Consider the following 56,898-nt stretch of genomic DNA (forward strand, 5'->3'; position numbering starts at 1 on the left):
CAGCACCACCGCCGTCGCCAGCCCCAGCACCGCGCCCGCAGGCGGCGCATAGCCGACATCCTGCGTAAAGGCCGCCAGCAGGAAGAACACCGACTCCAGCCCTTCACGCGCGACAGCGAGAAACACCATCAGCACCAGCGCCAGCCCGCCGCGGCCGCTCTGGTTCAGCGCCTGGTCAACCGCCTGTTCAAGCTGTACGCGCATATTGCGCGCCACCTTGCGCATCCAGAACACCATTGAGGTCAGGATCGCCACGGCGACCACGGCCACAATCCCCTCGAACAGCTCCTGCTGTTTCTGCGGAAACTCGCCGGTGGTCTCGTTGATGACAATGCCGAGTACCAGGCAGAGCGCCGCGGCAATAAATACCCCAGCCCACAGCGCCGGGAACCAGCGGGTGCGGCCAGTACGCTTCAGATAGCTGGCGATCAGGCTGACGATCAGCGCCGCTTCCAGCCCTTCGCGCAGCATGATAAGAAAAGGAACAAACATCGCCGACCTCTTGAATGTTATATAGCGTCAACCGCAGGTAAAGTTGGGTAAAATGCGAACGATACCGATTATCATTATCGCAAGAAAAAAAACAAGTAATGGCCCGAAATTATTTCGCTGACCGCAGGCAAAAAAAAGCCCGCTCTCTTAAAAGAGAGCGGGCTTTATAGGGGAGTGCGTTACTTAGCGAGGTACTCCGCCTCTGCTGCTGCGAAGCGCTGCTGCGCGGCGGCAGAAGGCGCGCGGCCCAGCAGGCTGAAGACCACAATCGCAATGCTTGAGAAAGCAAAGCCCGGAATGATCTCGTAGAGATCCAGCCAGCCATACTGTTTCCAGATCAGTACCGTCGCCGCGCCGATAATCATGCCCGCCAGCGCGCCGTTGCGCGTCATACGTTTCCAGCAGACGCCGAACAGCACCACCGGACCAAAGGCTGCGCCGAAGCCAGCCCAGGCGTAGCTCACCAGCCCCAGCACGCGGTTATCCGGGTTAGAGGCGAGCGCAATGGCGATCAATGCCACCAGCAGCACCATCGCGCGACCAAACCATACCAGCTCTTTCTGGCTGGCATTTTTGCGCAGGAAGCCTTTGTAGAGATCTTCAGTCAGGGCGCTGGAGCAGACCAGCAGCTGACAGCTCAGCGTCGACATAACCGCCGCAAGGATTGCTGAAAGCAGAATACCGGCGATCCACGGGTTGAACAGAATGCGCGCCAGCTCGATAAATACGCGCTCGCCGTTGCCGCTGACGTTTGCCGCCTGCTCCGGGTGATTCTGGAAGTAGGCGATGCCGAAGAAGCCGACCGCGACCGCGCCCGCCAGGCAGAGCACCATCCACGCCATGCCGATGCGGCGTGCCGTACGGATGGAGCGGTGCGAATCGGCCGCCATAAAGCGCGCCAGAATATGCGGCTGCCCGAAATAGCCAAGTCCCCAGCCCAGCAGTGAAATCACTGCGACGAAGTTCAGCCCTTTCAGCATATTGATGTTTTCAATGCTTTTCGCTTCTATCACCGCCAGCGAACTGTCCAGCCCGCCCACGGCGACAATCACGATAATCGGCGTCAGGATCAGGGCAAAAATCATCAGGCTCGCCTGTACGGTATCGGTCCAGCTTACCGCGAGGAAGCCGCCGATCAGCGTATAGAGAATGGTTGCCGCCGCACCGGCCCACAGTGCGGTTTCATAGCTCATGCCGAAGGTGCTTTCAAACAGGCGCGCGCCCGCTACCACGCCCGACGCGCAGTAGATAGTGAAGAAAATCAGGATCACCAGCGCCGAGATGACGCGCAGGATTTTGCTGTTGTCTTCAAAGCGGCTGGTAAAGAAATCGGGCAGCGTCAGGGCGTTGTCATGATGCTCAGTCTGCACGCGCAGACGGCCCGCCACAATTTTCCAGTTAAGCCAGGCGCCGATGGTCAGGCCGATGGCGATCCAGCTTTCCGAAATGCCGGAGAGGAAAATCGCGCCCGGCAGACCCATCAGCAGCCAGCCGCTCATATCCGACGCTCCTGCCGAAAGCGCGGTGACGAAACTGCCCAGGCTGCGGCCGCCCAGAATATAATCGTCAAAGTTTTTAGTGGAACGGTAGGCCGCAAATCCTATCAGCACCATTCCAAGGATATAGATCACAAACGTCACCAGCATCGGTGTGCTTACACTCATTCTTCTCTCCACTTTATAGTTGATTTCCCGAGAGAAACCGCAGGCTGTAGCCTCGTCGGAACGGGGCGAGGCTACAGGTTTTGTCCAGATTCAGGCGCCTGACGTTTCCTGAGGCGCGGTATCCTGCCGGAAAGGCGCGGCGCGCACAATGGATTTAACACAGGCGTTACAGCGATTTCACCTGTTACTGGCTAAATTTTGTCAACAGGTTGCACTCGCTCACAGTTCAGAAGTTGCACCAGCGTAAACCCCTGGTAATGCAGTAAGTTAGCGCCGCACAATTCTGGCGAGATTTTTGCAGCAAGTTCCGTGCCGCCTTTTAAAGCATTAACAAATTAATCATTAAAAAGGCTGTTACGCAGGTCACACTTAACACGGTTGCACAAAGTTGCAACATCAGTGATAGTGCTGCCCACGCAGTGAGAGATACAGATACAGGAGCAGAAGGTCATGGGCACGACAACAATGGGGGTGAAGCTGGATGAGGCCACCCGCGAACGCATTAAACTGGCGGCGCAGAAGGTTGACCGCACGCCGCACTGGCTGATTAAACAGGCGATCTTTAACTACCTCGGCCAGCTGGAGAGCGGCGTCGCGCTGCCGGAAATTCCCCTGACGGCGGGCTCGCTGGCAGAGCCGGAAGAGAGCACGCCGGAAGAGACACACCAGCCGTTCCTCGACTTCGCCGAGCATATTCTGCCGCAGTCGGTGACGCGCGCCGCCATTACCGCCGCCTGGCGTCGACCAGAGACCGACGCGGTGCCGATGCTGCTGGAGCAGGCACGTCTGCCCGCGGCGCTGGCGGAGAAAACCCATCAGCTTGCTTACAGCCTCGCGGACAAGCTTCGGCACCAAAAAGGTGCAACCGGACGCGCCGGAATGGTGCAAAGCCTGCTGCAGGAGTTCTCGCTATCCTCTCAGGAGGGCGTGGCGCTGATGTGCCTGGCGGAGGCGCTACTGCGCATTCCCGACAAGCCGACGCGCGACGCGCTGATCCGCGACAAGATCAGCAACGGCAACTGGCAGTCGCATCTGGGCCGCAGCCCTTCCCTGTTCGTGAACGCCGCTACCTGGGGCCTGCTGTTTACCGGCCGTCTGGTCTCTACCCACAACGAAGCCAACCTGTCGCGCTCGCTGAACCGCATTATCGGCAAGAGCGGCGAGCCGCTGGTGCGCAAAGGCGTGGATATGGCGATGCGTCTGATGGGCGAGCAGTTCGTTACCGGCGAGACCATCGCCGAGGCGCTGGCGAACGCGCGTAAGCTGGAAGAGAAAGGCTTCCGCTACTCCTACGATATGCTGGGCGAAGCGGCGCTGACCGCCAGCGACGCTAAAGCTTATCTGGTCTCCTACCAGCAGGCGATCCACGCCATTGGCAAAGCCTCCAACGGGCGCGGCATTTATGAAGGGCCGGGCATCTCCATCAAGCTCTCCGCCCTGCACCCGCGCTACAGCCGCGCCCAGTACGATCGCGTCATGGAGGAGCTCTACCCTATCCTGAAATCTCTGACGCTGCTGGCACGCTCTTACGACATCGGCATCAATATCGACGCCGAAGAGGCGGACCGTCTGGAGCTGTCGCTCGATCTGCTGGAGAAGCTCTGCTTCGAGCCGGAGCTGGAAGGCTGGAACGGCATCGGCTTTGTCATTCAGGCCTATATGAAGCGTTGCCCGTTCGTGATCGACTCGCTGATCGATCTGGCGCAGCGCAGCCGCCGCCGCCTGATGATCCGTCTGGTGAAAGGTGCTTACTGGGACAGCGAAATCAAACGCGCCCAGGTAGAAGGCCTCGAAGGCTATCCGGTCTATACCCGCAAGGTCTACACCGACATCTCCTACCTGGCCTGCGCGCGCAAGCTGCTGGCGGTGCCGAATCTGATCTACCCGCAGTTCGCTACTCACAATGCGCATACGCTGGCGGCGATCTATCAGCTGGCGGGCAATAACTACTATCCTGGCCAGTATGAGTTCCAGTGCCTGCACGGCATGGGCGAACCGCTCTATGAGCAGGTGGTCGGCAAAGTGGCGGACGGCAAGCTGAATCGCCCGTGTCGCATCTATGCGCCGGTCGGCACCCATGAAACCCTGCTCGCCTACCTGGTGCGCCGCCTGCTGGAAAACGGCGCCAATACCTCCTTTGTTAACCGTATCGCCGATACCTCCCTGCCGATTGACGAACTGGTGGCTGATCCGGTTGCGGCAGTTGAAAAGCTGGGCGCGAGCGAAGGCGCAATTGGTCTGCCCCACCCGAAAATTCCGTTGCCGCGCGATCTTTACGGCGCGGGACGCAGCAACTCGGCGGGCATTGATATGGCTAACGAACATCGTCTGGCATCGCTCTCCAGCGCCCTGCTAAGCAGCGCCGCACAGCCCTGGCTGGCGCAGCCGATCATTGACGGCGAACTGGGCGAAGGCGAGACCCGCGCGGTGATCAACCCGGCCGCGCCGGGCGATATCGTCGGTCAGGTGCGCGAAGCCAGCGAAGCGGAAGTGTCGCTGGCGCTGGACGCCGCGGTGAACGCCGGGCCGATCTGGTTCGCGACGCCGCCGGACGAGCGCGCGGCGATCCTCGATCGCGCCGCGCAGCATATGGAAGACGGGATGCAGCAGCTGATCGGCATTCTGGTGCGCGAAGCGGGCAAAACCTATAACAACGCTATCGCCGAAGTGCGCGAGGCGGTGGATTTCCTGCGCTACTACGCCGGTATGGTGCGTGACGATTTCGATAATGAAACGCATCGCCCGCTCGGCCCGGTGGTCTGTATCAGCCCGTGGAACTTCCCGCTGGCGATCTTTACCGGCCAGATTGCGGCCGCGCTGGCGGCAGGCAACAGCGTGCTGGCTAAGCCTGCGGAGCAGACGCCGCTGATTGCCGCGCAGGCGGTGCAGATCCTGCTGGACGCGGGCGTGCCTGCGGGCGTGCTGCAACTGCTGCCGGGCAACGGCGAAACCGTCGGCGCGCAGCTGACGCGTGACCCGCGCGTGCGCGGCGTCATGTTTACCGGTTCTACCGCCGTGGCGACGCTGCTGCAGCGCAACCTGGCTGGCCGCCTCGATCCGCAGGGCCGTCCGACGCCGCTTATCGCCGAAACCGGCGGTCTGAATGCGATGATCGTTGACTCCTCTGCTCTGACCGAGCAGGTGGTGGTCGATATTCTCGCCTCGGCGTTTGACAGCGCCGGACAGCGCTGCTCGGCGCTGCGTCTGCTCTGTATTCAGGAAGACGTGGCGGACCACACGCTGAAGATGCTGCGCGGCGCGATGGCTGAGTGCCGCATGGGCAACCCGGAGCGCCTCTCTACCGATATCGGTCCGGTAATCGACGCCGAGGCGAAAGCGGGTATCGAGCGTCATATCCAGGAGATGCGCAATAAGGGCAATACCGTCTACCAGGCGGTACAGGATAATCCGCAGGATCGCGCGGAGTGGCAAAGCGGCACCTTTATCAAGCCGACGCTGATTGAGATTAACCAGGTCAGCGATCTCGACAAAGAGATTTTCGGACCGGTGCTGCACGTGGTGCGCTTTGCGCGCAACGCCCTGCCGCAGCTGATCGAACAGATCAACGCTGGCGGCTACGGCCTGACGCTGGGCGTTCATACCCGCATCGATGAAACCATCGCGCAGGTAACCGCAAACGCCAAAGTCGGCAACCTCTACGTTAACCGCAATATGGTGGGCGCGGTCGTCGGCGTGCAACCGTTCGGCGGCGAAGGGCTTTCCGGCACCGGCCCGAAAGCGGGCGGGCCGCTCTATCTCTATCGCCTGCTGGCCAGCCGTCCGGAGGAGGCGCTGAGCGCCACCTTTAACCGTCAGGATGCCGAGCGTCCGGCGGATGGCACGCTGCGCGAGGCGCTGCTGGTGCCGCACAAGGCGCTGAGCGCCTGGGCGCAGCAGGACAAGCCTGAACTGGCCGCGCTCTGTCAGCGCTACGCCACTCTGGCGCAGGCGGGCACCGTACGGCTGCTGACCGGCCCGACCGGCGAGCGCAACACCTTCTCGCTGCTGCCGCGTGAACTCGTGCTCTGCCTCGCCGATAACGAGCAGGATGCGCTGGTGCAGCTGGCGGCGGTGACCAGCGTCGGCAGTCAGGCCCTGTGGCCGGACGATGAGCTGCACCGCAAGCTGCGCCATGAGCTGCCGCAGGCGGTGCAGGCGCGCATCACCCTGGCGAAAGACCCCTTTGCCTGCCACTTTGACGCGGTGATCTACCACGGCGACGCCGATCAGCTGCGCACGCTGTGCGAGCAGATTGCGGCGCGCGACGGCGCGATTGTGTCGGTGCAGGGCTTCGCCCGCGGCGAAACCCATCTGCTGCTGGAGCGCCTGTTGATTGAGCGTTCGCTGAGCGTTAATACCGCCGCGGCGGGCGGCAACGCCAGCCTGATGACCATCGGTTGAGACGAGGGCGGTTCGCCGCCCCTCTTTTCTGAAGGCTCGCCCGGCTGGGACGCCACTATGAAAAAAGGCACATCTTACGATGTGCCTTTTTATTATGTGTGTGCTGTGTGGGAGTCTTTGCCCCGTTAAGCCTGATTGCTGTTCAGGATCAGCTGGCCGTTACGGTCCAGCGGGATGCGGGTGCCAGGGTCGTTTTCCATACGGATTTTGCCCTGCTGGTCGCCTATTTTATAGGTCACGTCATAACCCAGCATCTTTTCTTGTTTATCGTAAACCGTTTTGCAACGCTGCTCTGAGGTGGTGTAGGTGTCGCGATCCTGCAAGCCGCCCTGCACCTGATTGCCGGCATAGCCGCCTGCCAGTGCGCCTGCGACTGTTGCGACATCGCGTCCACGTCCGCCGCCGAACTGATGGCCCAGCACGCCGCCCGCTACCGCGCCCAGCACTGAACCGGCGATGCGGTTCTCATCCTGCACTGCGCGACGATGAGTCAGCGTAACGTTGCGGCACTCCTGACGCGGCTGCTTGATGCTCTCTTTGATCGGCGTCGCTGAAAGCACCTGCGCATACTGCGGACCACGATCGAATACGTCCATGCTGGCAACGGCGGCCACGCCCAGAGCAGCTGCCACACCGATACCGATACCCGCTAACATTGATTTATTCACAGGATTATCCTCCTGAAGTTGTTACCGTGCATGCGTGCCGCGACGATGTCCCCTGTCGCTGTGGCACAGAACGGCGTGCACGACCCGCCGTATCGTTGCAGGAAGTTTTGCAGATGGCCCGAAATTGCAACATCAGATTAATGGAGGAAAACGCACCGGAGCCGGATCAGGGCCAGCTTTTCGGAGAGTTCTGAGGTGGGTTAACACCAAAACTTAAATTAATTTGTGTTATGGGTCAGAAGGTTAATCAGCAGCAGAGGCGGGAAAAGGCGGCTTGCGCCGCCTCGTAATCATTAGTGCAGCTTGAGACGCGGGCGAATAACGCGGTTCAGGCTGCCTACCAGCATCATCAGGCCAGTCTTGAAGTAGCCGTGGAGCGCAATCTGATGCATACGATATAAGGAAATGTAGACGAAGCGCGCGATGCGGCCCTCTACCATCATCGAGCCGCGCATCAGGTTGCCCATCAGGCTGCCTACGGTACTGAAGCGCGACAGCGAGACCAGCGAGCCGTGATCTTTATAGACATAGGCTTTCAGCGGTTTGCCGCTGCGCTGGGCGAGGATATTCTCCATCGCGCGCGACGCCATCTGGTGCGCCGACTGGGCGCGCGGCGGCACGAAGCCGCCTGACGGCAGCGCGCAGGAGGCGCAGTCGCCGATGGCATAGATATCGTCGTCCAGCGTGGTTTGCAGCGTCTCTTTCACCACCAGCTGGTTGATGCGGTTGGTTTCCAGGCCGCCGATCCCTTTCAGGAAGTCCGGCGCTTTGATGCCTGCCGCCCACACCATCAGATCCGCCTCGATAAATTCGCCGCCTTTGGTGTGCAGGCCGTTTTTATCTGCGCTGGTTACCATGGTTTGCGTCAGCACGCGCACGCCCAGCTTAGTGAGCTCACTGTGCGCCGCGGCGGAGATGCGCGGCGGCAGCGCAGGCAAAATACGCTCGCCCGCTTCCACCAGCGTGACGTTCAGCGCCTCGCTGCTCAGTCCTTTATAGCCATAGCTGTGCAGCTGTTTAACCGCGTTATGCAGCTCGGCTGAAAGCTCAACGCCGGTCGCCCCGCCGCCAACGATGGCGATATTGACCTTCTCCAGTCGGCCTTCGCTGGCGGAGAATTTCAGGAACTGGTTCAGCATCTCATTGTGGAAACGCTGCGCCTGATGCGGGTTGTCGAGGAAAATACAGTGCTCTTTTACGCCTGGCGTGCCGAAGTCATTCGAGGTGCTGCCCAGCGCCATCACCAGGGTGTCGTAGGCAAGCTCGCGCTGCGGCACCAGCACTTCACCGTTATCGTCGCGCATCTCTGCCAGCTCAATGGTTTTACGCTCGCGGTTGATATTGGTCAGCGAGCCGAGCTGGAACTGAAAACCGTGATTGCGCGCGTGCGCCAGATAGCTCAGCGCGTCAATGCCCTCGTCCATCGATCCGGTGGCCACTTCATGCAGCAGCGGCTTCCACAGGTGGCTGTGGTTGCGATCCACCAGAATAATCTCGGCTTTTTTCTTGCGGCCCAGCTTATGACCGAGCTGCGTAGCCATCTCCAGTCCGCCCGCGCCGCCGCCGACAATAACGATTTTTTTCATGGATGTAGTCAACAAGACCCCCTCAAGATGTGAACCAATAGTTAATCAATGGTTAAATTAAACCTTAATAAACATAGGGTTGGCGAAGTTAAAATCGCTGCTAAGGGCAGAATAGCATGTGCAGGGAAGATGGTCATACCAAAATTGATCCACATCAATTACGTAGTGGATCGGCCGGAATATGACGCGAAGCAGCCGGGCGCCTGTCTGACGCCCGCTGATTTAACTTAATGTTTTGAAAGCATTAATTCTCTGGAGGTGCGGCGAGATATTCCTGAACTTATGGCTTTCAGTCTCATCCCAGATAATTTCATAGAAGGGATGCAGCGTTTCCGCGCTGCGCTGGCTGTCGAGCGCCTCATCGCGGCGCGACAAGAAGACCAGGCAACGATCGCGGTTTTTCTCGCGAAAATCGCTGACGCACTTGGTGGCGATATCCAGATACTCTTCCGGGCGATCGATTTTCCCCTCCATATTTTCAAAGGGAAAAAGATTGGGGTTGAAAATCGCCTGGCGAATGCCGCAGAGAAAACCGATACGCTCTGCCCAGTAGCCGCCCAGTCCAACGCCGCAGATCAGCGGCTGACTGCCGCCACTGTGCGTCAGCATTTTGTCGGTCTCTTTCAGCAGGAACTGCATATCGTGTCTGGGATGGCGGGTGCTGTAGCCGATCAGCCTGACGTCAGGATCGATAAACTGCAGCTGCAGCACCTTTTCATGGTTGCCCGGACTACTGGAATCGAAACCGTGCAGATAAATAATCATGACACTCCTCAGCGTTGTGCGCGCCGGGAGGATGACTTACTTCCCTGACGCTTTGTGTTCCAGCCAGCGCGCCTGCAGATTGCTCAGCTGCTGCGCGTTCTGCTTCCAGCGCGTGCTCTGCTGCAGGCTCTGGCGGGTAAGGGTTCCCCGATGGTACAGCCGCGGCACGCGTTCAGCGCCGATCGCGATCAAATTATCCAGCACGCTGATGGCGCCTTCTCGATGGTTGCAGACCAGAATCATGTCGCATCCGGCCGACAGCGACTGCTGCGCGCGTTCCGCGTAGCTGCCCATAATCGCCGCGCCCTCCATTGAGAGATCGTCTGAAAAGATCACGCCGTCGAAGCCCAGCTGCTCACGCAGCACCGTTTTCAGCCAGTAAGGGGAACCGCTGGCGGGCAACGGATCTACCTCAGTATAGATAACGTGCGCCGGCATGACGGCATCCAGCGCGCCTTCGTCGAACAGCGCCTGGAAGATCGCCATGTCGTGACGGCGCAGGGTCTCCAGATCGCGCGGATCGCGTGGGGTTTCTTTATGCGAATCGGCGCTGACCGCGCCGTGTCCGGGAAAGTGCTTGCCGGTGGTTTTCATGCCCGCTTCATGCATGCCGGCAATAAAGCGGCGCGCCATCGCCAGCGCAATCTGCGGATCCTCATGGAAAGATCGATCGCCAATCGCCGCGCTGATATGGCCCAGATCCAGCACTGGCGCGAAACTGATATCGATATCCATAGCGATCATCTCTGCCGCCATCTGCCAGCCCGCCTGCTGCGCCAGCTCGCCGCCGGTTTCCGCATCGTGCAGCGCCGCGAAAGACTGCATCGCGGGTAAGGTGGTGAAGCCGTCGCGGAAGCGCTGCACGCGCCCCCCTTCCTGATCGACCGCCACCACCAGCCGCGTGCGCGACGCGCTGCGGATCTGGCGCACCAGTTCGGCCAGCTGCGCCGGATCGTGGTAGTTGCGCGCAAAAAGGATCACGCCGCCCACCGTGGGGTGCTTCAGGATCTCCCGCTCTTCGGCGTCCAGTTCAAAGCCTGCGACATCCAGCATCAGCGGCCCGGGAAGTTGTGTTGTCATAATCTGTTCCTGGCGCGGCGCCATCGCCGCGCGAATTAAATGTGTTGCCAGCTCTGCTGTGCCAGCTGTTGCAGCGCCGCATCCCCGCTCTGCTCAGCGCGCAGCTGATACCAGCTCGCCATCAGCAGCCGCAACCAGGGCTGCCAGCGGGCAACCTGACGCGCAAGCGCCGCAGGTGCCAGGTGGGCCGCCTGTGCATACGCCTCCAGCCAGCGGCTCGCCTGCTCAGGATCGGCAGCGCACAGCGCGGCCAGCTCAAGCGCCACGTCGCCGTCTGCGGCGTATTCCCAGTCGATCAGATGCAGCCCTTTCTCATCCGCAATCAGGTTTCCGGCGTGGACATCCATATGCAGCGGCGTCAGGCGCAGCGGTCGCGGCTCGCCGGCGCGTTCTAGCTGGCGCAGCGCGCGCTGCCAGCGGACGTGCCGCTGCCGGCACAGCTGCCAGTAGCGTTGCAGCAGCGGCAGCAGCCGCAGGGCATAGCCGGTTAACGGCTGACGATGCAGCCGCAGCAGCAGGGAGATGACCTCTTCGCGCCGCTGCTGAAACGTCTGCGTCGACAAGGGTTCGCCCGCTTGCCACGGCAGCAGCAGAAGCTGCGCGTCACCTATTAAGGGACGCGGCGTCAGGCCGCTGGGATGCAGTTTGCGCAGCAGGCGTGCTTCGCGCTGGCGTTCAACAAAAGGTATCGGCGGCTGCGGCGCAGGACGCACAATAAAGGCGCCCTGCCCGTTTTCCAGTTTGCTGCTCTGTCCGGTGAGCCCCTGCAGCGGCGTTAGCCTGCCCGCCGCAAAGCCCGGCAGCCGTTTTTCTATCCGCGCAAGCAGCAAGGGATCAATTCTGGGCGACACCTTTGCCTGACCAGACGATCTCGCCGGTCTGCACCAGCATCAGCTGCATCTGCAGCGTCGGGGTTTTTACGTCGCCCTGTGCCGTACTGTAAAGCACATACTGCGCGTTCAGCGTGCGGGCCAGCCCAATCGCCTTGCTGCGCGAGTTAAGGCTGTCGTCTGGCGACAGTCCCAGCGTCTGCTTGGCCTGCGCCAGCTGATCGCTGGTGACCAGCGTAAACTTGCCGTTGTTGGCCAGCGCGTTTTGAATCGCGTCGGTGGCTTTTTCGCTCTGCAGCGCGCCGTTGGTGCTGTTTTTAATGCGGTCGACCATCAGTACGCTGCCCGGCGCGGCGCTGCTGGACGAACGCAGCATCTGCGCCACCAGCGGCTGCACGCTGGCGTCCCAGTTGATGGTTTTCAGCTTCGGCGGCTGCGGCACCGGCTGCGTCGGCGGCTCCGGTACTGGCTGCGGCTGCGGTACCGGCTGCGGCTGCGTGGGTTCGGCAGGTTGCGTCGGTTCTACGGGCGCAGGCTGCTGCTGTTTAATCACGCAGCCGGAAAGAATGAGCGCCATCAGTAGCGCTCCGGAACGAGGGAGTCGGCGAATCACGTAGCAGTCCTCAGAGATAAAGGTAGAGACGAACCTTGCTGGCCGTCAGGTTGCCCATTTGGGAAGCGGCGACAATGCTGCCGTGCGCCGGAACGATGACTCTCTGCGCCGGTTCGCGCGGCGTTATTTCCAGCCCTTTGTCGTCATACCAGTAATAACGATAGTGGATTACCACCGGCGTCTCACGCTGGTTATAGAGCACGCTGCGCGCGCGCTGCTGTCCATCTTCTTCGTCTACCACCGGCTCGTCGGTAATGATGCCGGCGGAGAGCACAGAAGACTCCATCACCAGCGACTGCGATGTGTCGATCATCGGTTTATCGCTACTGCAGCCTGCCAGAGTCAGCAGGAGCGGCAGGCCTGTCAGCCATTGACGCATAAGTCGCTTCCGTAGAGAAAATCAGTCGGCCAGCATTGGACCCAGCGGACGACCGCCGAGCAAATGCATATGAATGTGATAAACCTCTTGGCCGCCGTGACGATTGCAGTTAACGATCAGGCGATAGCCGTCCTGATCGATGCCCTCGGCGCGCGCGATTTTCGCCGCAGCGGTAAACAGACGACCCAGCGCCTGCTCGTGAGCGGGCAGCGCGTCGTTAGCGGTGGGAATTAACACGTTAGGAACGATCAAAATATGGGTCGGCGCCTTGGGAGAGATGTCGCGGAACGCAGTGACCAGCTCATCCTGATACACCACGTCGGCGGGGATTTCGCGACGGATGATTTTACTGAAAATAGTTTCTTCAGCCATGGTGCAATTCCTTAAGCCTGATTGACAGTCAATCAGTATGCGTGAGGAATTTGTTTTCTTTCAAGCTCAGGACCACTTTTCCCCGATTAACTGCCTGCCTTTACACCGTTTTTACAACTTCTTTTTCCTGTGCGCCGCTTCGCAAATTACCGCTTCGCCTGGTGTTAAAATGAAACGCTGTTTCATAAATTAGAAATACGCCGCCCTTTTCTTTGCGTCATTGCCAGCCAGGAGACAGCCCTGACCAAATTGCGAAGGTTTGGCCCGCGCTGGGGCTCTACTTTCTATTCATTCCGAGTGTGTCGTCCGGATAACAAAGGATGTAGTGACTATGGCTATAAAGGAGCATCCGTATGCGAACGCGTAAAATTGGTTTTGGCCACTATCTGGCTTACGGCTCCGGGGACTTTCTCGGCGCAGGCACCACGGCGCTTACCGCCGCCTGGCTGCTCTATTTTTATACCACCTTCTGCGGCCTGACACCCATCGAGGCGACGTTTATCTTCGCCGCCGCGCGCGTGCTGGACGCGGTGGTCAGCCCGCTGATGGGCTTTCTGACCGACAACTTCGGCTCAACCTGGCTGGGCAAGCGCTTCGGCCGCCGCAAGTTTTTTATTCTGCTCGGCATTCCCTGCGTCTTCAGCTACAGCCTGATGTGGATCGGCGATATGAGTTTCTGGTGGTATCTCGTCACCTATCTGCTGTTCGATATCGTCTACACCATGATTCTGGTGCCCTATGAGACCCTGGTGCCGGAAATGACCGACGACTTCAAACAAAAGACTCGCTTTTCCGGTGCGCGTATCGCGCTGGCGCAGCTGTCGGCGATTCTGGCGGCCTTCCTGCCGGGCATTTTGATCGGCGCGCTGGGCAAAGATAATCCGCTCTCCTTCTTTTACGCCAGCCTGGTCTTTTCGATTATCTGCGCGCTGGTGCTGACGCTGGTCTGGCTCTTTACCTGGGAGCGCGATCCGGCTGATTTCTCCGAAGAGTCGCGCCGCGCTGAGGAGGAGAAACGGCAGCTGACGCTGCTGCAGAACCTGAAGCGTCTTTATGTCGAGCTTGCCTCCACGCTGCGCATTCGCATTTTCCGTCAGCATCTTGGCATGTATCTGGGCGGCTATATCGCGCAGGACGTTTTTAACGCCGTCTTTACCTGGTATGTGGTATTCGTGCTGATGCAGAGCGCGCAGATCGCCTCCAGCCTGATGGGCACTATGGCGGTGCTGCAGTTTATCGCCGTGATGGGCATGATCCCGCTCTGTATCCGTCTGGGCCCGGCGCCCGCCTATCGTCTGGTCGTCACGCTGTTCGCCGCCGCCGCGATCTCCTATGCCGGCCTCTGGTATGCGGGCATGAACGACAACTTTTCTCTGCTGCTGCTGATCTCCGCGCTGGCGGGCCTTGGACGCGGCGGCATCAACTATGTCCCCTGGAATATTTATACCTATATCGCAGACGTGGATGAGGTGATTACCGGCCAGCGCCGCGAAGGGATTTTCGCCGGCATTATGACGCTGACCCGCAAAGCGTCCCAGGCGGGCGCGGTAATGCTGGTCGGCATTGTGCTGCAGCTCTCCGGCTTCGTCTCGGGCCAGGCGACCCAGGCCCCGGGCGTGAGCCATACCATTCTTGGCATTCTTAGTCTCGGCACCCTGTGCGTGCTGGCGTGCGGTTTTCTGGTTTCGCTGCGTTTCAAACTTAATCTGCAAACCCACACCGTACTGCGCGAAGAGACGCTGAAGATACGCGAAGCCGACCGCGTCTTGCCGGAGCGCATTACGCCGGAAGCCCGCAGCATCGTCGAAACGCTGGCTGGCATGCCGTACGAGAACCTGTGGGGTAATAACAATATCGGCTTCCTTAACCGTCATAAACCGGCCGCACCGCCGTTAAAGCCCGCGCGCCCCCACGCGTCTCCCCTGACCACAACCCTGAAACGATAGGAATGAACCATGACTGTATTCCCCGTGAAACAGAGTGCGCTTTTGTGCCAACCAGAATTTCTGCTGCCGCGCCAGGAGCTGTTGCAACTGATTCACAAGCTGACGCAAAACCTGGTGAATATCACCGATGAGACAGGAGACTTCCTGCTGCGTCTTGACGACGGACGCGTGATAGATACCAAAGGCTGGGCAGGCTGGGAATGGACGCACGGCATCGGCCTTTACGGCATGCTGCACTATTATCAGCAAACCGGCGATAAAGAGACGCTGGGGATTATCGACGACTGGTTCGCTGCGCGCCTTGCGGAAGGCACGCCGACCAAAAACGTCAATACCGTGGCGCCTTTTCTGACGCTGGCCTGGCGCTATGAAGAGACCGGCAACCCCGCCTGGCGTCCGGTGCTGGAGCGCTGGGCGGAATGGGTAATGTATGAGATGCCGCGCACTGAACAAGGCGGCCTGCAGCATATCGTCTACAACAATGAAAACCACCAGCAGCTCTGGGACGACACGCTGATGATGAGCGTGATGGCGCTGGCGAAAATCGGCCAGCTGCTTAATCGTCAGGAGTTTATCGAAGAAGCCAGCTATCAGTTCCTGCTGCATACGCAATATCTGATGGATCGACGGACCGGACTCTGGTTTCACGGCTGGAACTTCGAGGGACGTCATAACTTCGCTAATGCGCGCTGGGCGCGCGGCAACAGCTGGATCACCATCGCGATCCCTGACTTTCTTGAGATGATGAACTGGCCGGAACAGCACGCGACGCGCCGCTTCCTGCTGCAGGTGCTGGAGAGCCAGGTGAAAGCGCTGCGCGACTGCCAGCATCCGAGCGGTCTGTGGCATACGCTGCTGGACGATCCCGACAGCTATCTCGAAGCGTCGGCGACTGCGGGCTTCGCCTACGGCATTATCAAGGCGGTGCGCAAGCGCTATCTCAGCGCTGAGTATCTGCCTACCGGGCTTAATGCGCTGCGCGGCGTTATTGCCAATATTGATGAGGAAGGCGAGCTGAAACAGGTCTCGTTCGGCACCGCAATGGGCAGCGATCTTGACTACTACCGCACCGTTCCGCTGACCTCAATGCCTTACGGACAGGCGATGGCGCTGCTATGCCTGACGGAGTACCTGCGGGTCTATCTCTGAATGCTTAGCGCAAACAAAAAAAGCCCCTTACGGGGCTTTTTTTTTATTGCCGTTACATACTGCGAATGTAGTCGTCCATATCAGTTTTCAGGTTATCGGACTTGGTGCCGAAAATCGCCTGAACGCCAGAGCCTGCCACCACGACGCCACGGGCGCCCAGGTTCTTCAGCTCGGCCTGATTAACCTTGCTGACATCCGCCACGCTGACGCGCAGTCGGGTAATACAGGCGTCCAGGTTCGTGATGTTCTCTTTGCCGCCGAAAGCGGAGACCAGTTTGCCAGCCATCTCGCTGCCGGTAGCGGAAGAGGACTCGGTCGTCGTCTCTTCGCGGCCAGGCGTTTTGAGATTCAGCTTCACGATCAGCACGCGGAAAATGGTGTAGTAAACCAGACCGTAAATAATGCCGATAACCGGGAAAAGCCAGATTTTGCTGCTGTTGCCGCTCAGCACGATAAAGTCGATCAGACCGTGCGAGAAGCTGGTGCCGTCACGCATACCGAGCAGAATACAGATCGGGAACGCCAGACCGGCCAGAATCGCGTGGATCACATAGAGGATCGGCGCAACGAACATAAAGGAGAACTCGATCGGCTCGGTGATGCCGGTCAGGAAAGCGGTTAGCGCAGCGGAGATCATGATGCCGCCCACTTTGGCGCGGTTCTCAGGTTTCGCTGAATGCCAGATGGCGATTGCCGCTGCCGGCAGACCGTACATCTTGAACAGGAAGCCGCCAGAGAGTTTGCCTGCAGTCGGATCGCCCGCCATGTAGCGCGGAATATCGCCGTGGAACACCTGACCTGCCGCGTTGGTGAATTCGCCGATCTGCATCTGGAAAGGAACGTTCCAGATATGGTGCAGGCCGAAAGGCACCAGCGCGCGCTCAACCACGCCGTAAATACCAAAGGCGACAACCGGGTTCTGATAGGCAGCCCACTGGGAGAACTCCTGAATAGCCGAGCCAATCGGTGGCCAGATAAAGGAGAGCACGACGCCCAGAACGATTGCCGTCAGGCCGGAGATAATCGGCACAAAGCGTTTACCGGCAAAGAAGCCCAGGTATTCCGGCAGCTTGATACGATAGAAGCGGTTAAACATATAGGCCGCAATCGCACCGGCAATAATACCGCCCAGCACCCCGGTATCCGCCAGGTGATGCGCGGCAATATCCTCAGCCGAAAGATGCAGCACCAGCGGCGCGACTACCGCCATGGTTTTCACCATGATGCCGTACGCCACCACCGACGCCAGCGCGGAAACGCCGTCGTTATTGGTAAAGCCGAGCGCCACGCCGATAGCGAAGATCAGCGGCATATTAGCAAACACCGAACCGCCCGCTTCCGCCATAACATGGGAAACGACGGCTGGCAGCCAGCTAAAGTTTGCCGAACCAACACCTAATAAAATACCGGCGATCGGCAGAACCGATACCGGCAGCATGAGCGATTTACCGACCTTTTGCAGGTTCGCAAATGCGTTCTTGAACATAGCCTGAAGCTCCTGAGTATGAGTGCGATTTTGCGCAGTGCGCTGGGTCGAGGGGGAGGATCCGCAACCCGTCTGGCGGTGACCGCCTTGTAATTATTACGAAGGGTAAAATAAATCAGCTGGCGTTACTTTGATGACTATCACGTTTCCAGGAAACATCGCGCTGGATATCAGTATATTCTGACTGACAGCACGCGGTTTCACCCCATAAAACAGCAGCCCTGCCTTAAAAAGCAGGGCTATTAATCGTTATTACCGAATTATTACAGAGTATGAAATAAAAGATTAATGACCAAGTCGGCTTAACGGAACGCTGAAAAGCGTAGAAAAGTTCTGCGTTGTGGCGGCAGCCAGCGTCTCAATATCAACCCCCTTCAGCACAGCAAGATACTCCGCCACATCGCGCGTATAAGCTGGCTGGTTCTCTTTACCACGATACGGCACCGGCGCCAGATAGGGCGAATCGGTTTCCACCAGCATGCGATCCAGCGGGACATAGCGCGCCGCTTCGCGCAGCTGTTCGGCGTTACGAAAGGTCACAATGCCGGAAAAAGAGATATAGAACCCCATATCCAGCAGCTTCGCCGCCGTCGCCTGATCTTCGGTAAAGCAGTGCAGCACGCCGCCGCAGCGCTCGACCTGCTCTTCGCGCAGGATAGCCAGCGTATCGTCACGCGCGTCGCGGGTATGCACGATAATCGGCTTGTTCAGCGCAATACCGGTGCGGATATGCTCGCGGAACGACGCCTGCTGCTGCGCCTTAGTTTCCTGCTGATAATAGTAGTCGAGGCCGGTTTCACCCAGCGCCACGACACGCGGATCGGCGGCCAGACGACGAAACTCTTCCACGTCGTAAGGCTCTTCCTGATTCAGCGGGTGCACGCCTACTGAGAGCGCAATATTTTCGCGCTCGCCGACCAGCGCTTTCAGCGTATGAAAACCCGGCAGCGTGGTGGCGATCGCCAGCATAAATTTCACGTCGCGCGCGGCGGCTTTAGCGATCACGTCATCAAGATCGCGATGGTTCTTTTCATAATCCAGGCCATCAAGATGGCAGTGTGAATCCACAATAAACATAACGGTCTCGTTTTGACGTTAAGCGACTACGCCAGGCTTGCGTTTATCAGCCCAGCTCAGAAGTCGGTCGGTTAACAGAAGTTCGCGGTTAACGGCGGCAACGTGGAGCAGCTGCTCCCGGCACTGCATCCACTCGCGCGCGCTCTCATCCAGCGCCCGAGCGGAGAAGGTCTCTGCGAGCAGCGCGACCACATCCTGCCGATCGGGATTACTCAGCCAGCGCGTTGCGCCCTGCTGCCATTTGAGGGCATCAACCAGCAGCGCCAGCAGCCAGCTGATGCGCGCGGCAACATCGTCGGCGTTGAGGGCTGGAAGCAATAGCAGAATATCCTGCTGCAGCGCGGCTGGCAGCGCATCGCACAACGTCTGGCGCGCCTGCCAGCGCGCAGGCTCCAGCAGCTGTAGCGCCGCCGCCGGCGCGCCCGCGCTGAGGCGCAGCGCAGTCTGCAGCGCCGCCGTCTCCTGCGGTATTTGTTTGCTCAGCCACTGCAGGCTTTGCGCCTCATCCGGCGGCGCCAGCGAGAGCGCCATACAGCGGCTGCGCAGCGTGGCTAACAGTCGCGAAGGTTCCCGGCTGCTGAGAAAAAACCAGCTATTGGCCGGCGGCTCTTCCAGAGTTTTTAACAGCGCATTCGCCGCCGATTCGCTCAGCTGCGCCGCATCGGGAAGCCAGACGACTTTCGCGCCGCCCTGCTGGGCAAAATGATAGAGCTTCTCCGTCACCTGGCGCACTGCGTCAATCCCCAGCGTGCTTTTGCCTTTTTCAGCCTCCAGCCGATACCAGTCGGGATGCGTCTGCGCCTGCATCAGCTGGCAGCCGTGACAGAGACCGCAGCTTTTCAACCCGTCCGGCTGCTGACACATCAGCCAGCGGCTGACGCCCCACACCAGCGCGTCATCCCCCATGCCTTCGATCGCCTGAATCAGCAGCGCGTGATGAGCACGCCCCGCCTGATGCTGGCCGATGATATAGCGATAAGGCTGGTTCAGCCACGGATACCAGTTCATGCCTGCTGTTCCAGCCAGCGCGTCAGCGTCGTTTTAATCGCCTGCGTAACGCTGGCGAGCGGCTGCGTGGCATCTATGGTCAGGATGCTGCGGTCCTCGGCCGCCAGCGCCAGATAGCGCTCGCGGGTGCGTTCAAAGAAGCGCAGCGACTCCTGCTCGATGCGATCCAGTTCGCCGCGCGCCCGGGCGCGCTGCAGCCCGATTTCCGGCGTGACGTCGAGATAGAGCTGAAGATCGGGACGGAAATCGCCCAGTACGGCATCGCGCAGGGTGCGCATCAGCGCGCTGTCCAGCCCGCGACCACCGCCCTGGTAGGCCTGCGAAGAGAGATCGTGCCGATCGCCAATCACCCATGCGCCGCGCGCCAGCGCAGGCTTGATTACGGTATCGACCAGCTGCACGCGCGCGGCGTAGAGCATCAGCAGCTCCGCTTTGTCCGTCACCTGTTCGCCTTCAATGCCCTGCTTCACCAGGACGCGCAGCTGCTCCGCCAGCGGTGTGCCGCCCGGCTCGCGAGTGAAAACGATATCCTGAATGCCTCGTTCGCGCAGCGTGGCGACAATCGCCTCGCGCGCAGTGGTTTTCCCGGCGCCTTCAAGGCCTTCAATGACGATAAACTTACTTTTCATCTTTTCCCTTTAGCGTTTGCCGGTAAGCCTGTACCGCCTGGTTATGACTGGCAAGATTGGTGGTAAAGGTGTGACCGCCCTTGCCGTCGGCGACAAAATAGAGGTAACTGGTTTTTTCCGGATGCGCCGCCGCTTCCAGCGAGGCTTTGCTCGGCGCGGCGATCGGGCCAGGCGGCAAACCGTTAATAGTGTAGGTATTGTAATCGGTCGGCGTCTCAAGGTCTTTACGCGTCAGCGTGCCTGTATATTTATCGCCCATGCCGTAAATCACCGTGGGATCGGTTTGCAGCTTCATGCCGGTGCGCAGCCGGTTGATAAACACCGAGGCGACGCGCGCGCGTTCAGCACTGACGGCGGTCTCTTTTTCAATTACTGAGGCCATGGTCACCATCTCCTGCGGATTTTTATAGGGCAAATCCGCCATGCGATCCCGCCAGATCTGATCCACCAGCGCCGTCATGCGAGCATGCGCGCGCTGCAGCAGCGCGATGTCGCTGGTATTGGCGGTATAGAGATAGGTATCTGGATAGAAGCTCCCTTCCAGCGCCAGCGGATCGATATTAAGCGTTTTTGCCAGCGTGGCGAACTGATCATCTTTCAGGGTGTGCCGGATATAGGGAGCGGCGCGCAGCTCGGCGAGCCATTCACTAAGGCGCTGGCCTTCTACCAGCCGCAGCGGAAACTGCGCCTCTTTACCGCTGGCGAGCAGCTGCAGCAGCGCCCGCACCGTCATCCCTTTCTCCAGCCGATAGGTGCCCGCTTTAAACCGGGCCAGCTCCGGCTCCAGCTTGAGCAGTGGACCAAACCAGATGCTCTGCGGAATAAGATGCTGGCTCTCCAGCTGCGCCTCCAGCGCTACCCGGCCGGTGCCTGCTGGTAAGGTATAGATAGTTTCCTGGTCAATGGTTAGCGGGGCCGCGGCGAAGCGCTGGATCTGCCAGTAGCTAAAGGCCGCCGCAAGGATCAGAATCGCCGCAGCGACGGCGAAAATTTTTTTAGTTCTACTCATTTTGCTTCCATTAAATAGCAGCTTTCCTGTAACCGGCGGTAAAGCGTGCGTTCGCTGAATAATCGGTCGTCCAGCTGTCGCACCGGCAAGACCGGCATCAGGGCATTGCAGATAACGATTTCGTCGGCCGCCAGCAGCTGCGCTGGCTCGCAGCGTACCACATGACAAATCTCGCCTGCGGCGGCCATTTGCGCCATCAGATAGCGCCGCATGATGCCATCAACGCCGGACTGCGTCAGGTCGGGTGTAAAGATGCGATCGCCCTGCCGCCAGAATAAATTGGCCGCACAGCATTCCACCACGTTGCCCGCAGTGTCAAGCACCAGCGCCTCGTCGGCGTCGCTCTGGTCGAGATGCGCGCGGATCAACACCTGTTCCAGGCGATTCAGGTGCTTAATGCCCGCCAGCAGCGGGTTCTGCGCCAGCCGGACCGGGCTGGTTTGCAGCTTAACGCCCTGCGTCTGCAGCGGCAGATAATGGTGCGGCCACGGCGCAACCGAGACGATGCGCGTGGCGCCGCTGACGCCTTTTCGGCTGTAGCCGCGTCCGCCCGAGCCGGCGCTGATAATGACCTTTAGTACCGCCTGCTTGTGCGGCTGCGCGGCAATACGCATCTCTCTTTCCAGCCGCGTCCAGTCGACGTCGGGCATCATCAGCCGTTCGCAGCCCTGGCGCAGTCGCCGCAGGTGCGCGTCCAGCAGCTGAATATGGCCATTATCGACCGCCGCCGTGGTAAAGCAGCCGTCACCAAACTGCGTCGCGCGATCGCTGGCTGAGAGAGTAAGTTGCTCCGTTCCGTTGATCCACATGGGGCTCTCCCGCAAGGAAAAGCGCTATGGTAGCGCTTTGTATTGTGATAATCCGTTTCAGAGCCTTTCTGAATAGAAAAAAGGCCCGCATTTGCGGGCCTTTTGCCAGAACGTGAATCGTCAGACTTTACGGAAGATCAACGAGCCGTTAGTGCCGCCGAAACCGAAGGAGTTACACAGCGTGTACTCCAGACCGCTGACCTGACGCGCCGTGTGCGGCACGAAGTCGAGATCGCAACCCTCATCCGGGTTATCCAGATTGATGGTCGGCGGAACGGCCTGATCGCGCAGCGCCAGGATCGAGTAGATAGACTCTACCGCGCCTGCCGCGCCCAGCAGATGGCCGGTCATTGATTTGGTCGAGCTGACCATAACGGTTTTCGCCGCAGCGCCGAAAATGGTTTTCACCGCCTGCGCTTCTGCTTTGTCACCCGCTGGCGTAGACGTGCCGTGTGCGTTGACGTAGCCGATCTGCTCCGGCGACAGCTGCGCGTCACGCAGCGCATTTTCCATCGCCAGCGCTGCGCCTGCGCCGTTTTCCGGCGGCGAAGTCATGTGGTAAGCATCGCTGCTCATGCCGAAGCCGACAATTTCCGCATAGATCTTCGCGCCGCGTTTTTTAGCGTGCTCATACTCTTCCAGCACGATAATGCCTGCGCCGTCGCCCAGCACGAAGCCGTCACGATCTTTATCCCACGGACGGCTTGCCGCCTGCGGGTTATCGTTGCGCGTAGAGAGCGCGCGCGCAGCGCCAAAGCCGCCGACACCCAGTGGGGTGCTGGCTTTTTCTGCGCCGCCCGCCAGCATCACGTCAGCATCGTTATAGGCGATAATGCGCGCCGCATGGCCGATGTTGTGCACGCCTGAGGTACAGGCTGTCGCGATAGAGATACTGGGGCCTTTCAGGCCGTACATAATCGTCAGGTGCCCTGCAACCATATTGACGATGGTCGAAGGAACAAAGAACGGACTGATTTTGCGCGGACCGCCGTTGACCAGCGAGGTGTGGTTCTCTTCAATCAGACCCAGTCCGCCGATGCCGGAACCAATCGCCGCGCCGATACGACCAGCGTTCTCATCGGTCACGACCAGACCCGAATCCTGCATAGCCTGCACGCCGGCGACAATGCCGTATTGGATGAAGTCATCCATCTTGCGCTGATCTTTGCGCGAGATGATTTCATCACAATTAAAATCTCTTACAATGCCAGCAAATCGGGTTGCGTAGGCACTCGTATCAAAATGGTCGATCAGGTTAATGCCGCTCTGACCGGCAAGGAGAGCACTCCAGGTAGACTCTACGGTTTTGCCGACAGGAGACAACATGCCAAGACCGGTCACAACTACACGACGCTTAGACACGTTCGTCCTCCAGGGAGGGGAAATATAAACTCTGTGGGACAAGCATAAAACTCAGGCGGTCGAGCGACCGCCTGAAGATATTCATTAGCCTTGGTGGCTATTGATGTAGTCGATCGCTGCCTGAACGGTAGTGATTTTCTCAGCTTCTTCGTCTGGAATCTCAGTATCAAACTCTTCTTCCAGAGCCATTACCAGCTCAACGGTGTCAAGAGAATCAGCACCCAGGTCTTCAACGAAAGATGCAGAGTTAGTTACTTCGTCCTCTTTCACACCCAGCTGCTCAGCAATGATTTTCTTAACGCGTTGTTCGATATCGCTCATACTATTTAATTTCCTATCAAAACTCGCTTTCGCGATGGTTTTCGTAGTGTATAAAATGTTGAAAAAGATGCAACAAAATCCCGGCTGGTCGAACCACGATTTTACGCTATTTTGCGGTTTTTACCGCAAATAATGCAAATCATTTCGTGAATATCAGACCATGTACATGCCGCCATTGACGTGCAGCGTCTCACCCGTGATGTAGGCTGCTTCGTCAGAGGCTAAAAATGCAACAGCATTGGCGATTTCCTGCGCGTCGCCTAAACGACCTGCCGGAACCTGCGCCAAAATGCCGGAACGTTGCTCTTCGCTCAGTGCACGCGTCATGTCCGTCTCAATAAAGCCCGGTGCCACGACGTTTACGGTAATGCCACGTGACGCAATTTCGCGCGCCAGTGATTTGCTAAAGCCAATCAAACCCGCCTTGGCTGCTGCGTAGTTTGCCTGGCCCGCGTTGCCCATGGTGCCAACAACGGAACCGATGGTAATGATACGACCCACACGTTTTTTCATCATGGCGCGCATAACTGCCTTAGACAGACGGAAAACCGACGTCAGGTTGGTATCCAGGATATCCGCCCATTCGTCGTCTTTCATGCGCATCAACAGATTATCACGCGTAATGCCTGCATTATTGACCAAAATGTCTACTTCGCCAAATTCTGCGCGAACCTTCTCCAGCACGCTGTCGATCGATGCGGGATCGGTCACATTCAGCAGCAGACCTTTGCCGTTATCGCCGAGGTAAGCACTGATGGCTTCTGCGCCGCTTTCGCTTGTCGCGGTGCCAACAACTTTGGCGCCGCGTGCAACCAGCGTTTCCGCGATAGCGCGGCCGATACCGCGGCTCGCGCCTGTTACCAGCGCAACTTTACCTTCAAAGCTCATGATTTTCCTCTTATTCCTGTTCAAGGGCCGCAGAAAGCGACGTCGGATCGTTTACCGCTGCCGCCGTCAGGCTGTCCACAATGCGTTTGGTCAGACCCGTCAGCACTTTGCCCGGTCCCATTTCCAGCAGCTGAGTAATGCCCTGTGACGCCATAAATTCTACGCTCTCGGTCCAGCGAACCGGGCTGTAGAGCTGACGCACCAATGCATGACGGATCGCCGCCGCATCGCTTTCGCATTTTACGTCAACGTTGTTCACCACCGGAACGGACGGCGCGTTGAAAGTCATCTTTTCCAGCGCGACCGCCAGCTTGTCCGCTGCGGGCTTCATCAGCGCGCAGTGCGACGGCACGCTGACCGGCAGCGGCAGCGCACGCTTCGCGCCAGCGGCTTTACAGGCTGCGCCCGCGCGCTCGACCGCCTCTTTATTTCCGGCAATCACTACCTGACCCGGCGAGTTGAAGTTAACCGGCGAAACGACCTGCCCCTGCGCGCTCTCTTCGCACGCTTTGCGAATCGAGGCGTCATCCAGGCCGATAATCGCCTGCATCGCGCCGGTGCCTTCCGGCACCGCTTCCTGCATCAGTTTGCCGCGCAGCTCCACCAGCTTGATCGCATCGGCGAAATCAATAACGCCTGCGCACACCAGCGCGGAGTATTCGCCCAGGCTATGGCCCGCCATCAGCGACGGCTGCTTGCCGCCCTGCTGTTGCCAGACGCGATAGATCGCGACGGAAGCGGCCAGCAGCGCAGGCTGCGTCTGCCAGGTTTTATTCAGCTCTTCAGCCGGTCCGTTGCTGACCAGCTGCCACAAATCATATCCCAGCGCGTCAGACGCTTCGCGGAAGGTCTCTTCCACCTGCGGATAGCTTGCCGCCAGCTCTGACAGCATGCCGACGGTCTGTGAACCCTGACCGGGGAAAACAAATGCAAATTGCGTCATCTTCAGTTCCTGTGAATCAAAAGCGAACCAGTGCGGAACCCCAGGTGAAACCGCCACCAAAGGCTTCCAGCAGAATCAGTTGTCCGGGTTTGATACGGCCGTCGCGTACGGCTTCATCCAGCGCGCTGGGCACCGAGGCCGCCGAGGTATTGCCGTGACGGTCCAGCGTGACCACCACTTTGTCCATGCCCATGCCAAGTTTTTTCGCCGTCGCGCTGATGATGCGCAGGTTAGCCTGATGCGGCACCAGCCAGTCGAGCATTTCGCGATCGAGATTGTTGGCCTGCAGCGTTTCGTCAACGATGTGCGCCAGTTCGGTCACCGCAACCTTAAAGACTTCGTTGCCAGCCATAGTGAGGTAGGCGGGTTCGTCCTGATGGGCGCGATTCTGGTAAGGGAGCGTCAGCAGCTGGCCATAACGGCCGTCAGCGTGCAGGTGAGTAGAGATGATGCCCTGCTCTTCGCTCGCGCCTAACACCACGGCGCCCGCGCCGTCGCCGAACAGAATGATGGTGCCGCGATCGTTCGGGTCAAGGGTGCGTGCCAGCACGTCGGAGCCAATCACCAGCGCATGTTTTACCGCGCCGTTTTTGATGTACTGGTCCGCGACGCTCAGAGCGTAGGTAAAGCCTGCGCAGGCTGCCGCCAGATCGAATGCGGCGCAGTCGTTGATGCCCAGCATCTGCTGGATCATGCAGGCCGAGCTGGGGAACGCATGGCTGGATGAGGTGGTGGCGACGATAATCAGTCCGATTTCGCTGGCCTCTATGCCCGCCATCTCCAGCGCGCGCTGCGCGGCGGCGAAGCCCATGCTGGCCACAGTTTCATCCGGCGCGGCAATGCGGCGCTCACGGATGCCGGTGCGGGTTACGATCCACTCGTCCGACGTCTCCACCATTTTTTCCAGATCCGCATTCGAACGCACCTGGCTAGGCAAATAGCTGCCCGTACCGATAATTTTGGTAAACATCTAGGCTTTGTCACTCCTGGCTAATACAGCATCAAGGCGCGCGGCGATTCGTTCGGGAACCTGCCGTCGCACCGCCTGCTCTGCCTGCTCTATCGCCACGGCGAAGGCGCGTTGATTCGCCGCGCCATGGCTTTTGATCACTGTTCCGCGCAATCCTAACAGACAAGCGCCATTATACTGGTCGGGGTTGAGATGCCCGAAGCGCTGCGCAAGACGTTTCTGAATCCAGCGCCCCAGCAGCTTCAGCCACCATGACCGTTTTTTCCCCTCCCCTGAAGACTTCAGCAGGGAAAGGAACATTCTTACCACGCCTTCCATGGTTTTCAGCGTGACGTTGCCGACGAATCCGTCACACACCAGCACATCTGTCTTGCCGGTAAGGAGGTCGTTGCCTTCCAGGTAACCAATATAGTTAATATGTTCGGACGCTTTTAGCATACTGGCGGCGCCGCGGATACTCTCCAGCCCTTTGGTCTCTTCCTGACCAATATTGAGCAGCGCGACGCGGGGATTGGGGATCGCTAATACCTCTTCCGCCATCACCGCGCCCATTACGGCAAACTGCACCAGCATTTCGCTGTCCGACTCTACGTTAGCGCCTAAATCCAGCACCACCGTTTTGCCGCGCTGCTGATGCGGCAACACGGTCATTAACGCCGGGCGTTCAATGCCGTCCAGCGGTTTTATCATTAATTTCGCCAGCCCCATCAGGGCACCGGTATTACCGGCGCTGATACAGGCCTGCGCTCGTCCCTCTTTCACTAGCTCCAGCGCAATGCGCATTGAGCTGCCGCGGCTGTTGCGGATCGCCTGTGAGGGCCGCGCATCGCTTGCAATAACTGACTCGGCAGGAATAACCTGCAAACGCCCCAGTAAGGAGGAATCCGCTTTGGCAAGCAATGGGGTGATGTCGTCGGGAATGCCGACCAGAAGAAGATTGAGATGCGAATGAGAGGCCAGTGCCTGCAAAGCTGCAGGCACTGTCACGCAGGGACCGAAGTCCCCGCCCATGGCATCAATAGCCAGGGTCAAACGTGTCAAAGTATCACCTTGCTAAGCGCAAGTCTTACTTGGTGATAACCTTGCGACCGCGGTAGTAGCCATCCGCAGTGATGTGGTGACGCAGATGCGTTTCGCCAGAAACTTTATCTACAGACAGGGCAGCGGTGGTCAGCGCATCGTGCGAACGACGCATACCACGCTTAGAACGGGTGGGTTTATTCTGTTGTACGGCCATGGACCTTACTCCTATTACTTACGCTTTAAACTGGCTAATACGGCAAATGGGTTTGGTTTTTCCGCCTCTGCAGGCAATTTGCCAAAGACCATGTCCGCCTCGGACACTTCACAGTGTTCAGAATCATGCACCGGAACGACCGGCAGCGCGAGAATGATTTCATCCTCTATCACCGCCAGCAGATCGACTTCGCCAAAATCATCGACGTCGATCGGCTCGTAGGCTTCCGGCAGTGCCTCGGCCTGCTCATCATTTGAGACAGGACTGAAGCAATAGCTTACGTGGACAGAGTGAGGAAACGGCTGGTTGCAGCGCTGACAGCGCAATGTAACCTGCACGTCCGCTGTACCTTGCAGTACGGCGAGGCGCTGGCTGTCAACCGCAAACGACATGGCACATTCCACGTCACTGTCCACACTAACAACTGAGTCGGCTACGCGCTCCACCTGTTCAGGGGTGTAAACGCCCTGATAATCGAGGCGTTTTTGAGCGGCGCGGACCGGATCCAGCGTCAGGGGTAATTTTACCTTTTGCATAGGGCGCGCATATTAACTTTGTAACGTCATAGAGTCAAAGAAAAAGGCCGTGTAACAGCATCTTTCACCAGTTATTCGCATCCAGTGCGGCGCACAGTTTAAAATGAGTGTCACCAATTCGCCATTACTATTGTGAAAAAATGCCTGTCTCTATTCTTTTAGCCTCAACCTCGCCTTTCCGCCAGGCGTTATTAGGCAAACTCGGCCTGCCTTTTATTACCGCTGCGCCAGAGGTGGATGAAACCCCGCACGCCGGTGAAGATGCCGAAACGCTGGTCACGCGCCTCGCCATTGCCAAAGCGCAGGCGCTGGCCGCCGACTATCCCGATAGCTGGATTATCGGTTCGGATCAGGTGTGCGTGCTCAACGGCGCGATTACAGGCAAGCCGCATACCCCCGTGCGCGCTTTCGCGCAGCTACGGCAGGCGAGCGGCAACGCCATCACCTTTTATACCGGACTGGCGCTCTACCATCCCCGCAGCCAGCGGCTGTTGCAGTGCTGCGAACCTTTTGTGGTGCACTTCCGCCCTCTCAGCGATGAGGAAATCCGCACCTATATAGAGAAAGAGCAGCCTTTACAGTGCGCCGGGAGTTTTAAAAGCGAAGGAATGGGGATTTGCCTGTTTGAACGGCTGGAGGGACGCGATCCGAACACGCTGGTCGGCCTGCCGCTGATCGCGCTTAATAGCATGTTGCGGACGGTCGGCATCAATCCGCTGGGATGATGCCGACCCTGCGTTAGCTTTTCTGCTGACGCAGCGCCTTCAGGCAGCGTTTAAGCTCTTCATCAAGCGGCGCTTCTAAACGCAGCGTCTCGCCGCTGTTGGGATGAGTAAACGTCAGCGCGGCGGCATGCAGGAACAAACGACGCAGCCCGGTAGCGGCCAGCTGACTGTCGAACTCGCGCTCGCCATAGCGGTCGTCAAAGGCGATAGGATGACCGGCATGCAGCGTATGGACGCGGATCTGATGAGTGCGGCCGGTAACCGGGCTAGCCTTGACCAGGGTGGCAAAGGCGAAGCGCTCTTCGACTTTAAAGCGCGTTTCCGACGGTTTGCCTTCGCTGCTGACGCGCACCACGCGTTCGCCGCTCTGCAGAATGTTCTTCAGCAGCGGCGCCTGCACCACTTTCAGGTGTGAGGGCCAGCTGCCGCGCACCAGCGCCAGGTAATCTTTCTGCATCCCCTTTTCACGCAGCTGCTCATGCAGCGAGCGCAGCGCCGACCGCTTCTTGGCGACCAGCAGTACGCCGGAGGTATCGCGATCGAGACGATGCACCAGCTCAAGGAAACGCGCCTCCGGGCGCAGCGCGCGCAGCCCTTCAATCACGCCGAAGCTCAGTCCGCTGCCGCCATGCACCGCCGTACCGGACGGCTTGTTCAGCACCAGAATATGGTCATCTTCAAAGATGATCGCTTCCGCCAGTGCCGCCACCTTCTCCAGCTTAGGTGAAACGGCCTGTTCCTCGCGCTCGGCGACGCGCACCGGCGGGATGCGCACCTCATCGCCCGCTTCCAGCTTGTATTCAGGTTTGATGCGTTTTTTATTCACCCGCACCTCACCTTTACGCAGAATGCGATAAATCATGCTTTTCGGCACGCCCTTGAGCTGGGTGCGTAAAAAGTTATCAATGCGTTGTCCGGCATTTTCAGCCGTAATGGCGACAAGCTGTACGCCAGGATTCTCAGTTTTCATGGCGGCGATTCTAAATAGTGTCCTGTGATAGCGCCACCCCTTTTTCTGTGCTTAACTCTCCTCTTGTCGCGCGAAAAAGCGCAGCGTGCGCTGGCTTTTTCAGCAGCCTGCTCATTCGTCCGACATATTAAGGTGTTATGCATCACTAATCTTCATCAGGCGATAAAAGTCGCCTTGCTATATGAAGGTTAGCAATGGAATAATGCTTAAGTTTCTCGCCTGATGCACTTCAGGCCAGAAAAAGAGCTAATTAGTCATTTTGCCGAATGAAACGGACACGCAGCAATGGCGTAAGACGTGATGTTAATTCAGGCACTTAGCGGGCTGCGGGTTGCGGCCTGGACGGAATTTTGAGATGCAGGAGCGATCAGTTTCTTTCCGGCATTTCAGCGCAACGGCGCTGTTTTTCCTTATGAAAAACAGGCCACCGACGTTATTTGCGCCCCTCGCGCAGTCGACAACCGGGAGGTTGACGTAAAGCACTTAGTCACGGGGCCATCGGTCAAAACTCGTCCAGGGTAACTATGCCCGCAGCTTTATCACTCATGTGAGAATAACGAGTCAGAAACGATGAAAAGAATGTTAATTAATGCAACTCAGCAGGAGGAGTTGCGCGTTGCCCTGGTTGATGGACAACGTCTGTACGATCTGGATATCGAAAGCCCCGGACACGAACAGAAAAAAGCCAACATCTACAAAGGTAAAATTACCCGCATTGAACCCAGCCTTGAAGCTGCGTTTGTCGATTACGGCGCCGAGCGCCACGGTTTTCTCCCCCTGAAAGAAATCTCCCGCGAATATTTCCCTGCCAGCTACAACGCACAAGGCCGTCCAAATATTAAAGACGTGCTGCGCGAAGGTCAGGAAGTGATCGTGCAGATTGATAAAGAGGAGCGCGGCAATAAAGGCGCAGCGCTGACCACCTTTATCTCTCTGGCGGGCAGCTATCTGGTGCTGATGCCGAACAACCCCCGCGCGGGCGGCATCTCTCGCCGCATCGAAGGCGACGATCGCACCGAACTGAAAGAGGCGCTCTCCTCGCTGGAGCTGCCGGACGGCATGGGCCTGATCGTGCGCACCGCGGGCGTAGGCAAATCCGCCGACGCGCTGCAGTGGGATCTGAGCTTTCGTCTGAAACACTGGGAAGCGATCAAGAAAGCCGCGGAAAACCGCCCCGCTCCCTTCCTGATCCATCAGGAAAGCAACGTTATCGTACGCGCCTTCCGGGACTATCTGCGCCAGGATATCGGCGAGATTCTGATCGACAACCCGAAAGTGCTTGAGCTGGCGCGCCAGCATATCGCCGCGCTCGGTCGTCCCGACTTCAGCAGCAAGATCAAGCTCTACACCGGTGAAATCCCGCTGTTCAGCCACTATCAGATCGAATCGCAGATTGAGTCCGCCTTCCAGCGCGAAGTGCGCCTGCCTTCCGGCGGCTCTATCGTTATCGACAGTACCGAAGCGCTGACCGCTATCGATATCAACTCGGCACGCGCCACGCGCGGCGGCGATATCGAAGAGACAGCGTTCAATACCAACCTGGAAGCCGCCGATGAGATCGCGCGCCAGCTGCGTCTGCGCGACCTGGGCGGCCTGATCGTTATCGACTTTATCGATATGACGCCGGTGCGCCATCAGCGCGCGGTGGAAAATCGCCTGCGCGAAGCGGTACGTCAGGATCGCGCGCGCATTCAGATCAGCCATATTTCACGCTTTGGCCTGCTGGAGATGTCGCGTCAGCGCCTCAGCCCGTCGCTGGGCGAGTCGAGCCATCACGTCTGCCCACGCTGTAGCGGCACCGGTACCATCCGTGACAACGAATCGCTGTCGCTCTCTATTCTGCGCCTGATTGAAGAAGAAGCGCTGAAAGATAATACCAAAGAGGTGCACGCCATTGTTCCGGTGCAGATCGCCTCTTACCTGCTGAACGAAAAACGTGAAGCGGTGAACGCGATTGAGAAACGCCAGGGCGGCGTCCGCGCCATTATCGTGCCGGACGATCGCATGGAAACGCCGCACTACTCCGTGTTGCGCGTGCGTAAAGGCGAAGAAACGCAGACCCTCAGCTATCATCTGCCGAAGCTGCATGAAGCTGAAATGGCGATGCCGTCAGAAGAGGAACATGCCGAGCGCCGTCGTCCTGAACAGCCTGCGCTGGCCGCTTTTGTGATGCCTGACGCGCCGCCTGTGCCTGTAGAGACCCCGGCAGAACAGCCGAAAGCCGACGCACAGCCTGCGGCCAAACCTGCTGCCGCTGCAACACCGGCCGCAGCAAGCACCAGCAGCAGTGGCACCGGCTTCTTCAGCCGTCTGCTGAAAAAGCTGTTCGGCAGCAACGAAGCCGCGCCGACTCCAGCTGTGGAAGCGACGCCAGCGCCGCAGACCAGCAGCGAAGAGAGCGACGGCAGCGCCAAAGAGCGTGGCGATCGTCGCAACAACCGCCGCAACAATAACCGTCGCGAGCGTACGCCGCGCAACGGCGAAAACCGCGAGCCGCGCGAAAGCCGCGAACCGCGTGAAAACCGTGAACCGCGCGAACCACGCGAAAGCCGTGAGCCGCGTGAAGGCCGCGAGCCGCGCGATAACGCCGATAACCGCCGCAATAAGCGTCAGGCGCCGCAGAATGAAGCACGCGAAGAGCGCAGCCCTGTTCTGAGCGACGAAGCGCGCCAGCAGCGCGAAGAGCAACAGCAGCAGCGTCGCGAACAGCGCGCTGAGCGTCAGCGTCGTCGTCAGGAAGAGAAACGCGCGCAGCAGGAAGCGAGCAAAGCCGTCGAGCAGGCCGTTGCTGAAGTGGTCGAGACCCCGGAAGCGCAGGAAGAAGAGCGCGTTCAGGTTATGCCGCGCCGCAAACCGCGCCAGCTGGCACAGAAAGTGCGCATTATTGACGAAAGCGAGCAGCCGGTAGCTGAAGCTGTCGAGCCGCAGCCAGAGGTTGCGCGCAGCCTGCCGCAGAGCGAAGAGCCTGTTGTACTGCACGATCAGGATGAGGCAGAGAGCCGCGACAACGGCAATATGCCGCGCCGTTCGCGCCGTTCGCCGCGCCACCTGCGCGTCAGCGGTCAGCGTCGTCGTCGCTATCGTGATGAGCGTTATCCAACCGAGTCCGCTATGCCGCTCGCCGCTGCCGCTGCTTCGCCAGAGATGGCATCCGGTAAAGTCTGGGTACGCTATCCGGTCGCACAGCCGGTTGAGACTCAACAGCCGCAGCAGGAAGCGCCGGATTACAGCCAGCAAGAGACCGCAGAGATCATTGCGCTGCCGGTCGCCGCGGAAGAGATCGCGCCGCAGAGCGCTGATGAAGTGCATCAGGCTGAACCGCAGGCAGAAACGCCGGTAACGCTGGTTAATACGGATAACACTACGCCGATTGACGCGCCGGTGAACCATGAACCTGCCGTTATCCCGGCCGCCGACGAAGCGAAAGCGGAAGCGATCGCCGAACAGGCTGTTCCGGCTGCCCCGGTCGAGGAAGAGACGCCCGCTGTCGCTACCGAGATCGCCGCTGAAGCCGCACACGACGTAACGCCAGAAGCAGAAGCGCAGGTTGAGGAAGTGCTAAACGCGCCGGTTGCGGCGGAAAGCAAGCCTGAGCCGATCACCGAACCGCATGCGCCCGTCCCGGCGCGCGACGCCGCACCGCAGCAAGCTGCCGTCCGCTTTACGCATCACGCCACCGCGCCGATGACCAAAGCACCGGCACCAGCCTGGCAGCCGGAGCCGGTACGCCACAGCGACTGGGTACGCTCGCCGTTCGCCTTCGAGGGCAAAGGCTCCGCTGGCGGTCACAGCGCGACGCATCAGGCCACCGCGCCTGCGACCCGACCTGAAAGCGCCGAATAATCTGACGCGACACAGTAAAACCCCGGCTTGCCGGGGTTTTTTATTTCTGCTCCTGGGCCAGAACAGGGGCGATGTACCGGCTCATTCAGCCTGGCGTTTTATTCCGCTGTAGTTGCAGCGCCTTATTACAGGCAAAAAAAATCCCACGATACCGGTCAGGGTCGTGGGACAAAATGAGCATGTCCGGTTCAGGCATGCTCGAATTCCTTTTTATTGTCAGGCGTTAAGCTGGAACAGCGACAGCTTGGACATGTCGGTAAAGGTCTTGTAAGAGGCCTGAAGCGCCGTTTGCTGCATGGTGTAGCTGGAGATAGCCGAGGTGTAGTCGGTATCGACCAGGTTGCTCATTTCGGTGCTCAGGATAACGTCGCGATTCCCGCCCTGCCCGTCCAGCGTGCTCAGCTCAGAGAGCTGGGTGCCGATTTCAGAACGCACAGTCAGCACGTTATTCAGCGAGTTGCTCAGGCCGCGGTTGGTTTTATCCATCGCATCCTGAAAGGTCTTTTGAGTAGCAGCGTCAGCATCTGCCTGCGGCGTCTTCAGCGCGGCAATTGCGCTGTCGAGCATATTAAAGACATTGGTTTCGCTGGCGCTGCCGTCCGGCTCTTTGGTGGCGTTGCCGGTAATCGACATAAAGATATCGTCGCCGGTGTGCCCCACGGTCATGGTGCGGCTGGTATCGACCTTCTGCGTAATCGCGTCGGTGCCGCCTGTATAGCTCACCGCGCCGCTGCCGTTGTCTGCAAAGGGCGCGCTGTCCGTTTTATAACCAGCGAAGATATAGCGGCCGTTACCGTCTTTACTGTTCGCCAGGTTCAGCAGCTGCGAGCGCAGGCCCTCCAGCTGGGTGGCGATTGAGCCGCGGTCGTCGTCGCTCAGCGTGCCGGTAGAGCCGTAAACGATCAGCGTCTGCGCATCCTGAATGGTGCTGGTTACGCTGGTGAGCGTATTCTCTTCCATCGACAGCCCCTGGTTTGCAAAGGTGCGCGCCAGCGCGTACTGGCTGCTCTGCGCCTGGGTCTGCGCCAGCACCACCGAACGTGACGCAGCGATAGGATCGTCTGATGGATTGTTAACGCGGCGGCCGCTGGAGAGCTGCTCGCCGACTTTCAGCCAGGAGGATTGCGAATCGCTGATACCGCGCACCTGCTGGTTAAAAATCATGTTTGTACTGAGTCGCATGGTTCTTTTCCTTAGCGGATGTTAAGCAGCGCGTCGAAAATGGAGCTGGCGGTTTGCAGCACCTGCGCGTTCGCCATGTAGTACTGCTGATATTTGGTCAGGTTGGCGTACTCTTCGTCGAGGTTGACGCCTGAGACCGACTGCTGGCGATCGGTCAGCTGATCCACCACGTTTTTCTGGGTGGTGCTGGCAGTTTCCAGCGTGCTGGTTTTGTTACCGACAGTGCTGACGATGCTGGCGTAAGCCTGCGACAGCGTAGCGTTGCCGTTCACAACCTTGGCGTCCTGCAGAGCCAGCAGCTTCTGGGCGTTGCGGTTGTCGCTTTCGCCACCCGTAGCGCCTGCTGCGGCAATCTGCGACTCACTGGTAATAGCGACAGACATATTGCCAATCACGTTCTGCACCGGCTTCACCAGGAAGCTGTCCTGCGCGTTCGGCGTGCCGTTTACGGTCAGCTGCAGACCGTCGAAGCTCAGCGTGGCGTTGCCGGATGCGTCTGTACCCGCCGTCGCGGTGATCTTCACGTTGTCAGAGGCGCGCGTAACGTTCCAGCTACTGCCGTCATAGCTGACGGTATAGTTAGAGGCTTTCAGCGCGCTGGTATCGGTCCAGGCTGCCGTCACGGTCGTGGACGAGCTGTTTTTGCTGTTGCTCTGTACGGTCGGGCTGCCGATGGTGAAAAAGTCAGTACCCTGATCGCCGTTGCCGTCATAGCCCTGCTTATGCACCGCGTTAAAGCTGGTGGTAAAGGCTGCCGCCAGCTGGCCGAGCTGGTTTTGCGCGGTGTCGAGATCCTGCGAGCGGAAAGTCAACAGGCCGCCTAACGAGCCGGTAGTAATGCTCTTATCGGCGATCTCGACATTGCCTGCGCTGTTATCGACATAACCGACGGAGGTACGCGTAGGATCGCTGCTGGAAGGCATCGCCACCAGGCTAGTGGCTTTGTTGCCGTTGACCAGCGTCAGGTTGCCCATTGAGACAATATAGTTGCCGTCCTGCTTAGAGACGCTCACCCCGACGATGTTATTCAGGTTGTTCACCAGCTGATCGCGCTGATCCATCAGATCGTTCGGCTGCGCGCCGCTTGCGGTGCTGAGCTTGCCGATCTGCTTGTTGAGGTCGGCGATCTGGCTGGTGAAGGTGTTGATCTGGTCAACGTTTGAGGCGACATCAGTGTTGACGCTGCCCTGCATATTGGTCAGATACTGCGCGGTGGTCTGGAACTGGTTTACCAGGCCCTGCGCATTGCTCAGCATCGACTGGCGCGCAGAGGGGTCGTTCGCGTTGCTCACCACGTTCTGCAGGTTAGTAAAGAAGCCCTGAATCGACGTAGAGAGGCTGGTGGTCGAGGTTGAGAGCAGATCGTCAATATTGGAGATCTGCGAATACTGGGTATTAGCCGCGCTGTAGGTGGCGCTGGAACCGCGCAGCTGCGCCGTAATGAACTCGTCATACTCGCGCTGCACGCCGCTGATGTTGACGCCGTTGCCGTAATAGCTGTTGCCCTGCAGCGTGCTGTTCGCCTGCGCCAGCTGAATCGTCTGGCGCGAGTAGCCCGCGACCGTGTAGTTAGTGATGTTATTGCTGGTGGTGCTCAGCGCCGCCTGTGCGGCGCTCAGCCCACTCATCGCAGAGTTTATTATGCTGGACATCTCGGTTCCTTTCTTTCCCGTTAAGCGGGCTGGCAGTCATCAGTGCTCGCCCGTGCGCGAAAACGCGTCTGGCATCTGCTGGTATTATCGGCGCGCTTAAGTGAAACTTGAGGCTTAAGCTTCAGAAGAGATCGTTTAAATCTTTGCTGTACGCCTTTACGACTTTCTCGCCCATGTTTTTGAATTGCTGGATCATTCCCACCAGTTTCTGCGCATATTTCGGATCGGTGGCGTAACCGGCGGCCTGCAGCGCCTGCGCCCCCTGTTCGGCGCTCTGCGCGGTGGTGACGGCGGCGTAGCGTGGATTGTTTGAAAGCAGCTTCACGTAGTCGGTCAGCGCCTCGAAATAGGAGTGATAGACGCGGAAGCTGGCGCGCACCTTCTTCGCCTCACCCTGGTCATACTCGGTGGTCATGATATCGGTGGTCTCACCCTTCCAGTCGCCGCTCGCCTTGATACCGAATACGTTGTAGCTCGGTTTGCCGTCGCGGGTCAGGATCTGGCGCTGGCCCCAGCCCGACTCCAGCGCCGCCTGCGCCAGGATCAGGTGGTGCGGAATGCCGCTCTGGGCGCTGGCGGCCTGCGCCGGCTGCGCCAGCTGGGCGATAAACTCGCTGCTGTCGGCCGGCAGGTTTGCCGGGGAAACCGGCAGGCGCGGCACAGCCTTGCGCACCATCTGCTCCAGCTGGCTCGAAGCCGCCGCGCTGTAGATAAAGCTGTCATCGAGCGGCATCGGTACCGTACCGGCGCGCTCGTCAGGCTCCTGCGCCGGCTGCATCTGCTTGACGATAAGATCGGCCATGCCCAGTCCGCGCTTGCCGATCTCCTGCGCAATCTGCTGATCGTACATTGAGGTAAACATTTTGGTCGATTCGTTGCTGAAGATACCGTCCTGCGGCAGCGCTTCGCGCATGCTCTTCATCATCATCTGCACAAACATTCCCTCGACCTGCTTTGCAACCTGTAGCGCCTTGCCTTTCGGGTCGGTGCTGGCTTCGCGCTTCAGGTCGTTCAGCGAGCGGCTGTCAAAAGCCGCGTTCATCAGCGATTGCGTATCCATCGTCAGATAATTTCCAGTTTGGCGCGCAGACAGCCCGCGCTCTGCATCGATTGCAGAATGGACATCAGTTCGATTGGCGAGGCGCCTAACGCATTGAGCGCGCGCACCACGTTGTTCAGGTTGGCGCTGGCGCTGACGTGCTGCAGCGCGCCGCCGCTCTGACGCATATCGATCTGCGTTTGCGGTGTTACCACTGTCTGACCGCCGCCAAATGGCGTATTCGGCTGGCTGACGTTTTGCGACTGGTTGACCGTGACCGACAGGTTGCCCTGCGCCACCGCACAGGTGTTCAGCGTCACTTCACGATTCATCACCACCGAACCGGTACGCGAGTTGATGATGACTTTGGCATCTTCAACCGGGATAGAGACGTCGATGTTCTGGATCTCTGCCAGCATGCGAACCTGAGAGCTGTTGTTAGGCGATACGCGCACCTGTACGGTACGGGCGTCGAGCGCCGTCGCCATACCGTAGCCGCCGCGTGCGTTGATGGCGTCGGCGATACGCTGCGCCATCGAGAAATCTTCATTGTTCAGCTGCAGGTTGAGGGTGTTCTGGCTGCCGAAGTTGCTCTGCAGTTCGCGCTCAACGGTAGCGCCGCCGGTGATGCGGCCGCCGTTAAGCTGGTTAACCTGCACGCTGCTGCCGCCCGCCGACGCGCCCGCGCCGCCGACCAGAATATTACCCTGCGCCAGCGCGTAAACCTGGTTATCGACGCCTTTCATCGGCGTCATCACCAGCGTGCCGCCGCGCAGGCTTTTGGCGTTACCCAGCGAGGAGACCACCACGTCGATGGTTTGCCCCTGACGGGCGAAAGCGGGCAGCTGCGCCGTCACCATAACCGCCGCGACGTTTTTCAGCTGCATGTTGGTGCCCTGCGGCACAGTAATCCCGAGCTGGGAGAGCATGTTGCTGACGGTCTGCGTGGTGAACGGCGTCTGGGTGGTCTGGTCGCCGGTGCCATCGAGGCCCACGACCAGGCCGTAGCCGATCAGCTGGTTGTCACGCACGCCCTGTACGCTGGTCAGATCGCGAATACGGTCTGCGTGAGCGCTCAGGCTGAGGCCGAATGCCAGACTCAGGCCCAGCAGTAAACTTTTCATACTTTTCATCATGACCTCATTACATCGGCGAGATGTTCAGGAAGAAACGCTGGAACCAGCCCATCGTCTGCGCTTCGTTGATATAACCATTGCCGACATATTCGATACGGGCATCGGCCACCGCCGTCGACAATACCGAGTTGCTGGCGCTGATCGTGCGCGGGTTCACCACGCCGGAGAAGCGAATAAATTCGGTGCCCTGGTTTATTTCAATCTGTTTTTCACCGACCACGTGCAGGTTGCCGTTCGACAGTACCTGATTCACGGTGACGGTAATGGTGCCGGTAAAGGTGTTATTGGCGGTTGCGCCGCCTTTACCTGCGAAATCGTTTTTGCCGTTGGCGCCCAGGTTGGCTTTAGCGCCGTCGGCGCCAACCAGGCCATTCAGGCCGGTCGGAATGGCGTCAAGACCGAAGCTGGCGCTGCCGTCGCGGGTCGCGTTGGCTGAGGAGCTCTTGCTGGCGCTGACGTTTTCCTGCAGCGTAATGGTGAGCGTATCGCCGATATTGCGCGGACGACGGTCCTCAAACAGCGGCTGATAGCCGTAGTTGAGCGGCGCGACGCCCTGGAAAATAGAGCCGTTGACCACCGGCGGAGCGGAAGGCAGAGGCTGTGCCGTCGTTGCGCCTGCCACCAGCGGCGTGCGCGGCACTAACGCACAACCGTTAAGGGTCAGCAGCACGACCGCCACCAACCAATGTCCAGGCTTAATATTCAGTTGCTTCGCCACGGAGTCACGACCTTATAGATGTGTTGACTTCAGGCCAGCCTGCGCTGGCCCTGATAACCGGAATTAAATCTGTGTTAATTTCTGCAGCATTTGATCGGAGGTGCTGATCGCTTTGCTGTTGATTTCATAAGCGCGCTGCGTCTGGATCATGGTGACCAGCTCTTCCGCCACGTTGACGTTAGAGGTTTCCACATAACCCTGATAGAGCAGGCCCGCGCCGTTCTGGCCTGGCGTGCTCTGGGTGGGTGCGCCTGACGCCTGGGTCTCCTGGTAGAGGTTTTCGCCCATGCTGTCGAGACCGGCATCGTTAATAAAGGTGCTGAGCGTCAGCTGCCCTACCTGAGCCGGGTTGGTCTGGCCCTGCTGCGTCACGCTCACCACGCCGTCGCGCGAGATAGTGATGCTGGTGGCGTTAGCCGGGATGGTAATGCCGGGCTGTACCGGATAGCCGGCGTTGTTCACCAGCTGACCGTTTTGATCCACCTGGAACGAACCATCGCGGGTATAGGCAGAGGTGCCGTCCGGCAGCTGTACTTCAAAGTAGCCCTGGCCATTGATCGCCACGTCTTTGGAGTTGCTGGTCTGCGACAGGTTGCCCTGGGTATGCAGACGTTCGGTAGTGACCGGACGCACGCCGGTACCGATCTGCAGGCCCGACGGCAGTGTGGTCTGTTCGGAAGACTGCGTGCCCGGCTGGCGCAGAGTCTGGTACATCAAATCTTCAAAAACCGCGCGCGAACGTTTAAAGCCGTTCGTGCTGACGTTTGCCAGGTTGTTGGAGATGACGTCCATATTGGTTTGCTGGGCGTCAAGACCGGTTTTGGCGATCCATAAAGAACGAATCATCTTTTTTCCTCTGCCTTAGCTGCTCATGTTAAGCAGCTGGTTGGCTTTTTGTTCGTTTTCGTCGACGTTGGTGATGACTTTCATCTGCATCTCGAAACGTCGGGCGTTGGCGATCATATCGACCATGGTTTCGACCGGCTTGACGTTGCTGCCCTCCAGCACGCCCGGCATTACCTGCACCGTGGCGTCGTTGGCCAGCGTCGCGCCGCGCGTTGCCTGCGTCGCCTGGGTAGGACGGAACATGCCGTCGTCGCTGCGCTGCAGCTCTTTGCCAGTGGCCTTCACCAGTTTCAGACGACCAATCTGCACCGTCGCGTTAGGCGCATCGCCCGCATTGCGCGAGGTGATGGTACCGTCCGCCGCGATGGTCAGTTCAGCGCCCTGCGGTATCGCGATTGGGCCGCCATCGCCCATAACGGGATTGCCCTGGACGGTCAGAATGCCGGTCGAGCTGATTTGCATATTGCCGTTGCGGGTATAGGCTTCGCTGCCGTCGGCGGTGCGTACCGCCAGCCAGCCATCCTGTCCCATCGCTACATCCAGCGTGCGTCCGGTATTGTCCATCGCGCCCTGGCTCATATCGGCGCCGGGCGTCGAGGCGGCTACCAGGGTGCGCGTCGGCAGCGACCAGCCGCTGACCGGCACCGCGCGGAGCGCGTTGAGCTGCGCGCGAAAGCCAGGCGTTGAGGCATTGGCGAGGTTGCTGGCCGTTACGGCCTGCTGATCCAGCGTCTGGCTGGCCGCGCCCATCGCGGTATATATCGCGTGATCCATAAAGCAATCCCGTTAGTGAATTAACGCAAGTTAACCAGGGTGTTAAGAATCTGGTCCTGAGTTTTGATGGTCTGGGCGTTCGCCTGATAGTTGCGCTGCGCCACGATCATGTTTACCAGTTCTTTACTCATATCGACGTTCGACGCTTCCAGCGCGCCGGAGGTCAGCGAACCGAAGGTGCCGGTGCCTGCCACACCGACCGCTGCCTGGCCGGAGGAGCTGGTGGCGGACCAGACGTTGTCGCCCTGCGACTGCAGCCCTTCCGGGTTAGAGAAACTGGCCAGTACGATCTGTCCCAGCAGCTGCGTTTTCTGGTTCGAGTAGCTACCGGTAATGGTGCCGTCGTCATTAATGGCGTAGCTGGTGAGGTCGCCCGGCGCGTAGCCATCCTGAGTCGGGTTGCCGAAGGTGGTGGTGCCGGTGTTCTGCTGCAGGCTGCCCAGCATGCTCAGCGCAATGGTCTGATTCGCCGCCGCGCCGTTTGCGCCGTTAATGGTCAGGTTTACGGTTGAACCCGTCCCGCCGTTAAGGCCGGTCATTTTACCGCTGCTGTCGAACGTCGCGGTGAAATCGCCCGCGCTGGTGCCGGTAGTGGAGTCGATCGCGTGCACCGTCCAGTTGTTGTCGGCAGTTTTGACGTAGTACATGTCGAGGGTGTGATCGTTACCCTGCGAGTCATAGACCGTCATGGTGCTTTTCGCGTTATAGCTGTCAGCGTTGCTGGCGCTGAAAGGCGTCACCGTCGGAGTGGTGCTGGTAGAGTTCAGGTTCGCCACCTGAGTCGCGGTAGTGGTCGCGCGCGCCGTCATCTGGGTGGTTGGAATGCTCAGCGCGACCGGGTTGGCGCCGGTCTGTACCGTCGGCGGCGTGCCGCTTACCGGATAGCCGGTCACAAACTGGCCCTGGGTGTTCACCAGGTTACGGTTCGCATCCAGCGTAAACTGGCCGTTGCGCGAGTAGTAAACCGCGCCGCTGGCGTCAGCCACGCGGAAGAAGCCGTTGCCGCTCAGCGCGACGTCCAGGCCGCGGCTGGTAGTGGTGGTAGAACCGTCGTTGAAGTTCTGGATCACCGCCGCCACTTTGGTACCGAGACCGACGTTAGAACCGGCGAACATATCGGCGAAGGCGATGGTGCTGGACTTAAAGCCAGCCGTCGCGGAGTTGGCGATGTTGTTGCCGATAACGTCCAGGTTGCTGGAGGCAGCGCCCAGGCCGCTCACCGCTTGGGAAAATGACATGTTTATTTCTCCTGCTTACAGGTTAATCAGAGAATCTGACGTACTTGGTCAAGGGTTGCGGAGCCCGCGGTGCCGAGATCCAGTTTGGTTGTGCTGTCTGCCGTCGATACGCCATTGACGTAGGCGTAACTGAGCGGCTGGGCCACCAGTTGCGTGCTGCCATTGCTGGCGGCGATTGAAACCGTATATTTTCCGTCCGGCGCGGTAGAGCTGTCCGCCAGGGTGCCGTCCCACGAGAAGGTATGCACGCCGGATGAGAGCGCGCCCAGATCGATGGTGCGCACCACGTTGCCGCTGCCATCTTTAATGGTGGCGGTCGTAGCGGTAGAGGCGGTGGTCAGCTCAACGCCAAACGGCGTAGTTGTGCCCTTGCCGACCAGCACCTGCGAGCCGTCAACCATCACGCCGTGGCCGATGAGCGTCGAACTCTGCAGCGACTGGCTGGTGCTGATCTGGCCGGAGATCGAGCCGAGCGTGGTATTGAGTTTTTCAATGCCGCTCAGGGTGTTGATCTGCGCCAGCTGCGTGGTGAGCTGGCTGTTATCCATCGGATTAGTGGGGTCCTGATTCTGCAACTGCGTCACCAGCATGGTCAGAAACTGGTTCTGCAGATCCTGTGCGCTGTTGCTGGTGCCGGTGCTGGACGAGCTAAGGACCGTGGGGTCCAGCTTCTCATTGACGCCTACTGCAATGCCCATGTTTTATCTTCCTCAGGAACCCATCGTCAGGGTTTTCATCATCATTGACTTCACGGTGTTCAGAACCTCGACGTTGGCCTGATAGCTGCGCGACGCCGACATGGTGTTAACGGATTCCGCCACCACGTCCACGTTCGGCATCTTCACGTAGCCCTTGTCGTCCGCCAGCGGGTTGCCTGGGTCGTACACCAGCTTCGCCGGAGAGGGATCGTCCAGCACCTGCGCCACTTTTACGCCGCCGGTCGCCGCGCCAGGTGCCGCATCGGTCTGAAACACCACCTGCTTCGCCACGTAAGGCTTGCCGTCGGGGCCGGTGACGCTGTCGGCGTTCGCCAGGTTACTGGCGCTAACGTTAAGACGCTGGGATTGCGCGGTCATCGCTGAGCCGGCAATGTCAAAAATATTCAGCAGTGCCATGTTTATTGCCCCTGTAACACGCTCATCATGCTCTTGATCTGGCTGCTGATGAGGGTGAGATCGGTCTGATACTTCAGACTGTTGTCCGCGAACTGGGTACGTTCGCGATCCATATCGACGGTGTTGCCGTCGGCCGCAGGCTGATCGGGAATGCGATAGAGCAGATTTGCCGATGCCGCCGAGTTGACCTGCGCTTCGATATGGCGCGGCGAGGTCACCTTAAGCGCCATGCTGCTGCCTTCGGCGCGGCCATTTTTCATTACCCGACTGAGCTCGCTGGCAAAGTCGATATCCCGCGCCTGATAGCCAGGGGTATCGGCGTTGGCAATGTTTGACGCCAGGATCTCCTGGCGTTGAGCACGCAGGTTGAGGGCTTCAGTGCCGAATTGCAGCGCAGCATCCAGTTTGTCGAGCATGCTTCCTCCGCGAATGAGAATTTCGAGTGGACAGCTTAATTGGGGAAAAGCAAGAGCTATCGTCTGAATAACGCCAAAAATCACAGCTATTTTTCGCCTTGATTTTTTCGCGGCACGAGTACACTCGTCGCCATCAGCAGCAAGGAGTTTTTTTGATGCGTAACATGACCTACCTGTTGGCCGGCCTGCTGGCGCTTATCGCCCTGCCCGCCAGCGCCACCGATCTGCCCGCTCAGCTGACGCGCTTTTTTCAGGCTCGCGATGTGCAGCATGCAGCAGGCATGACGGTTGAAATCAAGACGCCGCAGGCGCAGTGGCCGACCTGTGACGCCCCTCAGCTTACGTTGCCTGGCAACACTCGCCTGTGGGGGCCGATGAGCGTGGCCGCTACCTGCGGCGATACGCGACGCTTTCTTCAGGTTCAGGTGCAGGTCACCGGTCAGTATCTGGTGGCGACGCGTCTGCTGGCGCGCGGCTCTACGGTAAGCGCCGACGATTTCCGCCTGCAAAGTGGCCGCCTCGATACCCTGCCGGCGCGCGCGCTGCTGGACGTGAGTTCAGTAGCGGACGCGGTGGTGCTGCGCGATATTCAGCCGGGCCAGCCGGTGACGCTGTCGATGATGCGTCAGCCGTGGCGCGTAAAGGCGGGTCAGAGCGTGATGGTTATCGCCAGCGGCGAAGGCTTTAACGCCAGCGGCGAAGGCAAAGCGTTAAACAATGCGATTATGGCGCAGTCGGTGCGCGTGCGTATGGATAATGGCCAGGTGGTGAGCGGAAAAGTCGATGCGGATGGGAATATTCTGATATCGCTATAAGGCGCTAAAGAACGCTGATGTTCTGCCGATAGAGAAATCAACTAAGCGATTACGCTATTCTGATTCAGGTGGCAGTTTCCCCTGACCGTACAGGAGCCCGAATATGAGCATCGACAGAACGCAACCTCTGAAGCCCGTCGCCACCGTGCAGACCCGCGAAAGCAACGAGTCCGCAACCGGTAAAACGCGCCAGGCATCGAGCACAACCGCAACGACTACCGCGCCCGCCGCCGCTCAGGTTAGCCTGAGCAATGCGCAGTCGCAGCTGACCCAGTCGGGCAGCAAAGATATTAACGTGGCGCGCGTCGAACAACTGAAAACCGCCATTCGCAATGGCGAACTGAAAATGGATACCGGCAAGATCGCCGATGCGCTGATTGCCGACACTAAGGCGTATTTAGAGGGTAAATAATCCCCATGAACAACCTGTTGACCACACTGGATAAGATGCAGGAGGTGCTCTCCTCTCTTTCGAACGTTATCGAAGAGGAGCAGCTTCAACTCTCCGCGGGCAGGATTAACAGTAATCTGCTGCAGCGCATTACCGAAGATAAAGGCGCGCTGCTGGCGACGCTGAGCTATCTCGACGAGATGCGTCGCAGCACCGAGCGTCAGCTCGGCACCCAGGCGCCTTATGCTGGTCACAGTGATATGACGCGCCGCTGGCAGAGCATTGGCCAGATGACGCGTCGCCTGAATAACGCCAATACCCATAACGGTATGCTGCTTAATCAGCAGATCCGCTTTACTGAAGAGGCGCTGGCCGTACTCAAGCCGCATCAGACACAGGCATTTTACGGCCCGGACGGGCTGGGTAAAGGTCAGACGACGCTGAGCCGTAAAGTATAAAAGGCGGGTTTGCAGTCGGGCACTGCTCACCGCAAACCCGTTCAGCACATTTATGTGCGCGCGTTCCGCAACCTCCCGGTCGCGGAACGCTTTGTGCTGCGCCTTTGTTACTCGCCCGTTAGTTTTGTCGGCGCATAAAAAAAAATCCCGCCTTCTGAGCGGGATTTTTGCCGTTTTACATCTGCGCCCGGCGCGCATAGTCACGCGGTCGGAAGCCAAGCAGGCCCAGCGTCAGGAAGTAAGCGCCGCCACCCACCGCGCAGACCGCCGCCAGACGCAGCAAACGCCAGACCATCGCGCCCTCTTCCCAGGCCGGCATCAGCGAAAGAATGCCTACCAGCGCCGCCGCCATTACCGCCACCGCAATCAGCAGGCGCAGCAGAAAGCTCGCCCAGCCCGGCTGCGGCTGAAAAATTTTCTGTTTACGCAGCTGCCAGTAGAGCAGCCCGGCGTTGAGACAGGCTGCCAGCCCGATCGAGAGCGACAGTCCGGCATGCTTCAGCGGGCCGATAAAGGCCAGGTTCATTAGCTGAGTCATCAATAGCGTAATCATGGCGATCCTGACCGGCGTCTTGATGTCCTGACGCGAGTAGAACCCCGGCGCCAGCACTTTCACCACGATCAGCCCCATCAACCCTACCGAATAGGCAATCAGCGCGCGCTGCGTCATCAGGGCGTCAAAAGCGGAAAACTTGCCGTACTGGAACAGCGCGACGGTCAGCGGGCCGGAGAGAATGCCGAGCGCCACCGCGCTCGGCAGCGCCAGCAGGAAGCAGAGGCGCAGACCCCAGTCCATCAGCCGTGAATATTCGTCGTGATTGCCGCTGGAAAAGCTCTTCGCCAGCGACGGCAGCAGAATAGTGCCGAGCGCCACGCCCAGCACGCCCGACGGGAACTCCATCAGGCGATCGGCGTAATACATCCAGGAGACAGAGCCGGAGACGAGGAAAGAGGCGAAAATGGTATTGATGATAAGCGAGATCTGGCTGACGGAGACGCCGAGGATCGCCGGTCCCATCTGGCGCATTACGCGCCAGACGCCCGCATCCTTCAGGTTAATGCGCGGCAGCACCAGCATGCCGATTTTTTTCAGATGCGGCAGCTGATAGAAGAGCTGCAGCACGCCGCCAGCTACAACCGCCCACGCCAGCGCCATGACCGGCGGATGGAAGTGCGGCGCGGCGAAAAGCGCAAAGCCGATCATGCTGATATTCAGCAGCGTAGGCGCAAAGGCGGGAACGGAAAAGCGGTTCCAGGTATTGAGGATGGCGCCCGCCAGCGAAGCGAGCGAAATCAGCAAAATATAGGGAAAGGTGACGCGCAGCAGCGCGCTGGTGAGCGCGAACTTATCGGCGGTATCGGCAAAGCCGGGCGCGGTAACCAGTATCACCCAGGGAGCGGCGACCATCCCCGCGACCGTTACCAGCGCCAGCGCCAGCGTTAACAGGCCGGAGACGTAAGCGACGAAGAGCCGCGTCGCCTCTTCGCCCTGCTTGCTTTTATACTCGGCGAGGATCGGCACAAAAGCCTGAGAAAAAGCGCCTTCGGCAAAAATACGCCGCAGCAGGTTAGGCAACTTAAAGGCGACGAAGAAGGCGTCCGTGGCCATCCCGGCGCCGAACACCCGCGCCACAATGGCGTCACGGGCAAAACCCAATACGCGGGAAAACAGGGTCATGGAACTGACCGCTGCCAGCGATTTCAACAGATTCATAATTGGCGCGCGTCCTGAAAAGAGTCGGCAAAATGAGCTACTTAGCGCGGGCGCCCAGCGGCGCCCGGCGATAGTCTACTGCCATGGCGGGAAATGACCAGTGCGGAGTGTTACAAGGCGTTATTCCTTTTCCGCCTCGCGCCACATTTTTTCTACCACGCGCTGCGCCAGCAGCGCCTGTTCGCCGCCGGTCTCAGGCATCGTCTGATTCTGCACGCACTGGATAAAATGGTGCGCCGCGCCGCTAAAACCGCGCTGGGCCAGATGGCTTTGCCAGGCGGGCGGCGGGTCGATGCGCATGCCGTCGCCGCGCTCTTCCTGCCAGTCGCGCATCTCCAGCACGTCAATGCACCGGTCTTCGCCGACCAGGCTCACGCGCTCGCGCTGGCTGCCCGCGCGGCGATGCATGCTGGTAGCGACTTGCACGCCTCCGGCGTTGAAATGATGCTCGGCATAGAGCATCTCGCCGCGCTCGTTGGTGCTGATATGGCCATGAAGCTGTCTGGCGCGACCGCCCGCCAGCCACAGCGCGGTATCCACAACGTGCAGGTAATCATCGAGCAGCGTAAAGCGCAGATCCTGCGGCCCCACGCTGTCGATGCGGTGCTTTTCCATACGCAGGCTGGCGGCCTGCGGCATCGCCACCTGTAGCTGCTGATAACGCGGCGCAAAGCGACGATTGAAGCCCACCATCAGTTTGCGGCCGCGCTTTTCCGCCAGCGCCACCAGTGCCTCGGCCTGGTTGTAATTGTCAGCCAGCGGCTTATCCACCAGCACATCTTTTCCCGCCAGCAGCAGCGCGTTGACAATCTCATAGTGGGTGGCGGTGCTGCTGTGGACGAAGACCGCATCGCAGGCGTCCGCCAGTGCATTCAGCGAGGAGAAACAGGTCATACGGTAGCTGTCACACACCGCGCGCGCCTTCTGCTGGTCAGGTGAAAACGCGCCGGCCAGCGTCCAGCTCTCCGCCTGCGCCAGTACCGGCAGCCAGGCTTTCTGCGCTATCGTGCCCAGCCCGACAACGCCAATTCGCAATTTCATCTCATCCTCCTTTATGCAGCAGCGTCTGCACCTGCGCCTGTAAGGCAGAAAGCGACTGCTCAAGCACCGCGACGCGCGCGCTGAGATCGCTGTTATCCTCCCGCGGCGTTTCTGCTTCGGCCGGGGCTTGCTCATCGCCAAACAGATGCAGATAGCGACTCTCACGTTTGCCCGGCTCGCGCGGCAGCCGCGCCACCCTCTCTTGTTCGACTAATCCGGCCAGCGTATTTTCAACCTCCGCGACCTCGGCAAAGTCGTGCAGCCTGCCGCTGCGCGTGCGCAGTTCGCCCGGCGTTTGCGCGCCGCGCAGAAACAGCAGCGTCAGGATCGCTATCTCGGTGCTGCTAAGCTGAAGGTTGCCGAAGGTGGAGTTACAGAAGCGCTGCTCATATTTCACCACGCGCTGGCCGAAGCCGCTGTTAGCAGTCACCAGATGCTTTTTCGCCAGTCGGTCCAGCTCATCCTGCACCTCGCTTTCCGTCAGGTTCATCACCGGCTCGCGGTTCGATTTCTGATTGCAGGCGGTCACTACCGCATTCAGCGACAGCGGATACTGTTCCGGCGTCGTGACCTGCTTCTCCAGCAGGCAACCAAGAATACGCAGCGCCAGCGGCGAAAGTGCCATTTTCATTCTAATCTCCTTATTAGCCGCGCCGATCCGGCGTCCACTCCTGACGCGTCAGCGCGGTCAACACATGATCCTGCCAGCGACCGTCGATGAGCAGATAATCTTTCGCATACCCTTCTTTCTCAAAGCCCAGGCGCGCCAGCAGCGCGCCGCTGCGCTGATTATGCGGCATATAGTTCGCCATGATGCGATGAATATTTTGCTGACGCTGCATATAGCGAATGGCGGCCTGTAACGCCTCAAACATCAGTCCCTGCCCCTGCCACTTCTCCCCCAGCGAATAGCCGAGATAGCAGGCGTGGAACGAGCCGCGCAGCACGTTGCTAAAGTTGGCGACGCCGCGCACTTCGCTCTCCTCAGGATCCATCAGGATGAAATAGTAAGCGGAACCGCTTTTATGCATATCGGCGATCAGGCCCAGCCGCGCCTGCCAGCCCGAAGGATAACAGTGGCTCTCGTCGCGCACCGGCTCCCAGGGTTTTAAAAAGGCGCGGTTTTCGGCGTAATAATCCGCCAGCCGCCAGGCGTCGCGCTCATGAACCAGACGAACCACCAGCCGGTCGGTGGTTAATCGCACCCTGGGCGCGGCAGAACGATAGCCAAACATCATGACTCCTGAAATCTGAGGCTTAAAGAAAGCGGTGCCAACACATTGCTTTCACTATAACCGTCACCCCTGCTGCGGTAAAATATTCGTTAACAGCCGACGCCAAACGCCTTGATTTTATGTTGTAAATCCCGTTTCGCCTGCGCCGTCGGTTTGCCCTCGCCGCTAATCTCTTCCATACTCTCGGCACGTCCTCAATCAGGGTGGCGTCCGTTGCCCTGACTATCAAAAGGAGACCGGGATGAAACTCTACATCTACGACCATTGCCCCTTTTGCGTCAAAGCGCGCATGATTTTCGGCTTAAAAAACCTGCCGGTAGAACTGATCGTGATGCTTAACGACGATGAAGCCACGCCGAAAAAACTGGTGGGTCAGAAGGTCGCGCCCATCCTGCAAAAAGATGACGGCAGCGCGATGCCGGAAAGCATGGATATTGTGCGCTTTATCGATAAAAGCGACCGAGAGCCGCTGTTGAACGGCAAGATGAACCCGGCTATCAGCGACTGGCTGCGTAATGTAAACGGCTATATTAACAAGCTGCTGCTGCCGCGCATTGCCGAAGCCGCCTTTGCCGAGTTCGCCACGCCAGAGGCGCGCAGCTATTTCCGCAACAAGAAAGAGGCGGCGATGGGCGATTTTGCGGAGCTGAAGAGCCATGCGCCTGGCCTGATCAAAAAGATCAGTGACGATCTGCGCCAGCTCGACAAGCTGATCGTTAAACCTAACGCGGTCAACGGCGAGCTGTCGGAAGATGATATTCACCTCTTTCCGCTGCTGCGCTCGCTGACGCTGGTGGCGGGTATCGACTGGCCCAGCCGCGTCGCCGACTACCGTGACAATATGGCGAAACAGACGCAGGTCAATCTGCTCTCCTCCATTGCCATCTGACGTGATTCGATGAGAGACGCGCTGCGTTTCTCATCGCCTTCTTAATGACACCTCTTCCGCATTCAGGCACCCTATGCCCTGCATTAGATCAATCCGGATGAGGACAATATGAAAAAGGCATTTCTTGGGCTGACCGCCCTGTTTTTCGCCGTGCTGGTTAGCGGCTGCAATCAGCTTACGCAGTACACCATCAGCGAGCAGGAAGTAAACCAGGCGCTGGCGAAGCACAACAATTATGAAAAAGATATTGGCGTAGCCGGTCTGGTGAACGCCCATATTGTGTTAACCGATCTCAGCAGCCAGATCGGCCGCGAAGAGCCGGACAAAGTAACCCTTACCGGCAGGGCCAAAATCAGCGTCACCTCGCTGTTTGGCCCGCAGGATGCAGATATGCAGCTCAAAATGAAGGCGCAGCCGGTATTTGATGCGCAGCAGGGCGCTGTCTATCTGCGCGACCTGGAAATCGTCGACGCGCAGGTGCAGCCGGAGAAAATGGCGGCGGTAATGAAAAGCGTGACGCCCTACCTGAACCAGTCGCTGAAAAGCTACTTCAATCAGAAGCCAGCCTACGTGCTGAGCGTCGATCGCAGCAAAGCCGAGGCGCTGGCGAAGAAATTCGCTAAAGGGCTGAAGGTCGAGCCTGGCCAGCTGGTCATTCCTTTCACCCAGTAAGCCGTCCGCACAGGCGAAGCGCGCCAGGGAAATAACGGCCGCGCACTTGCCCATTACCGACGCGACTGCACCGGCTGAGCTGCCAGGGATGGCGCTTTTACCACTCTGCGAGCGGGCCATAGCGCCCGCGTTTACAGGCTACCTGCCTGCTTACCGCAACCTGAACTTCTATTCCTGTAAGAAAAGAAGTGCAAACGGTTGCCCGACGCCTTATGCTTTGTACCCGGCCAAAACGCGCCTCTACGTTTCCTGACTAGCCGGAGCTTCACTGATGACTGCACACCCTCAGCAACTTACTATCCGCCGCCCTGACGACTGGCATATTCATCTGCGCGACGACGCGATGCTAAATACGGTCCTGCCCTATACCAGCGCGGTTAACGGACGTGCCATCGTGATGCCAAATCTGGTGCCGCCAGTAACCAGCGTCGCCGCGGCCGTCGCCTACCGCGAACGTATTCTGGCCGCGCTGCCGGCAGAGCACAGCTTCACCCCGCTGATGACCTGCTATCTCACCGATTCGCTCGATCCCAACGAAATCGAACAGGGCTTTACCACGGGCGTTTTCACCGCCGCTAAACTCTATCCGGCGCACGCTACCACCAACTCAAGCCACGGCGTTACTAATATTGCCGCCATTAGCGGCGTGCTGGAGCGTATGCAGAAGATTGGCATGCCGCTGTTAATCCATGGCGAAGTGACCCACGCCGATATCGATATTTTCGATCGCGAGGCGCGCTTTATTGAGACGGTGATGGAGCCGCTGCGCAAAGCCTACCCGGAACTGAAAATCGTTTTCGAGCACATCACCACGCAGGAAGCGGCGCAGTATGTCGAGGCGGGTAACGACAAGCTTGGCGCGACCATTACGCCTCAGCATCTGATGTTCAACCGCAACCATATGCTGGTCGGCGGTGTACGCCCGCACCTCTACTGCCTGCCGATCCTCAAGCGCAACGTTCATCAGGAAGCGCTGCGTAAAGTGGTCGCCAGCGGCCACCCGCGCTTTTTCCTCGGCACCGACACCGCGCCGCACCTGCGTCATCTGAAAGAGGCGAGCTGCGGCTGCGCGGGCGTCTTTAACGCGCCTGTGTCGCTGCCTGCTTACGCCACCGTCTTTGAGGAGCTGGGCGCCCTGCAGCATCTTGAAGCCTTCTGTTCAGAGAACGGCCCGCGTTTTTACGGCCTGCCGCTGAATGAAGGATCGCTGACCCTGGTGCGCGAACCCTGGAAAGTAGAAGAGAGCATCAGCATGGGCGAGCATGCGCTGGTGCCTTTCCTGGCTGGCGAAACCTTAAACTGGCGCGTGAAAATCTGATCTGCGCTTTCGCTTGCCTCCGGCCTGAATATACTGTAAATATATACAGCATCTAATCCGGAGGCTGCTATGCGTGTTGAAATTACCGTTGCCAAAACGTCCCCGCTTCCGTCCGGCGCCATGGAGGCGCTGACGGCAGAACTTTCCCGCCGTATCGATGAAGAGTTTCCCGACGGCCAGAACCACGTCAAGGTGCGCTATGCCACCGCAAACCAGCTCAGCGTGCTGGGCGGCGGTAAAGAGACGCGCGATCGTATCAGCGATATTTTGCAGGAAACCTGGGAAAGCGCTGACGACTGGTTTATTACCGATTAACCGCCACTGCGCAGTTTTTGCCGGGTGTCGCCATCCGGCTTTTTTATCGCTCTCTCCTCTCGCCAGAACTTTTTCCTGCATCTAGACTCAGATCGATCAATCGCCTATTCTTGCGCTCGTTACGCTTAACAGGAGGTGCGACGAAATGATGACCGAAAACCCGGAAGAGGCCATGACCTTCGGTGAGCTGCTGGCGCTGATTGCTGAACAGCAGCGTCGCCTGACAGTGCTGGAAAGCGCCTTTTCCAGTCTTACTCTCTGCCTCGACGAGCGCGCCGCTCAGCTGCTGGTGCATCATCTGAGCCTTGAGGCGCAAAACCAGAACCATGACGAACATTTGCAACAGCATTTCGCCCGCCTGGCGCAGACGTTGCAAAAGCCACACAGCGCGCAGCCAGCTGACCCCCTCGCCTGATTTTTCTTCGCGCGTCAGCGTGTAAAAAAACTGCCTGATGCGTCAGGCATTTTATTTTTTTTAATGCCTTTTTTAACGCCGAATATTTCGCTCACTTTTTGTTCGCCGCACTTTTTAATCGGATAGAGCTTATTTTCTGTTATAATTGTCTCGCTACTGGATAAAAAAGCCGCATTGAACCTCATCATGCACTTCGTTTAACGAGTAATAAGGAGGTTATAATGGACAGTAATAATAAAGACGTTATTCAGACTCACCCGCTGGTGGGCTGGGATATCAGTACCGTAGACAGCTACGACGCTATGATGATCCGCTTACACTCGCTTTCATCGCAGGATCAAAAAGAAGAAGAAGCAGACGTCGGACCGACCTACTGGCTGACAACAGACGTGGCAAGGCAATTTATTTCTATTCTCGAAGCTGGCATTGCCAAGATCGAATCGGCCGAGCAGATGGAGCGTTACCAGTCCAAGCATTAGTCTCCGCCAGATGAACGGGCACCCTCAGGGGTGCCTTTTTCATTTCTGATTCTGGTATGCTGCTGAGCGTGTTTCGGCTTACAGGAGTTTCCATTCAATGATTTATGATCTGATTGTGGTGGGCAGCGGTTCCGTAGGCGCCGCCGCAGGCTTTTACGCCACCCAGGCGGGCCTGTCGGTGCTGATGATCGATTCCAGCCATCCGCCGCATAACCAGGGTACGCATCACGGCGAAACGCGCCTGATCCGCCACGCCTATGGCGAAGGCGAACGTTATGTTCCGCTGGTGCTGCGCGCGCAGACGCTGTGGGACGAGCTGGAAAAGCAGGCTGGCGAGCGCATCATGCACCGCAGCGGCATCATCAATCTCGCGCCCATCGACTCCGCTTTCATCCGTAACGTGATTGATAGCGCGCAGGCGTGGAAGCTCGACGTGCAGGTGCTGCAGGCGGATGAGGTGCGGCAGCGCTGGCCGCAGATCAGCGTGCCTGACGGCTACATCGGCGTATTTGAGCCTCAGTCAGGCTATCTGAAGTGCGAGCAGGCGGTGCGCAGCTGGATTTCACTTGCCGAGCAGGCGGGCTGCGCGCAGCTGTTTAACTGCGGCGTCTCGCAGATTGGCCGTGATGGGGATCTGCAGCAGGTGGTGACGGCAGATGGCACCTTCCGCGCGCGTAAAATGCTGATCAGCGCCGGCACCTGGGTCGGCAAGCTGGTGCCCAATTTACCGCTGAAGCCGACGCGCAAAGTGTTCGCCTGGTATCAGGCCGACGGCCGCTACAGCGAAAACAATAAATTCCCCGGTTTTACGGTAGAGATGGAGAACGGCAGCCAGTTTTACGGCTTCCCGGCGGATAACAATGCGCTGAAGTTAGGACGCCATGATGGCGGCCAGCCGATGACGCAGCCGGAAGATCGCAAGCCCTTCGGCAGCTTCGCCGAAGATGGCAGCGAGGCCTTTGCGTTCCTGCGTAAATTCCTGCCTGGCGTGGGCGTTTGTCTACACGGCGAGGCCTGTAGCTACGACGTGAGCCCGGATGAAGATTTTATTATCGATACCCTGCCGGATGAGCCAAATCGCCTGATTATTACCGGCCTTAGCGGACATGGGTTTAAGTTTGCCAGCGTGCTGGGCGAACTGGCGACAGAGTTTGCGCTTGATAAACCCTTTTCGTTTGATCTCGCGCCCTTCTCCCTTTCCCGCTTCGACCGCTGAAGTGATAAAAAAGCCTGACGCAGGCGCGTCAGGCTCGAAGCGTTACTCTTTTTCTGGCGACGGGATCGCCATCGTCAGACGGCCACGCGATTTATTGAAAATCTTATTGCCGTTTTCACGACCGGCGCGGCGCGCGCGCTGCTCTTCCGGCGACAGCTGCGACTCTTCCATACAGATCGGGCTGCAGCAGTTGTGAAACTTCTCGGCGCAGCTCGGGCACTGAATAAACAGCAGATGACAGCCGTCGTTGACGCAGTTGGTATGGGTATCACACGGCGCGCCGCACTGATGGCACTGTGACAGCACGTCGTCAGAGATCCGCTCGCCCATTCGCTCGTCGAAAACGAAGTTCTTGCCCCTGAAGCGCACCGGTAAACCCTGCTCGCGCGCACGACGCGCATATTCGATTATGCCGCCTTCGATATGGTAAACATCCTCGAAGCCGTTATGACGCATCCAGGCGCTCGCCTTCTCACAGCGAATGCCGCCGGTGCAGTACATAACGATTTTTTTATCTTTCTGCTCCTGCAGCATCTCGACCGCCATCGGCAGCTGATCGCGGAAGGTATCGGCCGGAATCTCCATAGCATTGTCAAAGCGGCCCACTTCATATTCGTAGTGGTTGCGCATATCGACAAACACTGCGTCGGGATCGTCCAGCATTGCGTTGACTTCCGCCGCTTTCAGGTAGGTGCCGACATCGCTGGCGTCGAAGCTCTCATCTTCAATGCCGTCTGCAACGATGCGATCGCGCACCTTCAGGCGCAGCACCCAGAAAGATTTGCCGTCGTCATCGAGCGCGATATTCATGCGCAGATTGTCCAGCGCCGCATCAAAGCCGTAGAGAAATGCCTTCATCTTTTCATAGAGGCTGGCCGGCACGCTGATTTGCGCGTTGATGCCCTCTTTCGCTACATAGACGCGGCCGAAAACCTTCAGCTCGGTCAGGCCGAGATAAAGCGCGTCGCGAAAAGCCTGAGGATCGGCGATGTGAAAGTATTTGTAGAACGAGACGGTCGTGCGCGGTTCGGTTTCCGCCAGCATGCGCGCCTTCAGCTCTTTATTGTTAACAAGGTTATGTAACACTGGCATGGTGTTCGTTCCTGTTTTGGATAAAAAATTGCGCCGCACATGATACAGCAAAGCACCGGGATGCAAAGAAAATTGATCTGAAACCTTTTTTAACCGCTCTGCTGGCCTGGCTATTTTCAGTTCGCCACATGCGCAATCAGCCCGCGTTTATTTCAGCGCAGAAGAAAAGCTGGCACAATAGGGGAAAATCAACGAGATATTGGCGTCATTAAGCGCCTTACGCAGGATAAGCTTTTCCCTATGACTCAACTGCCGCAATTTTCCCGAGAACTCCTTCATCCCCGTTACTGGCTGACCTGGTTGGGCATCGCTTTTCTCTATCTGCTGGTCTTGCTGCCCTACCCGCTCCTCTATGTGCTGGGTTGCGGCTTAGGCCGTATCGCAATGCGTTTTTTAAAGCGCCGCGTCGCCATCGCCCAGCGAAATCTGGAACTTTGCTTTCCCAATATGCCTGCCAGCGAGCGAGACGCGATGGTAAAGCATAACTTTGAGTCGGTAGGCATGGGACTGATCGAAACCGGCATGGCGTGGTTCTGGCCCGACTGGCGCATTAAGAAGTGGTTTGATGTTTCAGGTCTTGAGCATATTCAAAAAGCCAAAGATGAGCAGCGCGGCGTGCTGCTTATCGGTATGCACTTTCTGACGCTGGAGTTAGGCGCGCGTATTTTCGGCATCTACAATCCCGGCATCGGCGTTTATCGCCCCAACGATAATAAGCTGCTCGACTGGCTACAGACCTGGGGCCGCATGCGTTCCAATAAAAGCATGCTCGATCGCAAGGATTTGAAAGGCATGATCCGCGCGCTGAAAAACGGCGATATTATCTGGTACGCACCCGACCACGACTACGGCCCGCGCAGCAGCGTGTTTGTGCCCTTCTTTGCGGTGGAAAAAGCCGCCACCACGGTGGGTACCTATCTGCTGATCCGCAGCGGCAAGCCGCACGTGGTGCCCTTTGTTCCGCGCCGCCTGCC

At 58.7% G+C, this 56,898-nt stretch carries 57 protein-coding genes (1 of these 57 running past the window's edge); 16 read left to right on the forward strand and 41 right to left on the reverse strand.

Translation table 11 applies throughout. The features are described from left to right. Positions 1-492: FTR1 family iron permease (locus B3797_RS14260; RefSeq protein WP_311791423.1), on the reverse strand; the 492-nt coding region annotated here is incomplete at its 3' end. A 179-nt stretch (positions 493-671) separates the two neighbouring features. Beyond that, positions 672-2,156 carry a sodium/proline symporter PutP gene (gene putP / locus B3797_RS14265; RefSeq protein WP_311781718.1) on the reverse strand — a complete coding sequence of 495 codons (1,485 nt, stop codon included), beginning with the start codon at positions 2,154-2,156 and terminating at the stop codon, positions 672-674. A gap of 450 nt (positions 2,157-2,606) precedes the next feature. On the opposite strand from putP, the gene putA reads away from it, so the two are divergent. After that, positions 2,607-6,557: a trifunctional transcriptional regulator/proline dehydrogenase/L-glutamate gamma-semialdehyde dehydrogenase gene (putA, locus tag B3797_RS14270; protein WP_311791424.1), complete on the forward strand. Its 3,951-nt coding sequence runs from the start codon at positions 2,607-2,609 to the stop codon at positions 6,555-6,557. Between the two features lie 125 nt (positions 6,558-6,682). Here the strand turns inward: putA and B3797_RS14275 are convergent, their stop codons facing one another. The 8 genes from B3797_RS14275 to hinT form a co-directional block, all read right to left on the reverse strand. After that, positions 6,683-7,225 carry a glycine zipper 2TM domain-containing protein gene (locus tag B3797_RS14275; protein ID WP_033750889.1) on the reverse strand — a complete coding sequence of 181 codons (543 nt, stop codon included), beginning with the start codon at positions 7,223-7,225 and terminating at the stop codon, positions 6,683-6,685. Between the two features lie 293 nt (positions 7,226-7,518). Then, entirely contained in the window at positions 7,519-8,823 is a 1,305-nt protein-coding gene (locus B3797_RS14280; protein ID WP_311791425.1) for an NAD(P)/FAD-dependent oxidoreductase, read from the reverse strand. A 210-nt stretch (positions 8,824-9,033) separates the two neighbouring features. Beyond that, positions 9,034-9,576, reverse strand: a complete 543-nt coding sequence (gene ycfP / locus B3797_RS14285) for an alpha/beta hydrolase YcfP (protein WP_311791426.1) — start codon at positions 9,574-9,576, stop codon at positions 9,034-9,036. A gap of 36 nt (positions 9,577-9,612) precedes the next feature. Continuing rightward, positions 9,613-10,656: a beta-N-acetylhexosaminidase gene (gene nagZ, locus B3797_RS14290; protein WP_311781722.1), complete on the reverse strand. Its 1,044-nt coding sequence runs from the start codon at positions 10,654-10,656 to the stop codon at positions 9,613-9,615. A 35-nt stretch (positions 10,657-10,691) separates the two neighbouring features. Beyond that, a complete protein-coding gene (gene thiK / locus B3797_RS14295) occupies positions 10,692-11,507 on the reverse strand; it encodes a thiamine kinase (protein WP_414693090.1) in 816 nt (271 codons plus the stop codon). Then, complete coding sequence (gene lpoB / locus B3797_RS14300; protein WP_311781723.1) at positions 11,491-12,099, reverse strand: penicillin-binding protein activator LpoB; 609 nt, start codon at positions 12,097-12,099, stop codon at positions 11,491-11,493. Before lpoB ends, thiK begins: the two co-directional genes overlap by 17 nt. A 10-nt stretch (positions 12,100-12,109) precedes the next feature. Then, entirely contained in the window at positions 12,110-12,478 is a 369-nt protein-coding gene (locus B3797_RS14305) for a YcfL family protein (protein ID WP_120452063.1), read from the reverse strand. A gap of 21 nt (positions 12,479-12,499) precedes the next feature. Further along, positions 12,500-12,850: a purine nucleoside phosphoramidase gene (hinT, locus tag B3797_RS14310; protein WP_120452061.1), complete on the reverse strand. Its 351-nt coding sequence runs from the start codon at positions 12,848-12,850 to the stop codon at positions 12,500-12,502. A gap of 353 nt (positions 12,851-13,203) precedes the next feature. Between hinT and B3797_RS14315 the strand changes: the two genes are divergently transcribed. Both B3797_RS14315 and B3797_RS14320 read left to right on the forward strand, forming a co-directional pair. Further along, on the forward strand, positions 13,204-14,796 hold the full coding sequence (locus B3797_RS14315) for an MFS transporter (RefSeq protein WP_311781725.1): 1,593 nt from the start codon (positions 13,204-13,206) through the stop codon (positions 14,794-14,796). 9 nt (positions 14,797-14,805) lie between these two features. Continuing rightward, on the forward strand, positions 14,806-15,945 hold the full coding sequence (locus tag B3797_RS14320; protein WP_311791427.1) for a glycoside hydrolase family 88/105 protein: 1,140 nt from the start codon (positions 14,806-14,808) through the stop codon (positions 15,943-15,945). A 52-nt stretch (positions 15,946-15,997) separates the two neighbouring features. Here B3797_RS14320 and ptsG read toward each other — a convergent pair whose 3' ends face one another. The 14 genes from ptsG to yceD all read right to left on the reverse strand — a co-directional run bounded on the left by ptsG (position 15,998) and on the right by yceD (position 28,220). After that, a complete protein-coding gene (gene ptsG / locus B3797_RS14325; protein ID WP_120452056.1) occupies positions 15,998-17,431 on the reverse strand; it encodes a PTS glucose transporter subunit IIBC in 1,434 nt (477 codons plus the stop codon). Between the two features lie 285 nt (positions 17,432-17,716). Next, entirely contained in the window at positions 17,717-18,508 is a 792-nt protein-coding gene (locus B3797_RS14330; protein ID WP_311791428.1) for a metal-dependent hydrolase, read from the reverse strand. Positions 18,509-18,526: 18 nt separating this feature from the next. Further along, positions 18,527-19,516 carry a DNA polymerase III subunit delta' gene (gene holB / locus B3797_RS14335; protein WP_311791429.1) on the reverse strand — a complete coding sequence of 330 codons (990 nt, stop codon included), beginning with the start codon at positions 19,514-19,516 and terminating at the stop codon, positions 18,527-18,529. Further along, entirely contained in the window at positions 19,513-20,145 is a 633-nt protein-coding gene (gene tmk, locus B3797_RS14340) for a dTMP kinase (protein WP_311791430.1), read from the reverse strand. The genes holB and tmk overlap by 4 nt, the downstream gene beginning before the upstream one ends. Beyond that, positions 20,135-21,154, reverse strand: a complete 1,020-nt coding sequence (gene mltG, locus B3797_RS14345; protein ID WP_311781730.1) for an endolytic transglycosylase MltG — start codon at positions 21,152-21,154, stop codon at positions 20,135-20,137. Before mltG ends, tmk begins: the two co-directional genes overlap by 11 nt. Beyond that, complete coding sequence (pabC, locus tag B3797_RS14350) at positions 21,151-21,963, reverse strand: aminodeoxychorismate lyase (RefSeq protein ID WP_311791431.1); 813 nt, start codon at positions 21,961-21,963, stop codon at positions 21,151-21,153. The genes mltG and pabC overlap by 4 nt, the downstream gene beginning before the upstream one ends. A gap of 120 nt (positions 21,964-22,083) precedes the next feature. Further along, complete coding sequence (gene fabF, locus B3797_RS14355) at positions 22,084-23,325, reverse strand: beta-ketoacyl-ACP synthase II (protein WP_120452046.1); 1,242 nt, start codon at positions 23,323-23,325, stop codon at positions 22,084-22,086. 84 nt (positions 23,326-23,409) lie between these two features. After that, on the reverse strand, positions 23,410-23,646 hold the full coding sequence (gene acpP, locus B3797_RS14360; RefSeq protein ID WP_025901771.1) for an acyl carrier protein: 237 nt from the start codon (positions 23,644-23,646) through the stop codon (positions 23,410-23,412). A 153-nt stretch (positions 23,647-23,799) separates the two neighbouring features. Further along, positions 23,800-24,534 carry a 3-oxoacyl-ACP reductase FabG gene (gene fabG, locus B3797_RS14365; RefSeq protein ID WP_120452045.1) on the reverse strand — a complete coding sequence of 245 codons (735 nt, stop codon included), beginning with the start codon at positions 24,532-24,534 and terminating at the stop codon, positions 23,800-23,802. A 10-nt stretch (positions 24,535-24,544) separates the two neighbouring features. Then, the gene (fabD, locus tag B3797_RS14370; RefSeq protein WP_126688705.1) at positions 24,545-25,477 is read right to left on the reverse strand and encodes an ACP S-malonyltransferase; all 933 of its coding nucleotides are present in this window, start codon (positions 25,475-25,477) and stop codon (positions 24,545-24,547) included. A 16-nt stretch (positions 25,478-25,493) separates the two neighbouring features. After that, positions 25,494-26,447 carry a beta-ketoacyl-ACP synthase III gene (locus tag B3797_RS14375; RefSeq protein ID WP_311791432.1) on the reverse strand — a complete coding sequence of 318 codons (954 nt, stop codon included), beginning with the start codon at positions 26,445-26,447 and terminating at the stop codon, positions 25,494-25,496. Then, positions 26,448-27,488, reverse strand: a complete 1,041-nt coding sequence (plsX, locus tag B3797_RS14380) for a phosphate acyltransferase PlsX (protein ID WP_311781732.1) — start codon at positions 27,486-27,488, stop codon at positions 26,448-26,450. It lies immediately after the preceding gene. 25 nt (positions 27,489-27,513) lie between these two features. Then, positions 27,514-27,684, reverse strand: coding sequence for a 50S ribosomal protein L32 (rpmF, locus tag B3797_RS14385; RefSeq protein WP_007885783.1), 171 nt, complete (start codon positions 27,682-27,684; stop codon positions 27,514-27,516). A 14-nt stretch (positions 27,685-27,698) separates the two neighbouring features. Then, a complete protein-coding gene (gene yceD / locus B3797_RS14390; protein ID WP_120452037.1) occupies positions 27,699-28,220 on the reverse strand; it encodes a 23S rRNA accumulation protein YceD in 522 nt (173 codons plus the stop codon). A 140-nt stretch (positions 28,221-28,360) separates the two neighbouring features. Here yceD and B3797_RS14395 point away from each other — a divergent pair, with 140 nt between their 5' ends. Then, positions 28,361-28,945, forward strand: a complete 585-nt coding sequence (locus B3797_RS14395; RefSeq protein WP_311791433.1) for a nucleoside triphosphate pyrophosphatase — start codon at positions 28,361-28,363, stop codon at positions 28,943-28,945. 13 nt (positions 28,946-28,958) lie between these two features. On the opposite strand, the gene rluC is transcribed toward B3797_RS14395, so the two are convergent. After that, positions 28,959-29,915: a 23S rRNA pseudouridine(955/2504/2580) synthase RluC gene (rluC, locus tag B3797_RS14400; protein WP_311781734.1), complete on the reverse strand. Its 957-nt coding sequence runs from the start codon at positions 29,913-29,915 to the stop codon at positions 28,959-28,961. Positions 29,916-30,485: 570 nt separating this feature from the next. Here rluC and rne point away from each other — a divergent pair. Further along, positions 30,486-33,758 carry a ribonuclease E gene (rne, locus tag B3797_RS14405; RefSeq protein WP_311791434.1) on the forward strand — a complete coding sequence of 1,091 codons (3,273 nt, stop codon included), beginning with the start codon at positions 30,486-30,488 and terminating at the stop codon, positions 33,756-33,758. A gap of 216 nt (positions 33,759-33,974) precedes the next feature. Here the strand turns inward: rne and flgL are convergent, their stop codons facing one another. From flgL to flgB, 11 genes are all read right to left on the reverse strand, one after another. Next, positions 33,975-34,940: a flagellar hook-associated protein FlgL gene (gene flgL, locus B3797_RS14410; RefSeq protein ID WP_311781736.1), complete on the reverse strand. Its 966-nt coding sequence runs from the start codon at positions 34,938-34,940 to the stop codon at positions 33,975-33,977. Positions 34,941-34,951: 11 nt separating this feature from the next. Beyond that, complete coding sequence (gene flgK / locus B3797_RS14415) at positions 34,952-36,592, reverse strand: flagellar hook-associated protein FlgK (protein ID WP_311791435.1); 1,641 nt, start codon at positions 36,590-36,592, stop codon at positions 34,952-34,954. 121 nt (positions 36,593-36,713) lie between these two features. Then, entirely contained in the window at positions 36,714-37,652 is a 939-nt protein-coding gene (gene flgJ / locus B3797_RS14420; protein ID WP_311781738.1) for a flagellar assembly peptidoglycan hydrolase FlgJ, read from the reverse strand. 2 nt (positions 37,653-37,654) lie between these two features. Then, the gene (locus tag B3797_RS14425) at positions 37,655-38,755 is read right to left on the reverse strand and encodes a flagellar basal body P-ring protein FlgI (protein ID WP_269949175.1); all 1,101 of its coding nucleotides are present in this window, start codon (positions 38,753-38,755) and stop codon (positions 37,655-37,657) included. 19 nt (positions 38,756-38,774) lie between these two features. Continuing rightward, positions 38,775-39,485 carry a flagellar basal body L-ring protein FlgH gene (locus B3797_RS14430; RefSeq protein WP_120452021.1) on the reverse strand — a complete coding sequence of 237 codons (711 nt, stop codon included), beginning with the start codon at positions 39,483-39,485 and terminating at the stop codon, positions 38,775-38,777. 63 nt (positions 39,486-39,548) lie between these two features. After that, entirely contained in the window at positions 39,549-40,331 is a 783-nt protein-coding gene (gene flgG / locus B3797_RS14435; protein ID WP_120452019.1) for a flagellar basal-body rod protein FlgG, read from the reverse strand. A 15-nt stretch (positions 40,332-40,346) separates the two neighbouring features. Next, positions 40,347-41,105 (reverse strand): flagellar basal body rod protein FlgF, encoded by a 759-nt coding sequence (locus B3797_RS14440; protein ID WP_311781739.1) that lies wholly within the window; start codon positions 41,103-41,105, stop codon positions 40,347-40,349. A gap of 20 nt (positions 41,106-41,125) precedes the next feature. Next, positions 41,126-42,343, reverse strand: a complete 1,218-nt coding sequence (gene flgE, locus B3797_RS14445) for a flagellar hook protein FlgE (protein WP_311781740.1) — start codon at positions 42,341-42,343, stop codon at positions 41,126-41,128. Positions 42,344-42,369: 26 nt separating this feature from the next. After that, positions 42,370-43,041 (reverse strand): flagellar hook assembly protein FlgD, encoded by a 672-nt coding sequence (flgD, locus tag B3797_RS14450; RefSeq protein WP_311781741.1) that lies wholly within the window; start codon positions 43,039-43,041, stop codon positions 42,370-42,372. A 12-nt stretch (positions 43,042-43,053) separates the two neighbouring features. Further along, the gene (flgC, locus tag B3797_RS14455; RefSeq protein ID WP_033789486.1) at positions 43,054-43,458 is read right to left on the reverse strand and encodes a flagellar basal body rod protein FlgC; all 405 of its coding nucleotides are present in this window, start codon (positions 43,456-43,458) and stop codon (positions 43,054-43,056) included. A 2-nt stretch (positions 43,459-43,460) separates the two neighbouring features. Continuing rightward, positions 43,461-43,874 carry a flagellar basal body rod protein FlgB gene (gene flgB, locus B3797_RS14460; protein ID WP_120452011.1) on the reverse strand — a complete coding sequence of 138 codons (414 nt, stop codon included), beginning with the start codon at positions 43,872-43,874 and terminating at the stop codon, positions 43,461-43,463. A gap of 155 nt (positions 43,875-44,029) precedes the next feature. Between flgB and flgA the strand changes: the two genes are divergently transcribed. The 3 genes from flgA (at position 44,030) to B3797_RS14475 (ending at position 45,538) form a co-directional block, all read left to right on the forward strand. Continuing rightward, complete coding sequence (gene flgA / locus B3797_RS14465; RefSeq protein ID WP_311781742.1) at positions 44,030-44,689, forward strand: flagellar basal body P-ring formation chaperone FlgA; 660 nt, start codon at positions 44,030-44,032, stop codon at positions 44,687-44,689. A gap of 103 nt (positions 44,690-44,792) precedes the next feature. Then, on the forward strand, positions 44,793-45,101 hold the full coding sequence (gene flgM / locus B3797_RS14470; protein ID WP_311781743.1) for a flagellar biosynthesis anti-sigma factor FlgM: 309 nt from the start codon (positions 44,793-44,795) through the stop codon (positions 45,099-45,101). 5 nt (positions 45,102-45,106) lie between these two features. Beyond that, positions 45,107-45,538, forward strand: coding sequence for a flagella synthesis protein FlgN (locus tag B3797_RS14475; protein ID WP_311781744.1), 432 nt, complete (start codon positions 45,107-45,109; stop codon positions 45,536-45,538). 175 nt (positions 45,539-45,713) lie between these two features. Here the strand turns inward: B3797_RS14475 and murJ are convergent, their stop codons facing one another. From murJ to rimJ, 4 genes are all read right to left on the reverse strand, one after another. Beyond that, positions 45,714-47,252 (reverse strand): murein biosynthesis integral membrane protein MurJ, encoded by a 1,539-nt coding sequence (gene murJ / locus B3797_RS14480; protein WP_311781745.1) that lies wholly within the window; start codon positions 47,250-47,252, stop codon positions 45,714-45,716. Between the two features lie 120 nt (positions 47,253-47,372). Next, entirely contained in the window at positions 47,373-48,293 is a 921-nt protein-coding gene (locus B3797_RS14485; RefSeq protein WP_311791436.1) for a Gfo/Idh/MocA family oxidoreductase, read from the reverse strand. Between the two features lies 1 nt (position 48,294). Next, positions 48,295-48,924, reverse strand: a complete 630-nt coding sequence (locus B3797_RS14490) for a YceH family protein (RefSeq protein WP_311791437.1) — start codon at positions 48,922-48,924, stop codon at positions 48,295-48,297. A 13-nt stretch (positions 48,925-48,937) separates the two neighbouring features. Further along, complete coding sequence (rimJ, locus tag B3797_RS14495; protein WP_311791446.1) at positions 48,938-49,528, reverse strand: ribosomal protein S5-alanine N-acetyltransferase; 591 nt, start codon at positions 49,526-49,528, stop codon at positions 48,938-48,940. Between the two features lie 241 nt (positions 49,529-49,769). Between rimJ and grxB the strand changes: the two genes are divergently transcribed. The 7 genes from grxB (at position 49,770) to solA (ending at position 54,832) form a co-directional block, all read left to right on the forward strand. Next, a complete protein-coding gene (gene grxB / locus B3797_RS14500) occupies positions 49,770-50,417 on the forward strand; it encodes a glutaredoxin 2 (protein WP_311781749.1) in 648 nt (215 codons plus the stop codon). 108 nt (positions 50,418-50,525) lie between these two features. Next, positions 50,526-51,089 carry a lipoprotein gene (locus tag B3797_RS14505; RefSeq protein WP_311791438.1) on the forward strand — a complete coding sequence of 188 codons (564 nt, stop codon included), beginning with the start codon at positions 50,526-50,528 and terminating at the stop codon, positions 51,087-51,089. Between the two features lie 271 nt (positions 51,090-51,360). After that, positions 51,361-52,407, forward strand: coding sequence for a dihydroorotase (gene pyrC / locus B3797_RS14510; RefSeq protein ID WP_311791439.1), 1,047 nt, complete (start codon positions 51,361-51,363; stop codon positions 52,405-52,407). 69 nt (positions 52,408-52,476) lie between these two features. Then, on the forward strand, positions 52,477-52,722 hold the full coding sequence (dinI, locus tag B3797_RS14515; protein ID WP_033751014.1) for a DNA damage-inducible protein I: 246 nt from the start codon (positions 52,477-52,479) through the stop codon (positions 52,720-52,722). Positions 52,723-52,867: 145 nt separating this feature from the next. Next, entirely contained in the window at positions 52,868-53,137 is a 270-nt protein-coding gene (locus B3797_RS14520; RefSeq protein WP_311781752.1) for a hypothetical protein, read from the forward strand. A 221-nt stretch (positions 53,138-53,358) separates the two neighbouring features. After that, positions 53,359-53,616, forward strand: coding sequence for a biofilm formation regulator BssS (bssS, locus tag B3797_RS14525; protein WP_120451984.1), 258 nt, complete (start codon positions 53,359-53,361; stop codon positions 53,614-53,616). A 97-nt stretch (positions 53,617-53,713) separates the two neighbouring features. After that, the gene (solA, locus tag B3797_RS14530; protein ID WP_311781753.1) at positions 53,714-54,832 is read left to right on the forward strand and encodes an N-methyl-L-tryptophan oxidase; all 1,119 of its coding nucleotides are present in this window, start codon (positions 53,714-53,716) and stop codon (positions 54,830-54,832) included. 42 nt (positions 54,833-54,874) lie between these two features. Here the strand turns inward: solA and B3797_RS14535 are convergent, their stop codons facing one another. Then, positions 54,875-55,924, reverse strand: coding sequence for a rhodanese-related sulfurtransferase (locus B3797_RS14535; RefSeq protein ID WP_311791440.1), 1,050 nt, complete (start codon positions 55,922-55,924; stop codon positions 54,875-54,877). Positions 55,925-56,164: 240 nt separating this feature from the next. Between B3797_RS14535 and B3797_RS14540 the strand changes: the two genes are divergently transcribed. Beyond that, positions 56,165-56,898, forward strand: the 5' portion of a protein-coding gene (locus tag B3797_RS14540; protein ID WP_311781755.1) for a Kdo(2)-lipid IV(A) acyltransferase. The gene runs 190 nt beyond the window's last position; the window shows 734 of its 924 coding nt (coding positions 1-734); its start codon is at positions 56,165-56,167; its stop codon lies beyond the right edge, outside the window.

Origin of the sequence: Pantoea sp. UBA5923 (assembly GCF_002431095.1) — a bacterium.
In the GTDB taxonomy this organism is placed as follows: Bacteria; Pseudomonadota; Gammaproteobacteria; order Enterobacterales; family Enterobacteriaceae; genus Pantoea; species Pantoea piersonii.

Bases quoted from the DNA above. Each gene is read 5' to 3' on its own strand.
- B3797_RS14535 (WP_311791440.1), bottom strand. From the start codon at position 55,924: ATGCCAGTGTTACATAACCTTGTTAACAATAAAGAGCTGAAGGCGCGC.
- flgE (WP_311781740.1), bottom strand. From the start codon at position 42,343: ATGTCATTTTCCCAAGCGGTGAGCGGCCTGGGCGCTGCCTCCAGCAAC.
- ycfP (WP_311791426.1), bottom strand. From the start codon at position 9,576: ATGATTATTTATCTGCACGGTTTCGATTCCAGTAGTCCGGGCAACCAT.
- putP (WP_311781718.1), bottom strand. From the start codon at position 2,156: ATGAGTGTAAGCACACCGATGCTGGTGACGTTTGTGATCTATATCCTT.
- murJ (WP_311781745.1), bottom strand. From the start codon at position 47,252: ATGAATCTGTTGAAATCGCTGGCAGCGGTCAGTTCCATGACCCTGTTT.
- B3797_RS14520 (WP_311781752.1), top strand. From the start codon at position 52,868: ATGATGACCGAAAACCCGGAAGAGGCCATGACCTTCGGTGAGCTGCTG.
- pabC (WP_311791431.1), bottom strand. From the start codon at position 21,963: ATGTGGATCAACGGAACGGAGCAACTTACTCTCTCAGCCAGCGATCGC.
- flgD (WP_311781741.1), bottom strand. From the start codon at position 43,041: ATGGGCATTGCAGTAGGCGTCAATGAGAAGCTGGACCCCACGGTCCTT.
- B3797_RS14440 (WP_311781739.1), bottom strand. From the start codon at position 41,105: ATGGATCACGCGATATATACCGCGATGGGCGCGGCCAGCCAGACGCTG.
- tmk (WP_311791430.1), bottom strand. From the start codon at position 20,145: ATGAAAAGTAAGTTTATCGTCATTGAAGGCCTTGAAGGCGCCGGGAAA.
- B3797_RS14475 (WP_311781744.1), top strand. From the start codon at position 45,107: ATGAACAACCTGTTGACCACACTGGATAAGATGCAGGAGGTGCTCTCC.
- bssS (WP_120451984.1), top strand. From the start codon at position 53,359: ATGGACAGTAATAATAAAGACGTTATTCAGACTCACCCGCTGGTGGGC.
- solA (WP_311781753.1), top strand. From the start codon at position 53,714: ATGATTTATGATCTGATTGTGGTGGGCAGCGGTTCCGTAGGCGCCGCC.
- grxB (WP_311781749.1), top strand. From the start codon at position 49,770: ATGAAACTCTACATCTACGACCATTGCCCCTTTTGCGTCAAAGCGCGC.
- rluC (WP_311781734.1), bottom strand. From the start codon at position 29,915: ATGAAAACTGAGAATCCTGGCGTACAGCTTGTCGCCATTACGGCTGAA.
- B3797_RS14485 (WP_311791436.1), bottom strand. From the start codon at position 48,293: ATGAAATTGCGAATTGGCGTTGTCGGGCTGGGCACGATAGCGCAGAAA.
- flgC (WP_033789486.1), bottom strand. From the start codon at position 43,458: ATGGCACTGCTGAATATTTTTGACATTGCCGGCTCAGCGATGACCGCG.
- rne (WP_311791434.1), top strand. From the start codon at position 30,486: ATGAAAAGAATGTTAATTAATGCAACTCAGCAGGAGGAGTTGCGCGTT.
- flgB (WP_120452011.1), bottom strand. From the start codon at position 43,874: ATGCTCGACAAACTGGATGCTGCGCTGCAATTCGGCACTGAAGCCCTC.
- yceD (WP_120452037.1), bottom strand. From the start codon at position 28,220: ATGCAAAAGGTAAAATTACCCCTGACGCTGGATCCGGTCCGCGCCGCT.
- fabG (WP_120452045.1), bottom strand. From the start codon at position 24,534: ATGAGCTTTGAAGGTAAAGTTGCGCTGGTAACAGGCGCGAGCCGCGGT.
- B3797_RS14330 (WP_311791428.1), bottom strand. From the start codon at position 18,508: ATGTTTATTGTGGATTCACACTGCCATCTTGATGGCCTGGATTATGAA.
- flgK (WP_311791435.1), bottom strand. From the start codon at position 36,592: ATGTCCAGCATAATAAACTCTGCGATGAGTGGGCTGAGCGCCGCACAG.
- flgM (WP_311781743.1), top strand. From the start codon at position 44,793: ATGAGCATCGACAGAACGCAACCTCTGAAGCCCGTCGCCACCGTGCAG.
- hinT (WP_120452061.1), bottom strand. From the start codon at position 12,850: ATGGCTGAAGAAACTATTTTCAGTAAAATCATCCGTCGCGAAATCCCC.
- dinI (WP_033751014.1), top strand. From the start codon at position 52,477: ATGCGTGTTGAAATTACCGTTGCCAAAACGTCCCCGCTTCCGTCCGGC.
- B3797_RS14505 (WP_311791438.1), top strand. From the start codon at position 50,526: ATGAAAAAGGCATTTCTTGGGCTGACCGCCCTGTTTTTCGCCGTGCTG.
- acpP (WP_025901771.1), bottom strand. From the start codon at position 23,646: ATGAGCGATATCGAACAACGCGTTAAGAAAATCATTGCTGAGCAGCTG.
- B3797_RS14425 (WP_269949175.1), bottom strand. From the start codon at position 38,755: ATGAAAAGTTTACTGCTGGGCCTGAGTCTGGCATTCGGCCTCAGCCTG.
- fabD (WP_126688705.1), bottom strand. From the start codon at position 25,477: ATGACGCAATTTGCATTTGTTTTCCCCGGTCAGGGTTCACAGACCGTC.
- B3797_RS14305 (WP_120452063.1), bottom strand. From the start codon at position 12,478: ATGCGTCAATGGCTGACAGGCCTGCCGCTCCTGCTGACTCTGGCAGGC.
- mltG (WP_311781730.1), bottom strand. From the start codon at position 21,154: ATGAGTAGAACTAAAAAAATTTTCGCCGTCGCTGCGGCGATTCTGATC.
- ptsG (WP_120452056.1), bottom strand. From the start codon at position 17,431: ATGTTCAAGAACGCATTTGCGAACCTGCAAAAGGTCGGTAAATCGCTC.
- B3797_RS14315 (WP_311781725.1), top strand. From the start codon at position 13,204: ATGCGAACGCGTAAAATTGGTTTTGGCCACTATCTGGCTTACGGCTCC.
- putA (WP_311791424.1), top strand. From the start codon at position 2,607: ATGGGCACGACAACAATGGGGGTGAAGCTGGATGAGGCCACCCGCGAA.
- holB (WP_311791429.1), bottom strand. From the start codon at position 19,516: ATGAACTGGTATCCGTGGCTGAACCAGCCTTATCGCTATATCATCGGC.
- B3797_RS14375 (WP_311791432.1), bottom strand. From the start codon at position 26,447: ATGTTTACCAAAATTATCGGTACGGGCAGCTATTTGCCTAGCCAGGTG.
- flgA (WP_311781742.1), top strand. From the start codon at position 44,030: ATGCGTAACATGACCTACCTGTTGGCCGGCCTGCTGGCGCTTATCGCC.
- B3797_RS14320 (WP_311791427.1), top strand. From the start codon at position 14,806: ATGACTGTATTCCCCGTGAAACAGAGTGCGCTTTTGTGCCAACCAGAA.
- flgG (WP_120452019.1), bottom strand. From the start codon at position 40,331: ATGATTCGTTCTTTATGGATCGCCAAAACCGGTCTTGACGCCCAGCAA.
- B3797_RS14395 (WP_311791433.1), top strand. From the start codon at position 28,361: ATGCCTGTCTCTATTCTTTTAGCCTCAACCTCGCCTTTCCGCCAGGCG.
- rpmF (WP_007885783.1), bottom strand. From the start codon at position 27,684: ATGGCCGTACAACAGAATAAACCCACCCGTTCTAAGCGTGGTATGCGT.
- B3797_RS14490 (WP_311791437.1), bottom strand. From the start codon at position 48,924: ATGAAAATGGCACTTTCGCCGCTGGCGCTGCGTATTCTTGGTTGCCTG.
- rimJ (WP_311791446.1), bottom strand. From the start codon at position 49,528: ATGTTTGGCTATCGTTCTGCCGCGCCCAGGGTGCGATTAACCACCGAC.
- flgJ (WP_311781738.1), bottom strand. From the start codon at position 37,652: ATGGATACGCAATCGCTGATGAACGCGGCTTTTGACAGCCGCTCGCTG.
- nagZ (WP_311781722.1), bottom strand. From the start codon at position 10,656: ATGACAACACAACTTCCCGGGCCGCTGATGCTGGATGTCGCAGGCTTT.
- pyrC (WP_311791439.1), top strand. From the start codon at position 51,361: ATGACTGCACACCCTCAGCAACTTACTATCCGCCGCCCTGACGACTGG.
- flgL (WP_311781736.1), bottom strand. From the start codon at position 34,940: ATGCGACTCAGTACAAACATGATTTTTAACCAGCAGGTGCGCGGTATC.